Here is a 57671-nt window from a genome sequence, read left to right as displayed (position 1 = left end):
GTAGCCACTTTGCAGTGTTCCATAAAGGTGAGCAAGTCGGTGAGGTTTGTTGGGGACTTTCGGGTGAACACAATATGCAAAATGGCTTAATGGCCATTGTGGCAGCTCACCACGTTGGTGTATTACCGGTAGATGCATGCGCAGCACTCAATAAATTTATTAACGCCCGTCGTCGTTTAGAGTTACGGGGTGAAGTAAATCAAGTGAGTGTTTATGATGACTTTGCCCATCATCCTACGGCGATTTTAGCAACCCTTGAAGCGTTACGTAGTAAAGTTGGCGGAACAGCACGTATTATTGCGGTATTAGAACCTCGCTCTAATACGATGAAGATGGGGATCAGTAAAGATGATATCGCCCCAGCATTGGGACGTGCTGATGAAGTTTTCTTATTTCAGCCACCTAACATTCAATGGTTAGTCAGTGATATTGCCGAGAAGTGTGTACAGCCTGCTCGTTGGAGCACGGATATTGACACATTAGTGGAGATGGTTGCTAAAGAAGCTAAACCGGGTGATCATATTTTGATCATGAGCAATGGTGGCTTTGGTGGTATACATGAAAAACTCCTGGCGAAATTAGCCACACCAAAATCATCTGTGGATCAATATTAATTTAAATAAGTAAGCCACTGAAATTTCAGTGGCTTACTGTTTATGACCTATTTTCCTGAAGTCGCTATTTATAATTCCTGATCAAATAGGTTTAAAATCGCATCTCGTAGTTCTTCTGTTGAGAATCCTGGCGCGGGTGTAGAAAAAATAGTGTCATCACCAGCGATACTTCCGAGGATCCCTTCTGCTTTACCTAAAGAATCTAATAAACGTGCAATAAGCTGTGCGGCACCGGGGCTGGTTCTAATAACCACTACTGAGTGGTTATGGTCAATATCAAGTACCAAATTTTTCAATGGGCTACTTGCTGTAGGTACACCAAGTTCTGTTGGCAGGCAGTAAACCATCTCCATTTTGGCATTACGCGTTCTTACTGCGCCAAATTTTGTTAGCATACGAGAGATTTTAGACTGGTTAATATTATCAAAACCAGCTTCTTGTAATGCAGTTACAATCTCGCCTTGTGAACTGAATTTTTCTTCTTTCAGCAGGGCTTTAAATGCTTTAACCAAGTCTTCTTGCTTAGAAGGAGTGCGCATAGTTCACCTTTAGTGAGTTATCAATAACTCGCACATTATGCAGAGAAGTGAATTTTTATGCAACATTAGCTCCGTTAATCTTGTTTCTCTTCTTGGTTGATGTGTGTTTTTGTGTGTTAACTCAAAAAAGTTTTATTTCTCGATATTGAATGCGATAATCTTGATTAGGTAAATAATTTGTTAACTAAATGATAATCTTAAATGATTATGCAATATGAGATAGCGCGTTTAGCACTTAGCGATATTTATTGGAATTATTTCTCAAAAGAGTGCCCGCTATCTCATTAACAGATAAGCAATTTGTTTAGAATAACCGAAGTATTATTTTTTACTACAAATGCCTTATTATGCAATATAGCTGTTAAATAATTGTTTTCTTTACTAGGTGTGTTGCGTAATAGTGAGTATATCAAAGGCGTTCCACTATCTCGTAAACTAAGGAGTATCAGAATGAAAGTAGCAGTTCTCGGTGCAGCGGGTGGTATTGGTCAGGCACTGGCACTTCTTCTTAAAAATCAGCTTCCAGCTGGTAGTGAACTCTCTTTATATGATATCGCTCCGGTTACACCGGGTGTTGCAGCGGACTTAAGTCATATACCTACTCAAGTAAGGGTAAAAGGTTTTGCTGGCGAAGATCCTTCTCCTGCATTAAAAGATGCAGATGTTGTTTTAATTTCTGCCGGTGTTGCCCGTAAACCGGGTATGGATCGCTCTGATCTTTTCAATGTAAATGCAGGGATCGTGCGTAATCTTATTGAAAAAGTTGCACAAAACTGCCCTAAGGCGCTTATTGGTATCATTACTAATCCAGTCAATACTACGGTTGCTATCGCTGCTGAAGTACTGAAAAAAGCCGGTGTTTATGATAAAAAACGCCTATTTGGTGTGACAACACTAGATATTATCCGTGCGAATACTTTTGTTGCTGAATTAAAAGGCAAAGATCCACAAACAACGAATGTTCCGGTCATTGGTGGACACTCAGGTGTCACTATTCTTCCTTTGCTATCTCAAGTAGCCGGTGTGTCATTTACTGATGAAGAAGTTGCTGCATTAACAAAACGTATTCAAAATGCGGGGACTGAGGTTGTTGAAGCTAAAGCAGGTGGCGGATCAGCCACATTATCAATGGGACAAGCAGCTGCGCGCTTTGGTCTTTCATTGATCCGTGCTTTAAATGGCGAAAAAGATGTTATTGAATGCACCTATACCGAAGGCGATGGTGAACATGCCCGTTTCTTTGCACAACCTGTTCGTTTAGGTAAGAATGGTGTTGAAGAATATCTACCAATCGGTCAATTAAGTGATTTTGAAAAACAATCTCTTAATGGCATGTTGGATGTATTGAAAAAAGATATAATTCTTGGCGAAGAATTTATTAATAAATAAAAAATAACTTTTTTGCTTTAAAATAATGTAAATTTAAATAAAAACCGCTGATAGTGTATCAGCGGTTTTTTTTATTAATTATAATATATGTAATTATTAGTTAATTATTGGTTTTGTCGCGTATCTTCCGTTCAAGTAATTCTCCTGTTTCAGGATGAAAATAACGACTGGGCCAAATTTCCGAAGGCGCTACACCTAGAAAGTCAGCAATGATTTTCTCACCTTTTGGCCAAGGGCGTGACAGTGCATTAGCCAGTGTTGAAGAGCTTAAACCAGCTTGGCGAGAGATGGCTGCCAGTGTTGTGCCCCGTTTTCTGAGTGCGGCAATAATATCGGCAGGATGCCAATCAGATTTCCTTGAAATCATTTTTAATCCTTTTTCTATAAAATTAAATGCTGTGTTAGTGGTATAAATAACAGTTTATTAGAAATGCTTAAAAGCATTAAACTGATTATTTAGAAAATAAAATAACATTATTTTTCTAAAAATATTTCTGATTTTTTTCTTAATAATTTCTTTTTTGAAGTTGATAACAATTTTAGAGAAACGTAATGAAAAAAGAGTGGTATACGGCAATGGAATTGACGGGTATAGGTGGATTACCTAAATCACCACAAGGTGTAAATGCAAAAGCTAAACGTGAATCTTGGTTAAAACAAAAGAGAACTAATAAACAAGGAAATGGCGTTGAATATCATTACTCTTGTTTACCAGAAGAAACTTTAATTGCTCTGGAGCTTTATGAACCATTAGCACATTACAAACTAAATAAAGAGGAGCCACTCGTTATCTGGGTGAAAGCATTCCAACAACTTAATGATGGTGAACAAAAAACAGTAACAGAGCTGATCTTGCGGGATGGTATTAGAAGTTTTTTAGAAAAGATCGTCAAAGATTAAGCGACTTTAAAGAACGCGCTATTGCGTTATCCGCAACCGATATCTGACTAACCTCTTAGTTGAATGTGAGATGAGATCATGAAAAAAGAATGGTATACAGCAAAAGAATTAGTAGGGCTTGCAGGGTTACCTAATTCTCCACAAGGGGTCAATTTAATGGCACGCCGTGAAGGATGGGAAAATCGCCGTAAGCGTGGAGTACAAGGTAAAGCCGTTGAGTACTCGGTTAAAAGCCTCCCTGAAGAGGTGGTGAGTGTGTTAGCGGCGCATGAGCCTCCTGCAGAATATTTATCTAAGCGTCAGGATGCCTTTCTTATCTGGGTGGAAGCTTATTATCAGCTAACAAAATCAGAGCGTGAAAAAATCGTAAAATTTGTTTTACGAGAAGGTCTCGCTAAGTTAATTAGCTATATTGATGCTGACAATCAAGAAGAGATCGAACGAGAAAATGAAGAAGTGGTTCAAAAATTAAAAAGCCCCCCAGAGTCGACATAGTCGCTCTGACGGGCTTCTCATACTTTATGGGGTTTAGGTATGAAAATTACGATTGTCGTTGCACAGCAACGTGCGCAAGGCCAATTAATGCATCTTTGTAAGATGAATCAGGAATAATCGCTAACGCCTCAATGGCTTTATCGGCTTCTTCTTCCGCTTTTTGGCGGGTATATTCCAGTGAGCCACACTGTTTCATCGTTTTTAACACAGTGTCGAGTAAATGACGGCCGTTACCTTTTTCAATGGCTTGACGAATGAGTTGTGATTCTGTTTCGTTACCATGGTGCATGGCATGAAGTAAAGGCAAAGTAGGTTTACCTTCATCCAGATCGTCACCGGTATTTTTACCTAATTGGGTATTATCTGCATCATAATCCAGTAAATCGTCAATCAGCTGGAATGCAGTACCAAGATAACGACCATAATCTTGGAAAGCTTTCTCTTGCTCTGGAGTGGCTCCGCAGAGGATGGCTGACGCATGAGAGGCAGCTTCAAATAAACGGGCGGTTTTACTGTAGATAACTTGCATATAGTCATCTTCAGTAATGTCAGGATCGTTACAATTCATTAATTGTAATACTTCACCTTCAGCGATCACATTGGTTGCGCTAGACATCAGCTTTAGCACGCGCATGGAATCAAGATCCGTCATCATCTGAAAAGATCGTGTATAAATAAAGTCACCTACCAGCACGCTTGCAGCATTACCAAACACAGCATTAGCTGTTTGTTTGCCTCTACGCATATCGGATTCATCAACAACATCGTCGTGCAATAATGTTGCGGTATGAATAAATTCAATTAAAGCGGCGACAGAGATATGTTTGTCCCCTTGATAATCCAAAGCTCGGCCGGTCAGAACAGCGATCATTGGGCGGATCCTTTTACCACCACCGCTAATGATGTAGTAACCAAGCTGGTTTATCAAAGAAACATCTGAATTAAGCTGGTAAAGAATTGCGTCATTTACCGCAGCCATATCAGCGGATGTGAGTTTTATAATAGATTCTAAATTCATGTTTTTCGACTTTGGCTCGCCAATGAGCGCGTTATAATTAATAAAAAATGATCATGCCATAGATTTTACTCTCTTATAATTTAGATTGTACTTTAAAAATGGCTGAAATAAATATTGTGTAAAAAACTCTTTTTTTTGCTGGTTGTTTGCGATCTATACTTGTCATCGCGACTAAATTTGCGTAGAATTCGCGCCCTATGTGAATATTTTAATTGTGCACTCAAATTATACATATTGGGAGTGTGCGGAAAGCGGAGTTTATATGTACGCGGTTTTCCAAAGTGGTGGTAAACAACACCGAGTCAGCGAAGGTCAAACAATTCGCTTAGAAAAGCTTGAAGTAGCAACTGGCGAAACTATTGAGTTTGACACCGTCATGATGGTCGCTGATGGCGACAACATTCAAATTGGCGCTCCAATCCTTGAGGGCGTTAAAGTTAAAGCGGAAGTGGTTGCTCACGGTCGCGGCGAGAAAGTTAAAATTGTTAAGTTCCGTCGTCGTAAACACAGCCGTAAACAACAGGGCCACCGTCAGTGGTTTACTGATGTTAAAATCACTGGTATCGCTTAAGGTTTAGGAGAGCAGATTAATGGCACACAAAAAGGCTGGCGGCTCGACTCGTAACGGTCGCGATTCCGAAGCAAAACGTCTAGGTGTAAAACGTTTCGGTGGTGAAGCTGTATTAGCAGGTAGCATCATCGTTCGTCAACGTGGTACTAAGTTCCATGCAGGTACTAACGTTGGTTGTGGTCGTGACCACACCCTGTTTGCGTTAGCTGACGGAAAAGTTAAATTCGAAGTTAAAGGTCCAAACAATCGTAAATTTATCAGCATCGAAGCTGAATAATTACCGGTCCTTTAAACACCGAGTTAAAAGCCCTGCACAGTCTGTTGCGGGGCTTTTTATATTTAAAAAAGGCCATCTCTGGGTAATTTCGGCCATCCAGCACGTTAATGGCTATCATACGGAGTAAAATCATGAAATTTGTTGATGAGGCCAAGATCCTAATCGTCGCTGGCGACGGTGGTAACGGCTGTGTAAGCTTTCGTCGAGAAAAATATATCCCGAAAGGGGGACCAGACGGTGGTGATGGCGGTGATGGTGGTGATGTCTACATGGTTGCAGACGAAAACCTCAACACCCTTATCGATTACCGTTTTACTAAATCTTATCGCGCTGAGCGTGGTGAAAATGGCCAAAGCCGTGATTGTACGGGAAAACGTGGTCAAGATATTACTATTAATGTCCCTGTGGGGACGCGTGCCCGTGATCTTGCTACAGGTGAGATCATTGCTGACTTAACGGTACATGGTCAAAAACAAATGGTCGCTAAAGGTGGCTTCCATGGTTTAGGGAATACGCGTTTTAAATCATCAGTCAATCGTGCACCACGTCAACGCACAATGGGTACACCGGGTGAATCACGTGAAGTACTGTTAGAGCTGATGTTACTTGCGGATGTAGGTATGTTAGGTATGCCGAATGCCGGTAAATCTACCTTTATTCGAGCCGTCTCGGCAGCCAAACCAAAAGTGGCAGATTATCCATTTACTACACTAGTACCTAGCTTAGGTGTTGTGCGTATGGACAGCCATCAAAGCTTTGTCGTTGCGGATATACCGGGGCTGATCGAAGGGGCTGCTGATGGCGCGGGTCTTGGGATCCAGTTCCTGAAACATTTAGAACGTTGCCGTGTATTATTGCATTTGATCGACATCGATCCTATTGATGGTTCTGATCCCGTTGAAAATGCCAAAATCATTATTTCTGAATTAGAAAAATACAGCGATAAACTGGCACAAAAACCACGTTGGTTAGTTTTCAATAAAGTGGATCTGCTTGATGCCGATGAAGCAAAACAGAAAGCACAAGCGATAGTTGAAGCGTTGGGTTGGGAAGGTGATTATTATATGATTGCTGCTATCAACCAAGAAGGGGTGAAAAAACTTTGTTGGGATATTATGGAATTCCTGAAAGTGACCCCACGTGAGCAAGATATTGCTACCGCTTTAGCCGCTGAAGAAAAAGTTGATTTTATGTGGGATGACTACCATAAAGAACAACTTGAAAATCCTGACCTTGAAGACGATGACGAAGATTGGGATGAAGAAGATGATGATGGTGTAGAGTTTATCTACCAACGCTAATCTCTCTTTTTATCGGTATTGTTGTCTCGGTATCGTATAGACATACAGATAGCGAGACATAAAAAACGCCTGAATTTTCAGGCGTTTTTACTTTCTAACAAATAATAGTGCTATTTATTGTTATAGATATCTTTATATAAATTCGTTTCAAAACGAACCAAATAGGCGCGTCCAGCATTGCGATTTTGTGTAGGGGGAGAGTAGGCAGAAATAAATTGTACAAATGCCACTTTCTGTCCATTGGCTGTGGTCATAAAGCCAGCTAGATTATACACTCCCTTGAGTGAACCTGTTTTAGCGGAAACTTTACCGTTGACGCCCGCTTCAGTAAAACCACCACGATATTGCAATGTACCATCATGACCGGCAAGAGGAAGCATACTGATAAAATTTAATTCACTATCATGTTGTCCGACATATTGTAATACTTGCATCATGGTTGCGGGGGCTATCAGGTTATGGCGGGAAAGCCCAGATCCATCCACCATAATTGTATTAGCTAAATCAATGCCCGCTTTTTGTTTTAAAATAGCACGAGTGGCATCCGCCCCTGAACGCCAAGTGCCAGCAACACCATAATATTCACGACCAATAGTTCTAAATACGGCATCTGCAATCATATTGTCAGACTCTTTTAACATCGTCGTCAATAAAGTGTGTAACGGTTTAGATTGTGTTTGTGCTAAAACAGTAACAGGGGCTTTAGGTTGGGAGCGGCGTTTGACATAACCGTCCAGCTCAATATCTGCACGTTGTAACTCTTCTTTTAGCAATATACCTGCCCAGTGCGCACCATCTTGAATGGAAAACATCAGCGGCATGGCTTCTTCACGTTTAGGAATGCAGCCTGTTATCACATAAGTATTTAAATCTCTCACCGTGACGTCTAATTCGCAAAAGCGGGTTCGTGTTGAGCCTTTTTCATAGGTTTCAACTTCGCTTAAAACCGTGACAGGATAAAAAGACGCTTTACGTATGGTGGCGATATCACCTTCTTTTTGACCACTTTGCAGTAAGACGGAAAAACAATTTTTATCTACAATAGCGGCACTTGGTGGGGCACTAAAGCATTGGGTCATATCATTCCAAACCCATCCCGGCGCTTTGTCATGGCTGGAGAAAGCAGAGGTATCAATTAATAAATTTCCCGTTATTTTTGTGACGCCAGATTGTTTTAATACGGCAACCATTGCTCGTAATTGCTGGCGAGTTAGCGTAGGATCACCACTAAAACGGAAAATTAAATCACCCTCTAGTTGATTGTTTTTTATCTTACCTTCCGTTTCCATTGTGGTGGTAAATTGATAATCGCCCCCTAATTGCAATAGGGCGGCTAAAGCTGTGACCACTTTTTGTGTGCTGGCTGGCAAAGATAATTGATTATCATTATAAGTTAGGTTAGGGGAGGATGCGCCAACAGTTTGGGTGATTAAACCGACTTGAGTGCCATCAGGCAAAAGTTCTATATATTTTTCAACAGGAATGGCGAGGGTTGAAAAGCTTAACAGACTCAAGGTATAAAATATTCCGCGGAATATAGGTAATAAGCGCATAATTTCTCTATCCGTAACTATAAGCTTAACGCTATAGTGTTGATTGCCAGAGGCTAATACTAAAGGGCAATGAGGGCAAAAGTAAACGGTAACACGTGTGATTATCTGATTATCAGAAAATATTACTTATCCTGTTTTTAAAACGAGAATAAGACGTGAAGCCATTGGCCTCTTGTGTTAGATTTAGTTTAGCTTTAGATAAGGGAGGTTTTTACTACTTCCCAACCAAAAGGGTAGAAAGTTACAATTATTTTCTATTCATCGAATATATAAAGGGACAGGCCCTCATTAAGGCTGCCTGTGTCTTTTTTTGTCTTGAGAAGAGTAAAGTAGAACCTTTTCTCTGTGTTGTTAGTATAAAAAATCAGGATGATACCTATTTTTTATTAGGAATAGTATTGAGGTATTAACACATGAATCAGATCCCTATGACAGTTCTCGGAGCAGAAAAATTACGCGAAGAACTGGAATATCTAAAAAGTGTTCGTCGCCCAGAAATTACCGCGGCCATTGCTGAGGCACGGGAACATGGCGACTTAAAAGAAAACGCGGAATATCACGCAGCTCGTGAACAACAGGGTTTCTGTGAAGGCCGCATTCAAGAAATTGAAGCAAAATTATCAAATGCGCAAGTCATTGATATCACTAAAATGACAAATAATGGACGTATTATTTTTGGTGCCACGGTGACGTTACTCAATGTGGATACTGAAGAAGAGCAAAAATACCGCATTGTTGGTGATGATGAAGCAAACATTAAAGAAAACTTAATTTCAGTCAACTCACCGATTGCCCGTGGATTGATTGGTAAAGAGTTAGATGATGTGGTGGTCATTAACACCCCAGGCGGCCAAGTAGAGTATGAAGTTTTAAACGTAGAATATATTTAATTTGTAATTTTACGTTTCTATAGAAAACTAGAATGCTATCCTGTGGTAATATTAAAAAAGGCCTGAAAAGGCCTTTTTTGCCATAGAGTTAGTTATGGCATTTTTATATAAAGGTATAAGTTTTATTTCGGTAAAATAATTTTACGCGCTTCAGAAGGGCGATAAAGAACAACCATTTTTCCGATAACTTGTACATTCTGTGCACCGCTTTCACGCACAATCGCTGCCACGATCAAGTTTTTAACATCTCGATCTTCGCCTGCGATTTTGACTTTGATAAGCTCATGATGTGCCAGAGCGATTTCAATTTCTGCAAGAACGCCTTCAGTCAACCCGTTGTTACCGATCATAACGACAGGATTGAGATGATGAGCGAGCCCTTTCAGGTGTTGAATTTGTTTTTTGTTAAGAGTCATCATTAATTTTTGCTTAGTTGGGATTGAAAACGGTCTATTCTAACGCCATCTCTCATTTATCACCATAAAATGTCGTCAAGATGCGGTAAAATGAGTGAAGAAGTAAAATTTTTGATTGCTAAGTGTATGATAGTTGGAAAACGCAATGGCCAATAAAAAACGTTCGGCAAGCTCTAGCCGCTGGTTACAAGAACATTTTAGTGATAAATATGTTCAACAAGCAAAGAAAAAAGGGTTTCGCTCTCGAGCTTGGTTTAAATTGGAAGAAATTCAGCAAAGTGATAACATTTTCAAACCAGGTATGACCGTTGTCGATTTAGGTGCTGCTCCGGGTGGGTGGTCTCAATATGTCGTACAGCAGTTAGGAAATAAAGGTAGGATCATCGCATGTGACCTTTTACCTATGGATCCTATCGTTGGTGTCGATTTCCTTCAAGGCGATTTTCGTGATGAACTTGTATTGAAGGCATTGCTTGATAGAGTAGGTGATAATAAAGTCCAGGTTGTCATGTCTGACATGGCTCCAAACATGAGCGGAACACCCGCGGTCGATATTCCTCGATCCATGTATTTAGTAGAGTTAGCGCTTGATATGTGTCGTGATGTGCTGGCTCCCGGGGGAAGTTTTATTGTCAAAGTGTTTCAGGGAGAAGGCTTTGATGAGTACCTGGGGCAAATACGCTCCCTGTTTACGAAAGTGAAAGTTCGTAAACCAGACGCTTCGCGGTCTCGTTCTCGTGAGGTATATATTGTAGCCACAGGGCGTAAACTTTAGTACCCTAAAGCTATTTGTTAACACAGTTGTAATATGAGGTTAATCCCTTGAGTGACATGGCGAAAAACCTGATCCTCTGGTTAGTCATTGCAGTCGTATTGATGTCATTATTCCAGAGCTTCGGACCCAGCGATTCGAATAGTCGTAAGGTGGATTACTCTACCTTTATCAATGAGTTAACTAATAACCAGTTACGCGAGGTCAGCATAAGTGGTTATGATATTAATGTAACTAAAACAGATAACTCAAAGTACAGCACGTATATGCCTATGCGTGATGATAACCTGCTGACCACTTTAATGAACCGTAATGTAAAAGTGACCGGTGAACCCATTGAAGGTCAAAGTCTTCTAACACAAATTTTTGTGTCTTGGTTCCCAATGCTTTTACTGATTGGTCTTTGGATCTTCTTTATGCGCCAAATGCAAGGTGGTGGCGGTAAAGGTGCGATGTCTTTTGGTAAGAGTAAGGCTCGCATGTTGACAGAAGACCAAATCAAAACAACCTTTGCTGATGTTGCAGGTTGTGATGAGGCAAAAGAAGAAGTCAGCGAGCTAGTTGAGTATTTACGTGATCCGGGTCGTTTCCAGAAATTAGGTGGTAAAATTCCGAAAGGTATCCTAATGGTTGGTCCTCCTGGTACGGGTAAAACATTATTAGCAAAAGCGATTGCTGGTGAAGCAAAAGTACCTTTCTTTACTATTTCTGGTTCTGACTTCGTTGAAATGTTTGTCGGGGTCGGTGCTTCTCGTGTTCGTGATATGTTTGAACAGGCTAAAAAAGCAGCACCTTGTATCATCTTTATCGATGAAATCGATGCGGTTGGTCGTCAACGTGGTGCCGGTCTTGGCGGTGGTCATGATGAACGTGAACAAACGCTGAACCAGATGCTGGTCGAAATGGATGGTTTTGAAGGCAACGAAGGTATCATCGTGATTGCCGCAACTAACCGCCCTGACGTATTAGACCCTGCATTATTACGTCCAGGTCGTTTTGACCGTCAAGTCGTCGTAGGTTTACCAGATGTTCGTGGTCGTGAGCAAATTCTGAAAGTGCATATGCGCCGAGTGCCATTATCACCAGACGTTGATCCTGCGATCCTTGCTCGTGGTACTCCGGGTTTCTCCGGTGCTGACTTGGCAAACTTGGTTAATGAAGCTGCACTATTTGCCGCACGCGGTAACAAACGTGTTGTTTCAATGGTCGAGTTCGAAAAAGCAAAAGATAAGATCATGATGGGTGCTGAACGCCGTTCAATGGTTATGACCGAAGAACAAAAAGCATCAACGGCTTATCATGAAGCGGGACACGCCATTATTGGTCGTTTAGTGCCTGAACATGATCCGGTACATAAAGTGACGATTATCCCGCGTGGACGTGCATTAGGTGTGACTTTCTTCTTACCTGAAGGTGACCAAATCAGTGCCAGCCGTCAAAAACTGGAAAGCCAAATTTCAACACTTTATGGTGGTCGTTTAGCGGAAGAGATCATTTATGGGCCTGAACATGTTTCGACAGGGGCTTCTAATGATATCAAAGTGGCAACCAATATTGCGCGTAACATGGTGACACAGTGGGGCTTCTCTGAAAAATTAGGGCCATTACTGTATGCTGATGAAGACGGTGAGGTGTTCTTAGGTCGTTCAGTTGCTAAAGCGCAACATATGTCAGATGAAACAGCACGTACTATCGACGAAGAAATTAAAGCTATCATCGATCGTAACTATACCCGTGCTCGTCAAATCCTGATGGACAACCTAGATATTCTGCACTCAATGAAAGATGCATTAATGACTTATGAAACCATTGATGCACCTCAAATTGATGACTTAATGAATCGTCGTGAAGTTCGTCCACCGGCAGGTTGGGAAGGCAATAATGGCAATAGTGGTGCAAATACCGCTACAGCACAGCCGACACAAACACATGTGACGAATGAGCCAAATAATAAGTCAGGATCAGAGAGTGACACACCTTCTGATAACAATACTCATTAATCCTTATCGGGTTCTATATTGAGTAAGCTATAAATACAAACCCCAGGCTTTCTGGGGTTTTTTTATATAGGTATCAACGAAATGAAATTAATTGCCAGAGGAAGAGAGCTTAATTTATCTTCACCCCAAGTGATGGGCATTTTAAATGTGACGCCAGATTCATTTTCTGATGGCGGAACGCATAACTCTCTTAATGATGCTATTAACCACGCCGCTAAACTTATTGCTGAAGGGGCTTCTATCATCGATATCGGTGGTGAATCAACAAGGCCGGGTGCCAGTGATGTTTCTGTCGATGAAGAGTTACATCGTGTTATTCCTGTGGTCGAAGCTATCCAGCAACGTTTTGATGTGTGGATTTCTGTTGATACATCCAAAGCACAAGTGATCACGGAGTCCGCTCAAGCGGGTGCCTCTATTATCAATGATATACGTTCACTTACCGAACCTGGAGCACTTCAGGCGGCTGCAAAAACGGGGTTACCTGTTTGTATTATGCATATGCAAGGTTTACCTAAAACAATGCAACATTCGCCGCAGTATAAGAATGTGATGATAGAAGTTGATGCTTTTCTGGCAGAGAATATTCAACGTTGTATTGATGCTGGTATCGAGAAAAATCAAATTATTCTTGATCCAGGCTTCGGCTTTGGTAAAAATTTAGCGCATAATTATCAATTATTAGCACATCTAAGTGATTTTCATCACTTTGGTTTACCGATACTCGCCGGAATGTCACGTAAATCAATGGTAGGGCAGTTACTCAATGTTCCGCCACAAGAGCGTGTTGCTGGTAGTGTTGCTTGCGCAGTTATTGCTGCAATGCAAGGGGCACAAATTATTCGTGTACACGATGTTAAAGAGACTGTAGATGCGATGAAAGTCGTGCAGGCGACTCTTTCTGCAAAGGAAAATAATGAATGAGCGAACGTAAATACTTTGGAACAGACGGTATCCGTGGAAAAGTAGGTGACAGCCCTATTACACCTGATTTTGTATTAAAGCTAGGCTGGGCTGCAGGTAAAGTACTTGCACGTCACGGCTCACGAAAAATCATTATCGGTAAAGATACTCGTATTTCTGGTTATATGTTGGAATCGGCTCTAGAAGCAGGCCTTGCTGCTGCAGGATTATCTGCTTCATTTACAGGCCCGATGCCAACCCCCGCGGTCGCTTATTTAACCCGTACTTTCAGAGCAGAAGCTGGCATAGTGATTTCTGCTTCTCATAATCCCTATTATGATAATGGCATCAAATTCTTCTCCATTGATGGTACAAAACTACCTGATGAAGTAGAAGAAGCTATTGAAGCGGAAATGGAAAAACCGATCACTTGTGTAGAGTCTGCAGAATTAGGGCGTGCGAATCGCATTGTTGATGCCGCAGGCCGTTATATTGAATTTTGTAAAGGTACGTTCCCTAACGAAAATAATTTAAATGGGTTAAAAGTTGTTGTGGATTGTGCCCATGGTGCAACTTACCATATTGCGCCTAATGTTTTTCGTGAACTCGGGGCTGAGGTTATCACTATTGGTTGTGAGCCTACGGGCATCAATATCAATGACGAATGTGGTGCAACAGATGTACGTATGTTGCAAAAACGCGTGTTAGAAGAGGGGGCCGACGTTGGTTTAGCCTTTGATGGTGATGGTGACCGTATTATTATGGTTGATCATAAAGGCCTAAAAGTAGATGGTGACCAAATTCTCTATATCATTGCGCGAGAAGCATTGCGTCAAGGTCAACTACGTGGTGGTGCCGTCGGTACACTAATGAGTAATATGGGGTTAGAGATTGCCTTAAAACAGCTTGGTATTCCTTTTGTGAGAGCGAAAGTGGGTGACCGCTATGTGCTTGAGAAATTGCAAGAAAAAGGCTGGCGTTTAGGGGCGGAAAACTCGGGTCATATTATTTTACTTGATAAGACAACAACGGGTGATGGTATTGTTGCTGGTCTGCAAGTATTAAGCGCAATGGTTCGTAACCATATGAGCTTGCATGATCTATGCAGTGGCATGAAATTATTACCACAAATTTTGGTGAATGTTCGTTTTACGGGAAATCACGATCCTCTACAATCCACAGAAGTTCAGCAAGTCGCAAAAGAAGTCGAGGCGGAGCTTGGTGGTAAGGGACGCGTTTTATTACGTAAATCAGGAACAGAACCATTAATTCGAGTGATGGTTGAAGGCGAAAATGAAGAGCAAGTCACAGCGATGGCGAATCGTATTGCTGATGCAGTAAAACATGTTGGCTAATTGCTGTTTTTTTCTTCAATTAATCACTTTATAGTAAAATAACCTTGCTTGTCAGTTCAGGTTTGGTTAGTATTCACACCCGCTTAGTAAGGTCGTTGAACTAAAGCGGGTGAAGCAATCGAAGGTTATCGCATAGGCGATAAGTTCCATAGAATAGGTAACGCAAATGTATACAGCACTCATTGTTATTCTTATCATTGCAGCAACAGGGCTGGTTGGTCTGATCCTGTTACAGCAGGGTAAAGGTGCTGATATGGGCGCTTCTTTTGGTGCAGGTGCTTCCGGTACAGTATTTGGTTCAAGCGGTTCAGCAAATTTCATGACCCGTATGACCGCTGTTTTAGCAACAGTGTTTATTGTACTTTGCCTTATTTTAGGTAATTTAAGTGCCAATAAAACTGTTCGTGAAGACAGTAAGTGGATGTCTATCGAGCAGACTGCAGAAGAAGCGAAAAAAGCTGAGCAATTAGCAGCGCCTGTAGCACCAGCAAACACAGATATTCCGCAGTAAACTAAGTAATAGTTAAAAATGAGATTGTTTGGGGTTTTGGTTAAATAAACAGTCTCATTAAAGTGCCGAGGTGGTGAAATTGGTATACACGCTACCTTGAGGTGGTAGTGCCTACAAAACGGGCGTACGGGTTCAAGTCCCGTTCTCGGCACCATTATTCCAGATAGCTTGCGTTTTGCTTGTTATCAGCGTAAAATTTGCCACGTTTTTCGAACGCGGGGTGGAGCAGCTTGGTAGCTCGTCGGGCTCATAACCCGAAGGTCGTTGGTTCAAATCCAGCCCCCGCAACCACTTCTAACAATACAGCACTTTTCTCATTAATCATCTTGTAAACCGATTATGATCCTGAGTGGAATGTGCCGTAGAAGAGGTTATCTCGATTGGCAAGTTACAGGGTCCAGTTGCATAAAGCCCCGAATTTCGGGGTTTTTTGTTATCAGAGAATAGAATACTGGGCTATAAGCCCTTTTTTTATGCCTTGGGGGTGGGTTTGTCCACATTAGAGCAAAAATTAACAGCGATGGTTTCAGCACCAGTAGAAGCATTAGGCTTTGAATTTGTTGGTCTTGAGTTTATTCGTGGTCGAGTATCAACATTGCGTATCTATATTGATAGTGAAGAAGGTATCACTGTTGATGATTGTGCTGATGTTAGCCACCAGGTCAGTGCTGTGCTGGATGTTGAAGATCCAATTCAAACATTTTATAACCTTGAGATCTCATCTCCTGGTTTAGAAAGACCTTTATTCACTACAACGCATTATGAGCAATTTATCGGCGAAGAAGTCGCCGTTGTATTACGAATTGCGATGCAAAACCGCCGTAAATGGCAGGGCATTATTAAGTCTGTCGCTGGCGAAATGATCACGGTTACTGTGGATGGTAAAGACGAAGTGTTCGCACTGAGCAACATCCAGAAAGCTAACCTGGTACCCCACTTTTAAGTTTTGAAGAGGCAACTAGGATGAACAAAGAGATTCTGGCTGTTGTGGAAGCGGTCTCTAACGAAAAATCTCTTCCTCGTGAGAAGATTTTCGAAGCACTGGAAACTGCATTAGCGACAGCGACTAAGAAAAAATATGAGCAAGAGATTGATGTACGAGTTTGCATTGATCGTAAAACGGGGGATTTTGATACTTTCCGTCGTTGGCTTGTGGTTGAAGAAGTTACTCAGCCTACTCGTGAAATCACACTTGAAGCGGCTAAATACGAAGAGCCTGAAATTGAACTAGGCGGCTTCATTGAAGACCAAATTGAGTCTGTTACTTTCGACCGTATTACCACCCAGACCGCAAAACAAGTGATCGTACAAAAAGTACGTGAAGCTGAAAGAGCGATGGTTGTTGATCAATTCCGCGAACAATTAGGCGAAATTATCACGGGCGTTGTGAAAAAAGTAAACCGCGATAACATCACCCTAGATTTAGGAAATAACGCAGAAGCCGTTATCTTACGTGAAGATATGCTACCGCGTGAAAATTTCCGCCCAGGTGACCGTGTACGTGGTGTCTTATACGATGTTCGTACAGAAACTCGTGGTGCACAACTTTTCGTAACACGTTCTCGTCCTGAAATGCTGATCGAATTATTCCGCATTGAAGTACCTGAAATTGGCGAAGAGATCATTGAGATTAAAGCTGCAGCACGTGATCCAGGTTCTCGTGCCAAAATCGCTGTAAAAACCAACGATAAACGCATCGACCCTGTGGGTGCTTGTGTTGGTATGCGTGGTGCACGTGTACAAGCCGTTTCCAGTGAACTGGGCGGTGAACGAATTGATATTGTTCTGTGGGATGATAATCCTGCACAATTCGTGATTAATGCAATGGCTCCGGCAGATGTTGCTTCTATTGTTGTCGATGAAGACAAATGTACAATGGACGTCGCTGTTGAAAGCAGTAATCTTGCCCAAGCGATTGGCCGTAATGGTCAAAATGTTCGCTTAGCAGCGCAATTACTGAAAAAACATCGTGGTGATGACAAATGGGAACTGAATGTCATGACTGCAGATGAACTGAATGCTAAGCATCAGGCAGAAGCAAACGCAGCCATTGAAATATTTACTAAGCATCTCGACATTGATGAAGACTTCGCAACTGTTTTAGTTGAAGAAGGTTTCTCTACCCTTGAAGAGTTAGTTTATGTGCCGATTGACGAACTGTTAGCTATCGACGGTCTTGATGAAGAAACAGTTGAAGCATTACGTGAAAGAGCAAAAGCGGCATTAACAACGATTGAACTAGCTCAAAAAGAAAGCCTAGGCGATAACCAGCCAGCTGAGGACTTATTAGCTCTCGAAGGCATGGAACGTTCTTTAGCATTTGATCTAGCTGCCCGTGGTATCTGCACACTGGAAGATCTTGCCGAACAGGGTATCGACGACCTAACTGATATTGACGGTTTAAATAGTGAGCGCGCAGGCGAACTCATTATGGCTGCTCGTAATATCTGCTGGTTTGGGAATGATGCGTAACAACTGAGCAGGAAGGAACAGAATGACAGATGAAACAGTAAAATCACTTGCAGAAGAGATTCAGACACCGGTTGAACGTTTGGTACAGCAGTTTGCTGATGCCGGTATTAAGAAAACCGTCTCTGATTCTGTCTCCCAAAAAGAGAAAGAAACCTTGCTGGCTTGGTTGAACCGTGATAAAGAGTCAACCAGCCAACCAGAAAAATTAACGTTACAGCGCAAAGTGCGTAGTACGTTAAGTGTTCCTGGTACAGGTGGCAAAAATAAATCAGTAGCCATCGAAGTCCGCAAAAAACGCACTTATGTGAACCGTGATGCAGTTGAAAAAGCACAAGCGGCAGAGCAAGCTCAGCGTGAAGCGGAAGAAAAGGCGCGTCGCGAAGCAGAAGAAAAAGCACAGCGCGAAGCACAAGAGAAAGCACAGCGCGAAGCTGAAGAAAAAGCAAAACGTGAAGCTGAAGAAGCCAAGAAAAAGGCTGAAGAAAAGGCAAAACGTGAAGCTGAAGAAGCAAAACGTGAAGCAGCGGAATTAGCTAAGCGCGAAGCAGCGGAAAAAGACAAAGTGAAACAAAACGAGAAACCAAAAGCTGATAAGGCTGATCAGGAAAAAGCACGTCGCATAGCCGAACAGGCTGAACTGAAACGTAAAACAGAAGAAGCTCAGCGTCGTAAAGCTGAAGAAGAAGCTCGCATTGCAGCAGAAAAAGCGCGTCGCTTAGCGGAAGAAAATGCTGAAAAATGGACTTCAGATACGTCATCTGAAACAGAAGGTACTGACTATCATGTGACGACATCTCGCTATGCGCGTGATGCAGAAGATGAAAGTGATGCTGAGGTTGAAGGTGGCCGTGGCCGTGGTCGTGCAGCAAAAGCCCCTCGTCCAAAGAAAAATAACCGTCACTCTGAAAAAGCAGATCGTGAAGAAGCTCGCGCTGCTGGCCGTTCTAACAAGAAAGGCAAAGGACGTAAAAACAGCACATTACAGCAAGGCTTCAATAAGCCAGCAGCTGCTGTAAACCGCGATGTTGTCATTGGTGAGACTATTTCAGTTGCTGATTTAGCAAACAAAATGGCAGTGAAAGGTTCTGAAGTCATTAAAACAATGATGAAAATGGGTGCAATGGCAACCATCAATCAAGTTTTAGACCAAGAAACGGCACAACTGGTTGCGGAAGAAATGGGTCACAAAGTTATCTTACGTCGTGAAAACGAGTTAGAAGAACAAGTGATGAACGACCGTGATACTAGCGATGAAATGGCTGTATCTCGTGCGCCTGTGGTGACTATTATGGGTCACGTTGACCATGGTAAAACCTCTTTACTCGACTACATTCGTTCAACGAAAGTGGCTTCAGGTGAAGCAGGTGGTATTACTCAGCATATCGGTGCTTATCACGTTAAAACCGACAAAGGTGAAATTACCTTCCTAGATACTCCAGGTCACGCCGCATTTACTTCAATGCGTGCCCGTGGTGCTCAGGTAACGGATATCGTTGTTCTGGTTGTTGCTGCTGATGATGGTGTGATGCCACAAACTATCGAAGCTATCCAACACGCCAAAGCAGCAAATGTGCCTGTTGTTGTTGCCGTGAACAAAATTGATAAACCAGAAGCTGATCCTGATCGTGTTAAAACTGAGCTGTCTCAATATGGCATTCTGCCAGAAGATTGGGGTGGTGAGACTCAGTTTATCCATGTGTCAGCAAAACAAGGCTTAGGTATTGACGAGTTGCTGGATGCTATCTTATTACAAGCGGAAGTTCTTGAACTGAAAGCAGTAAAAGAGGGTATGGCAAGCGGTGTTGTTATCGAATCTTACCTCGATAAAGGCCGTGGTCCTGTTGCGACTATCCTTGTTCGTGAAGGTACCTTGAATAAAGGTGATATCGTTCTGTGTGGCTTTGAATACGGTCGTATTCGTGCAATGCGTAACGAATTAGGTAAAGAAGTACAATCTGCCGGCCCATCAATGCCTGTTGAGATTTTAGGTCTGTCTAATGTACCTTCTGCGGGTGATGAAGCAACCGTTGTTCGTGATGAGAAAAAAGCGCGTGAAGTTGCCTTATATCGTCAAGGTAAATTCCGTGAAGTGAAACTGGCTCGTCAACAGAAATCTAAACTGGAAAACATGTTTGCTAACATGGAAGAAGGTAAAGTTTCTGAACTGAACATCGTACTGAAAACGGATGTTCAAGGAACTTGTGAAGCCATCACTGATGCATTAGTTAAACTTTCTACAGATGAAGTTAAACTGAAAATTATCGGTTCTGGCGTGGGTGGTATCACTGAAACAGATGCGACTTTAGCGGCTGCTTCTGATGCTATCATTCTTGGTTTCAACGTTCGTGCTGATGCTTCTGCTCGTCGTATTATCGAACAAGAAAGTGTTGATTTACGTTACTACTCCGTTATCTATAGCTTGATTGATGAAATTAAATCAGCAATGAGCGGTATGTTAGAGCCTGAATACAAACAAGAAATCATGGGTCTTGCTGAGGTTCGTGATGTGTTTAAATCACCTAAATTCGGCGCTATCGCGGGTTGTATGGTGGTTGAAGGTAACATTAAACGTAACAATCCTATTCGCGTATTACGTGATAACGTGGTTATTTACGAAGGTGAGCTTGAATCACTGCGTCGCTTTAAAGATGACGTCAACGAAGTCCGTAATGGTATGGAATGTGGTATCGGTGTGAAAAACTACAACGATGTCCGTGTTGGCGATATGATTGAAGTGTTCCAAGTTATCGAAATTAAACGTTCTATCGATTAATCGAGTACGTCTGATTTAAAAAGGAAGGGAGCTTAATGGCTCCCTTCTTATTCCTCTCTTTGTGCTATTCCCCCTTTATTCTTTTCTGTATTTTTCAATATAAGCGAAATAGATTGGCTTTCAGTAATTTATGTCATTAAAAGAACAGGGTAAGATAACGCTAAAGAGCAGATTTATTGCTAAAGAGAAAAAAAGCGTAAAGCGGTTGTGAAACGTGACTTTATGTATACTCTTTAGATATCATCGATTTTAAAATTGGATCAATAATGACAATAGAGTGATAACGACATTGTCAGGGAGAGATAAAATGGCAAGAGATTTTAGCCGTGCTCAGCGTGTTTCTCAGGAAATGCAAAAAGAAATCGCCATCATTTTACAGCGCGAAGTAAAAGATCCACGTATTGGAATGGCCACCGTATCCGGTGTTGAAATTTCACGTGATCTGGCTTACGCCAAAGTATTTGTCACCTTTTTAAACCTATCAGCAGGTGAAGAAAGCGATGAAGAAATGGTAGAAAATGGCTTAAAAGCCCTTAACGAAGCAGCAGGCTTTATTCGCTCTTTATTAGGTAAAGCGATGCGCTTACGTGTTGTTCCTGAGCTAACATTTGCTTATGACAATTCATTAGTTGAAGGTATGCGTATGTCTAACCTTGTGTCAAATGTTGTCAAAGATGATGAAAAACGCCGTCATAAAGAGGAAGAGTAATGGGGCGTCGTCGTAAAGGGCGTGAGATTAACGGCGTATTATTGCTTGATAAGCCTCAAGATATTTCATCGAATGACGCTTTGCAAAAAGTACGCCGTATGTTTAATGCAAGTAAAGCGGGGCATACCGGCGCTTTAGATCCTTTAGCGACAGGTATGCTTCCTATCTGTTTAGGTGAAGCGACAAAGTTTTCACAGTTTTTATTGGATTCAGATAAACGCTATCGAGTGATTGCCAAATTAGGTGAAAGAACAGATACCTCTGATGCTCATGGACAAGTGATCCAGCAACGACCTGTACAGTTTAACCAGCAAGCGCTCGATGCTGCGTTAGAGAGTTTTCGTGGTGAAACATTGCAAATTCCTTCAATGTATTCAGCCCTTAAGCATCAAGGTAAACCACTTTATGAATATGCAAGACAAGGTATTGAAGTTGAGCGAGAAGCAAGACCCATTATCGTGTATGAATTGCAATTTATTCGCTGGGAAGACGATGAGTTAGAACTAGAAATTCATTGTTCTAAAGGTACCTATATTCGCACTATCATTGATGATCTGGGTGAGAAATTAAACTGTGGTGCCCATGTGATTTTCTTACGTCGTTTAGAAGTCGCAGATTATCCGAAAGAGCGTATGGTGACGCTTGAGCAATTGCGCGCAATCATTGATGATGCTCAGCAACAAGATGAGTCACCATTTCCTGCGTTAGATGCCTTATTATTGCCTATGGATACTGCGGTTGCACATTTCTCTGTGGTGCATTTAACCGCCATTATGGCGGGTTACTTAAAACTGGGGCAACCGGTTCGGGTAAATCACACCTTGGATGAAGGGGAATGGGTCAGAGTCACCGAAGGCGATGAGAAAAAATTTATTGGCCTTGCGATCATCAAAGATGGTCTAGTTGCACCGAAAAGATTAGTCGTGGATTATCACGCACTCAATAACCCTGAATAGCAATTCTTGCGCTAAGTGTGTTTGAAGCGTAGAATAATGCGGCTATCTGTTTAGGTGGCTGAGTTGGATAGCTGAATTAGAGATTGGCTATCTGAAAATTTTACTTTTATTGGAGTTTTATTATGTCTCTAAGTACTGAAGCGAAAGCAAAGATCGTTGCTGAATTCGGTCGTGATGCTAACGATACTGGCTCAAGCGAAGTTCAGATCGCACTGCTGACTGCAGAAATCAACCACCTGCAAGGTCACTTTTCAGAGCACAAAAAAGATCACCACAGCCGTCGTGGTCTGCTGCGTAAAGTTTCCAGCCGTCGTAATCTGCTGGACTACCTGAAACGTAAAGATGTAGCTCGTTATACTGCACTGATTGAACGTTTAGGTCTGCGTCGCTAATCAAGTGAGTTTCAGTGAAAAGGGGCCCGTAGGCCCCTTTTCTACTAGAAAGTGCTATTTTTAAGAAAGTGCTATTTCAAAAATGAGTCGTTATGTTTTAATGTGGTGATGGTTATTTAGTCTCTCTAGTTGCGACAATTCGCGCGGCTAATGAAAGTGTTTAAACGTGGTTAAGTTAAATATTTCCATTAGTCGCGAGGGGACGTAGCGGAGAAAAGATTATTCATCGTCGCTAAATATCATGCGACAATAAGATAAAGGATATTATTTTGCTGAATCCTACAGTTCGTAAATTTCAATACGGTCAACATACCGTTACGTTAGAAACGGGCATGATGGCTCGCCAAGCAACGGCTGCTGTAATGGTTGACATGGACGGCACTGCTGTTTTTGTTACCGTTGTTGCTAAGAAAAAAGTGAAAGAAGGACAAGACTTCTTCCCACTCACCGTTAACTATCAAGAGCGTTCATACGCAGCTGGCCGTATTCCAGGAAGTTTCTTCCGTCGTGAAGGTCGTCCTGGCGAAGGTGAAACTTTAATCGCGCGTCTTATTGACCGCCCTTTACGCCCACTATTCCCAGAAGGGTTCTTAAACGAAATCCAAGTAGTTGCGACTGTGGTTTCTGTTAATCCACAAGTTAACCCAGATATCGTTGCTATGATTGGTGCTTCTGCAGCACTGTCATTATCAGGTGTACCTTTCAATGGTCCTATCGGTGGTGCTCGTGTTGGCTTTATTGATGGTCAATATGTACTGAACCCAACCGTTGATGAACTGAAAATTAGTAAATTAGACTTAGTGGTTGCAGGTACTGCGGGTGCGGTACTGATGGTTGAATCAGAAGCTGATTTATTATCAGAAGAACAAATGTTAGGTGCAGTGGTATTTGGTCATGAACAACAACAAGTTGTGATTGAAAATATCAATGCATTAGTTGCCGAAGTCGGTAAAGAAAAATGGGATTGGGCACCAGAGCCTATTAACCAATCTTTACATGATCGTATTGCTCAATTAGCACAAACTCGTATTGGTGATGCGTATCGTATTACTGAAAAACAAGAGCGTTATGAGCAAATCGATGCTATTCGTGATGAAGTGATCAGCACATTATTAGCAGAAGATGAGTCTTTAGACGAAGGCGAAATCATTGAAATTTTCTCTGGTTTAGAGAAGAAAATTGTTCGTGCTCGTGTATTAGCGGGTGAACCTCGTATCGATGGTCGTGAAAAAGACATGGTACGTGCTTTAGATATTCGTACAGGTTTATTACCACGTACACATGGCTCTGCGCTATTTACTCGTGGCGAAACTCAAGCATTAGTAACAGCTACTTTAGGTACTGCACGTGATGCACAAACCATTGATGACATCATGGGTGAGCATACCGATACCTTCTTACTGCACTACAACTTCCCTCCATATTCTGTCGGTGAAACAGGTATGATGGGTTCGCCAAAACGTCGTGAAATTGGTCATGGTCGTTTAGCAAAACGTGGTGTATTAGCCGTTATGCCAACGATTGAAGAATTCCCATACACAGTACGTGTAGTGTCTGAAATTACAGAATCCAATGGTTCATCTTCAATGGCATCTGTTTGTGGTGCTTCTTTAGCACTGATGGATGCGGGTGTACCAATTAAAGAATCTGTTGCTGGTATTGCAATGGGTCTGGTAAAAGAAGGTGAAAACTTCGTTGTTCTTTCTGATATTTTAGGTGATGAAGACCATTTAGGTGATATGGACTTTAAAGTTGCGGGTAGCCGTAACGGAGTCAGTGCATTACAAATGGATATCAAAATCGAAGGTATCACTCGTGAAATTATGCAAGTTGCGTTAAATCAAGCGAAAAGCGCACGTCTGCATATTTTAGGGGTAATGGAAAGTGCAATTAGCCAGCCGCGTGCAGAAATTTCTGAGTTTGCACCACGTATTCACACTATCAAAATCAATGCTGATAAGATCAAAGATGTTATCGGTAAGGGTGGTTCGGTTATCCGTGCATTAACGGAAGAAACTGGGACCACTATCGAAATCGAAGATGATGGTACAGTGAAAATTGCAGCTACTAGTGGCGAACAAGCAAAACAAGCTATCGCTCGTATCGAAGAGATCACGGCAGAAGTCGAAGTTGGCCGTATCTATAACGGTAAAGTAACACGTATCGTTGATTTCGGTGCATTTGTTGCTATCGGTGGTGGTAAAGAAGGTCTGGTGCATATTTCTCAAATCGCAGACAAACGCGTTGAGAAAGTAAGTGATTACCTGACTATGGGTCAAGAAGTTCCAGTGAAAGTACTGGAAATTGACCGCCAAGGCCGTATCCGCTTAAGCATGAAAGAGGCTCAAGCAACCCAGCAGGAAGCAGCTGAAACTTCTTCTGAAGATCCTGCAAATTAATGATATTCTACTACCGATATCTAGACATAGGTATCGGTAGAGACTTATTATGATTGACAAGTAGGACGTCATAAAACGCTTTTTGTTGAAAGAGTCTGACTTTGGGAGTGAGAAATGAAAACATTTCTGCGCGGTTGTTCTATTGCTGTTTTCATCTTTATTTCCGGGTGCAGCACTAGTCCAGAATGGCGTAAGAATGCTATTTTTGCTACTCCACTACAGCCTTCTTTACAACAAGAAGTGATATTGGCTCGTATAGAACAAATTCTGGCGAGCCGTTCATTAACCGAAGATGAATATGCACAGCTTTTATATGAGCGTGGTGTGCTGTATGATAGTCTCGGTTTAAGAGCATTGGCGCGCAATGATTTTTCAATGGCGTTGTCAATGAGACCAGATATGCTAGAGATTTTTAATTTTCTAGGTATCTATTTTACGCAAGCAGCGAATTATGATGCTGCTTATGAAGCGTTTGATTCTGTTTTAGAGCTTGATCCAACTTACAATAATGCGCGTTTTAATCGAGGTATCGCTTTATACTATGGTGGCCGATTGAAATTGGCGCAGGATGATCTGCAGGCGTTTTATCAGGTCGATCCAAATGATCCCATTCGTTCGCTTTGGTTATATCTTGTTGAAAAAGAGATAGACTCTGATTCTGCTAAAAAACAGCTGAAACAGCGATACTTAAAGGCGAATAAAACGGGACAATGGGGATGGAATATAGTTGAGTTTTATTTAGGTGACATTAGTGAAAAAACATTAATGGAAAGGCTAAATGAAACGTCAACCGATAACACTTCGCTCGCTGAGCATCTTAGTGAAACTAACTTCTATTTAGGTAAATATTACCTAAGTCTGGGGGACATGGATAGCGCTGAAGCGTTATTCAAGCTGACGGTTGCCAACAACGCACATAACTTTGTTGAGCACCGCTACGCATTGTTGGAATTAGCACTGTTAGGCCAACAAGAAGACCTAGCGGAATCGGACCAGCAATAGCTGACGAACATTTCTTTGATCAGTTTGAAAGCCATCATCTGCATAGGATGAGGGCTTGTTTGTTCGTTTAATAATATAATTTGAGCCAGTTCACATTTTAGATGATAAAGACCGACAAACCATGCGGTATGTTATGTCAACTGGCCGCCATAATGAATGAGGCACAGTGACATGACTACTGAAACCGATATGACTTTTGCTGATCTAGGTTTATCAGCACCTATTTTGACTGCACTGAATGATTTAGGCTACGAGAAGCCTTCTCCAATTCAGCAACAATGTATTCCTTTCCTTTTAGATGGCAATGATGTTCTAGGTATGGCACAAACCGGTAGTGGTAAAACCGCTGCGTTTAGCTTACCGTTATTACACAATCTAGATGAATCATTAAAAGCACCACAAATTTTAGTGTTAGCACCAACCCGTGAACTTGCGGTTCAGGTTGCCGAAGCCATTGAAGATTTTTCTAAACATTTACCAAAAGTGAATGTCGTTGCTCTGTATGGTGGCCAACGCTATGACGTTCAACTACGTGCATTACGCCAAGGGCCACAAGTTGTTGTGGGTACACCGGGTCGTTTATTAGATCACTTAAACCGTGGCACATTAGATTTATCTAAACTAAAAGGTTTAGTATTAGATGAAGCTGATGAAATGTTACGTATGGGCTTTATTGAAGATGTTGAAAATATCTTAAGTAAGATCCCAGCAGAGCACCAGACTGCATTATTCTCTGCGACGATGCCAGAAGCTATCCGTCGTATTACACGTCGCTTTATGAATGATCCAAAAGAAGTACGTATTCAAAGCAGTGTAACTACACGCCCAGATATTAGCCAAAGCTATTGGATGACTTATGGTGCACGTAAAAATGAAGCATTAATCCGTTTCTTAGAAGCAGAAGATTTCGATGCAGCTATTATTTTCGTTCGTACAAAAAATGCGACCTTAGAAGTAGCAGAAACCTTAGAGCGTAATGGCTATAACAGTGCGGCATTGAATGGTGACATGAATCAGTCTCTGCGTGAGCAAACATTAGAGCGTCTGAAAAACGGCCGTTTAGATATCCTTATCGCAACGGATGTTGCTGCGCGTGGTCTGGATGTTGACCGTATCAGCTTGGTTGTCAACTATGATATCCCTATGGATTCAGAGTCTTATGTACATCGTATTGGCCGTACTGGCCGTGCAGGTCGTGCGGGTCGTGCAATTCTATTTGTTGATAATCGTGAGCGCCGTTTACTGCGCAATATCGAGCGCACGATGAAGATGTCTATTCCTGAAGTTGAGTTACCAAACGCAGAGCTGATTAGTCAGCGTCGTCAGGAAAAATTTGCTCAGCAAATCGCTCAACAGTTAGAAACAAGTAACCTTGACCAATATCGTGCATTGTTACCAAAATTAGCGCCACAAGGTGAAGAAGCGTTAGATATGGAAACATTGGCGGCGGTATTACTGAAAATGGCTCAAGGTGAGCGTGCACTTATTCTGCCACCTGATCCAGTACGTCGTCCTCGTCGTGAATTTAACGATCGTGACGATCGCCGTAACGATCGCGAACGTTCTCCACGTCGTGAGCGCCGTGATGCGGGTGAAATGGATCTTTATCGTATTGAAGTGGGTCGTGATGATGGGGTTGAGGTTCGTCATATTGTTGGTGCTATTGCCAACGAAGGCGATATCAGTAGCCGTTATATTGGTAATATCAAATTATATGGCTCTCACTCAACCATTGAGTTACCAAAAGGGATGCCAGGCGATTTATTAAGCCACTTCACTCGTACTCGCATTATGAATAAACCATTGAATATGCAGTTAGTGGGTGATGCACAACCTTACCGTGAGCGCCGTAATAGCAGCCGTCGTGATGGTCAGCCACAAGGTGGTCGTCGCTTTAGTAAAGGCGATCAACCACCACGCCGTGGTAATGGCGAGCGTGGTAACTTCCGTGGTCGCGGTAATAACGAAAATGCACCACGTCGCCGTAGTAGTACTCATAATCAATAAGAAACTTAAAGTTTATTCAATTTTAAGCTGAATTGATAAAAACCAGTCCATACAATGGACTGGTTTTTTTATAGTATGCTGAGCATGGTGTTTGGCGCCTTATATGCAGCCGTAAGTAGGGCGCTGTTAGAGGACGACAGGAGTGATCCCATCTCCTACTAGACAATAAGTAAATCTTATTATTATTTCTTGCTTAAATTTCTTAAATGCTTATAAATTGTTGCTGAGCTTATGCCTAATTCGGCGGATACTATTTTATGTGTTGCTGAAAATTCAAAAAGTCCACTTTCATTTAATTCTTTAATTATCTCTAAATTCTTGTATTTACTTGGAATATTTTTATTTCCGTAAACTCTCTTTTTAATTGGTTCTAGATGATTCTGTACAAGATTATTCACATCTTGTGAAAAATTTTCATGTTTTAAATTATTTGTATCAGTAAAACTATCTATTAATGCATTTAATGGCATATCGAGAGCAAAGTTCATACAAATCATACCAATAGGTGTACCTGCATTATTTACAATTAAAGTAGATGATGATTTAAATGGCCGAACACTTTTTGTATTGAAATAAACCTCCCACATTTGATCTGTTCGATTAAATTTTGAGAGTTTTTCTAAAGCAATATTTGTTACGGGGGCACCTAATCCACGACCAGTAACATGTCCATTAACTATGTGGATAACGGAATGGCGTAAATCCTCAAAACTATGTAGCACTATTTCACAATAATCACCGAGAAATTGCCCCAAATTATCGAGAAAAGGAATATAAGAGCGGAGTAGATGCCGATCTTCTTCAGTAATCTTTTGGTTTGTAGGAAGGTCCATAAGAAATTTTACCCATAATTACAGTTAAATAATTCTAACGTTAAAAGTTGTCGAAATCCATGTTTAGTATACTCGGATAATACTGAGTAAAATATTTTTATACTAAGTTAAGTTTTATGATCCTAAGCACATACTTTATTTTCTTAATATGGCTAAATACGGGTATAGGAATTCGAGGAAGAAATTATGAAACTAGGTATTGAAACAGAGTCCTATCACCTATTTTTTCAGCAGGGTGTAATGGATGTTTTTGATTTTATAAATAAAGCAACTGAATTAGGGCTGGATGGGGTCGAATTAAATATCATTCCTGATGAAGGATTACACCCAGAATTTGGTGTGTTAACAAGTGATAGCCCTGAATATTTAGCAAAAGTACGTCAGGCAATTGAAGATAAAAATCTTTATTGTGAATTAGATACACGTTTTACAACACCAAAGGCATTAACAAAAGCAATTGATATCGCTCGAGGAATTGGTGCTGATGTGATACGTACTTATATGTTTCGTCGAGGACAATACAATCCGAAACAATACCCTAAAATTATTCAAGATATTAAGTCTATTGTTCCATTATTAAAAAAATATCGTATACGTCTTGCAATAGAAAATCATGAAGATGAAACGGCTGATGAAATCTTAAATATTGTAAAAAATGTTGATTCTATTTGGGTTGGTGCACATTGTGATATTGGTAATGGCATGATGGCGTGGGAAGATCCTATAGTAACAGTGAGCAAATTAGCACCTTATACATATAGCACTCATTTTAAAGATCATATTGTTACACATGATGATGAAACACTGGTAATTACAGGAATGCCTCTTGGTGAAGGGAGTATTGATATCGATGAATGTTTTCGTTTATTAGTTGAACATTCACCTGTAACACGTATTAACTTAGAAAACTGTTTTCCCTATACATCTCATTTTGCTAGAGATAAAGGAACGGGGGGAGTATTTGAATTAAGTGGAAGCTTTGAAGTTAAATCACCACCTTTTGATACGCAATTAATTAACCCCTTGGAATATTATTATCCAGCTAAAATTTCTCCTGTTGCATTAAAAACATTAATGGACGCACAAGAGCGTTGTGTACAAGTTTCTGTTAATAAATTAAAAGAACTAAGAAAAAAATATTGTTATTAATATATAAAAATAGTTATCAAATATTGGAGTGATCTCATGATTATTAATACTACATCAGCACCAGAAGCTATTGGTCCTTATTCACAAGCAATTAAAGTTGAAAATCATATTTATATTTCAGGTTGTTGCCCATTCAATACTCATGATGGTTCTGTTATGGGAAATGATATTGAAACACAAACATTAAAAGCTATGAATAATTTAAAAGCTATTATAGAAGCTGCCGGTGCATCAATGGATGATATTGTTAAAACGACTTGTTTTATTAAAGATATAAAAGATTTTCCTATTTTTAATAATATTTATTCTTCTTTTTTTACATCAGGAAAATACCCAGCTCGTTCATGTGTGGAAGTTTCTCGTCTACCTAAAGATGTTTTAATTGAAATAGAAGCTATCGCTTATAAAAAATAGGAAATATGATCATGAATAAATGGGGAAAATTATGTTTTCTTATTTTGGGTGGTGGGACTATATTCAAACTATCCAGCATGAAAGATGTATTTTATGTGCCAATGCAACAAGATTGGGGATTATCTAACACCCAAATTGGTTTTGGCTTTACTATTTATGCCATTATTCAAACAATCGGATTATTTTCATCATTGTATATTGCCGATCGCTTCTCTAAGAAAATTTTATTACCAGCGGGCTTAATTGGGGTAGGTTTATGTGGTGCTTATTTAAGCACATTGCCTCCTTTTACGGGTTATTTAATTGCATTTGGTGCAATGGCATTTTTCGGCGAGGTTGTTTATTGGCCTGTTTTACTAAAATCGGTACGTTTATTAGGAAATAAAGAAGAACAAGGACGTATGTTTGGTTTTCTAGAAGCTGGGCGAGGGGTTGTTGATGTTCTAGTAGCTTCGGGAGCTCTTTATATATTTGTTTTATTTGGTGAAGGTAAAGCAGGTATGCAAGCAGGATTAATTTATTATACGCTTGCTACAATAATAGTAGGTATAATTACATATTTTATTGTGGATAATGACGATAAGAAGGAAACCTCCTCAGCAAGTGAAGCTAATCGCCAAGTTTTGGAAGGGATTAAAAATGTCGTAAAATGTCCTAACTTATGGTTAGCATCAATGAGTATCTTCTTTGTTTATTCTGCTTACTGTGGGTTAACTTATTTTATTCCTTTTTTAAAAGATATTTACGCACTACCAATAGCCCTTATCGGTGCCTATGGCATTATTAATCAATATGCACTAAAAATGATAGGTGGTCCATTAGGCGGATTTTTAGCTGACAAAGTTGCAAAATCGCCAACAATATATCTGAAATGGACATTTTTATTATCTGCGATTGCAATGGCTATTTTCATTATGTTGCCTCATGACTCAATGAATGTCTATTTAGGTATGACTGCAACATTAGGTTTCGGTGCAATCATTTTCTCGCAAAGAGCTATTTTCTTTGCACCAATGGATGAAATTGGAACACCAAGACAATATGCGGGTTCAGCGATGGCGTTTGGATGTATTATTGGTTATATGCCTTCCATGTTTGCTTATGCTCTCTATGGGTCATTATTAGATAATTTTGAGGGTATTCAAGGATATAACTATGTATTTAGTATTATGGTCACTTTTAGTTTGCTTGGTTTTATTTGTGCAACCATATTAGCTAAGCGTATTAAAATGATAAATAACACTTTAAATATAGCTTAAAAATAGACACCGCTTAATTGTGATCTAGCAAACACCGCTTCATCGATTGGCATTAGCTAAATACGGCTATACCTAGTACAAGGAATGCACTTTAAGCGTTCTTCTGGTGGCGATAATAAATCAATATTTTGTTTATTGCCTTGGCGTAAACGACTTAATGTTTTGGCTAAACGCTCTTGCTCTAATGGATTAAGCAAATTGTTCAGGTAAATGGTGAGCGAGGGCGGTAATAACGAAAATGTACCACGTCGCCGTAGTAGCACTCATAATCAATAAGAATATAATTCACTCAGTATTCAATTGAGTTGATGATATAAATTGAAAAACCAGTCAACAAAAATTGGCTGGTTTTTTCTATATAAAGTAGAAATAAATAATTACTCAATTGGGTACATTTTATTGGCATATTCCAAGAGTGCATTAATTTCTATATTGATGGTAAGGGATTAGACAAATGGTTGGGGTTTGATCGGCAAACGGATTGGCGGTTTTTAGATTTTGATTTTGATATTTTTATTGTTGATAAAGATAACTTTCCTAATTACAATCGTAATAAAATAATTTACAGTAAAGCCGAACAATATTTAGGTATTAAACCTGTTTATAGTCAATTAGAGAATAATCGATTAGTGCTTTATCGTTGCCATTGTGGTAGTGATTATTGTTCTGTGATTTCTTGTACTTTAGATATTACAGAACATTAGGTGAAATGGAATAATATTGCATATAAGGATGGATTAGATAGAGAGGAGGCTTTAGATTTGGATAAGCATGGAATAACACCTATTAAACAATTTATATTTTCTAGAAAACAATATCAGCAGGTTTTTAATAAGTATTTAGACACTTATTTGTAAATGGTTAAATACTGATTTTATGTAGGGTTATGATTTATTGATTAATTCAATCACCTCTGCATCCATAAGTGGTGTGAGTTTTGCACTAATAACGATTTTTTTGTATTTGTTATTCAACCCACCGGCAATGACTTCATTGAATAATCGAATTTCTACTTGGGATAATCCATCTTCGGTACGTTCTAAAGGATGAATTACCACATTTCTTTTTCGACAAAAAAAGGATAATGGGTTAATACCTATTTGAGTAAGTGCTGTTCGTATCGCTTCAATAGCAGGGTAAAAATCGCCAATTAACATTCGACTATGAGTAAAATGACGTTCTACAGAAAATTCTTTTTTGGTGTGAAGATCACGAACTTCGATGCGATTAATATAAACTTTAATATAAATGGGTTCCATCAAGCTTATTCCTTTTTACTGATTAAATTAAGCCAATCGCTTCTTTTAAGGGTTTAAGGTAACGTCGACTGACCGGAATTTGTTTATTATTATGTAAAATAAGTTCTGCTTGTCCATTATCACCAAAAACAATTTCATTGACATAATCCATATTCACTAAATATTGACGATGGCAACGTACCAGCGGAGTGCGTGTTTCTAAAGTACGTAATGTAAGCTCAGTAAAACCTTCTTGCCCTTGATTATTGGTGACATAGACACCGCTTAATCGTGATGTAGCAAACACGGCTTCATCGATTGGCATTAGCCAAATACGGCTATGCCCAGTACAAGGAATGCACTTTAAGCGTTCTTCTGGTGGTGATAATAAATCAATATTTTGTTTATTGCCTTGGCGTAAACGACTTAATGTTTTGGCTAAACGCTCTTGCTCTAATGGTTTGAGCAAATAATCAAAAGCGTGCTCTTCGAATGCTTGAATAGCATATTCTTCAAATGCGGTTAAAAAGACAATATAAGGGCGATGTTCAGGATCAAGCATTGAGACCATTTCTAAGCCAGTAATACGTGGCATTTGAATATCAAGAAAAACCACATCAGGTTTTTTACGATGTATTTCTCCTATCGCCTCAATAGCATTACTGCATTCACCAATAATATGAATATCTTTTTCTTCTTCGAGTAAACAACGTAAATTTTCACGAGCAAGCGGCTCATCATCAACGATTAATATATTCATTGTTATGCTGCGTTATCCATATTTTTTTCTAAGGGTAAACAGATTTTTATTTTGGTATAGTTATCAGGCTGACACTCCACAAGTACACCATATAGATCACCATAGCGTAATTTAATCCGCTTATCGACAAGTCTCATTCCTAAACCGAGCTGATGTGATGCGCCTTGCGAATGATAAAGCCCTGCATTATCACTAATTTCGATCACTATTAAGTGGTCTTCTTGATGCGCTCTAATTGTAATCTTTCCGATGCCTAATAACTGTGATGTTCCATGTTTAATTGCATTCTCAACCATAGGCTGAAGCGAAAATGCAGGAAGGCGCGCAGTGGCTAAATGTTCAGGTATCTGAATATCTATCTGTAAACTTTCTTGAAAGCGCGCTTTTTCAATTTGTAAATAAGCCGTGACGTGTTCAATTTCATCACTGAGTGTCACTATCGCTTCGGGTCTTTTTAAATTCTTACGGAAAAAAGCCGACAGAAATTGCACTAACTGTTTTGCTTGATCACTATCACGACGAATAACGGCTTGTAATGTATTTAATGCATTAAATAAAAAGTGGGGATTGACTTGTGCGTGTAGTAATTTAATTTCTGATTCTAATAGTGATTGTTTATTTCTTTCGTATTGTCCGGCAAGAATTTGTGCTGATAATAGACTGGCGATCCCTTCTCCTAAGGTTCTATTAATGGAGCTAAATAAGCGATTCTTTGCTTCATAGAGCTTTATGGTGCCAATAACGCGATTATTTTCTCCTCGTAAAGGAATAACCAGTGTCGAGCCTAATTTACAATGTGGAGAAAGGGTACATCGATAAGGTGTCTCATTGCCGTCCGCATACACGACTTCGTTATTATTAATGGCTTGTTTAGATTGTTCTGAGGAAATCGGTGTACCTGGCAAATGATGATCAGCGCCAATACCAATAAAAGCGAGTAGTTTATCTCTATCCGTAATGGCGACAGCACTGACTTTTAATTCTTGGTAGATAACTTTTGCAACACGAGTACTATTATCTTGGTTAAAGCCTTTACGTAAAATACCTTCAGTGCAAACCGCAATTTTTAATGCTTGAGCGGAGAAAGCACTAGTATATTTTTCAAAAATGGCACGTCTATCTTGTAATATCCTAATAAACATCGCAGCACCTATTGTATTTGCTACAATCATAGGAGCGGCAATATTTTTTACTAAAGAAAGTGCTTCATCAAAAGGACGAGCGAGTAATAAAATAATACTCATCTGTATTATTTCGGCAAAAAAGGTGACGGTAGCCGCTGTCCAAGGATTAAATATGCGGTGCATTTGTCCATGTTTTACATAATAACGATGAACTAATCCACCAATTAATCCTTCTGCGATAGTGGATACCATACAACTTAACGCTGTCATCCCGCCGAGGGAATAGCGGTGTAAGCCACCCGTGAAGCCAACGAGAAAGCCTACATACGGTCCACCTAATAATCCGCCTAATACGGAGCCAATAGCACGGGTATTAGCAATAGAGTCATTAATATGCAATCCAAAATAGGTGCCCATAATGCAGAAAATGGAGAAAATCACATAGCACATTAATTTATGTGGAAGTTTGATAGTCACTTGTAAAAGAGGCGTAAATAGCGGCGTTTTGCTGAGAAACCACGCAATAATGAGATAAACGCACATTTGCTGTAATAACAGCAAAATTAAATCAAATTCGTACATAAGTTGTGTGTACCACTTTCTGTGTTTATTTAATAAATTAAAAAAACGTAGATAAAATGAGGCTATTCATGGAGTAATAAAATTTGGTATAAGAATAACTTAATCGCACTATCAAAGAAAATCTTCCTCTGAGTCAGTGATCTAGCGCACAAAATTCTTAAAGAAATAGCCAGTTATTGTGTAAGATAACGCTATCAGTGAGTGTTCTACTTCACTATTAAGGTCTAATCGTTATATGAAAAAAAGAGCCATCTATCTTATTTTATTAATGCTAATACTTATTGCATTAGCCGTTCTTTTCCGCGCGCATAATCAATATTTATTACTGCAAGGTGAAGTGGATGCACCTGAAGTTATTGTGGCCTCTAAAGCCAAAGGACGTGTTATAGAGCGTCATATTGAGCGGGGTGATGATGTTAAAGCGGGGCAATTGATGATCACCTTAGATAGCCCAGAACTCAATGCTCAAGTGGCTGCACTGGAAGCGGCAAAAGCCCAAGCTCAAGCGCAATTAGATCTCTCTATTCACGGTACAAGAGAAGAAAGCATTCGCAATTTACAAGCGATCTTATCTCAGGCGCAAGCACAAGCCACCAATGCAACGAAAGATTACCAACGTCTTAGTGCGGTCGCCAATAAAGGTTATGTCTCTGCCAATGAGCTTGATAGTGCTCGTAGTCGTCGAGATGTTGCCGTGCAGCAAGCCAAAGCCGCTCAAGCTGAATTAGATGAAGCGAAAAACGGTGATCGTATTGAATTACGTGAGAAATACCGAGCCGCACTACAACAAGCAGAGCAGCAATTAATTGAGCTGAAAGTTCAGCAACAAGATTTACAGGTAAAAGCTCCGGTTGACGGCGAAGTGGGGCCTATTCCTGCGGAAGTGGGTGAGCTTTTTAATGCCAATAGCCCATTAGCTACGTTAATTCGTCTCCCTGAAGCCTATTTTGTATATAACTTGCGTGAAGATATTTTAGCCGATATCCGCAAAGGCGATCGCATCACAATCACTGTTCCTGCGTTAGGCAATAAAGAAGTGGAAGCAGAAGTTCGCTATATTGCTCCTATGGGAGATTACGCAACGAAAAGAGCGACGCGTGCAACAGGAGATTTCGACTTAAAAACCTTTGAAGTTCGACTGTATCCAACGGCACAAATTGAAGGACTACGTCCTGGTATGAGCGCATTATGGCGTTGGGATAAGTAAGGGCGAATAATGAGAGTAAAGGCAGCTTGGCGTGGTTTTAATAGCGCATTCTCACGAGAAACCCATATGGCAGTGCGAAGTCCAGTGTTCCACTGGCTAAGCTGGCTGTTTCCATTAATGTTATTCACATTAATTAGTGCTAACTTTTCAGAAGGTACTTTGCTGAACTTGCCAGTTTCCGTTATCAATAATGATAATAGTCCACTATCAAAAACGTTGATCCGAGATTTAAATGCAGGCTCTCATGCAAAATTAAGTGCGCTAGATACAAATCCGCGAACCGCCTTAGAGCAGTTAGGAAGTGCAAAAGATTACGCTATTTTAATGATCCCCCGCCATTTTGAAAAAGATGTATTAGCAGGCAAACAGCCGACAACCCGAATGTATTACAATGGGTTGTATTATGCTGCGGGTAGCTATGCTATACAGGATTTTAGCGGGTTAATTGCCGAGCTTAATGCTCAATATCGCACTGTTTTAGCGCAAGAGATGAATAAGCCAGTGCCGCCTTTAGCCAAAGTAACACTCTCTTATGACAGCCTGTTTAATGCTAGTGGTAGTTATATCTACTATCAACAATTTGCTGCAACCATTCATATGCTGCAACTCTTTGTTGTCACCTGCACGATTTACTCCTTATCACGGGGTAATATGCTATTAAACTTAAAACCTTTCACTTTTGCCCTAATAGGTAAATTAGCACCTTATACGCTGTTTTTCTTAACATTATTAATGGTTGAATTAGCGGCGTTAGTGCATTTTTCAGGGGCAAAAGTCAATGGTAATCCGCTTTATATGATATTGGTGGGGTTCTTTTATATCATCGCGGCACAAAGTATTGGGTTGCTGTTGTTTACATTTACCAATAGTGCGATAACCGCATACAGTATGATAGGTATGCTAGTGAGTATCGCCTTAGCTTTTTCAGGGATGGCGGTGCCTGAACTGTCGATGATATTACCTGCTCGAATCATTTCTAATCTAGAGCCGTTAACGCACGCCTTAAATGCTATGTTTGATATCTTCTTAAGGGAAGTTTCGTTACAAGGTATTCTTTATGTGTGCACGCTTTTGTTGATTTATCCTTTTGCGATTGCGCTTTTAGTTCGCAAACGCATCTTTAAAAGATTGGAATTACAGGTAGGTGTCGTATGATGCAGATGTATTTCCAAACATTTAAGCGTGTTTTATTAGGCATGTTAGAAAAACCGATGTGGATGTTATTATTGGTTTCTCTTTGCATTATGAGTTTAGTCTACGCTAAACCTGTATTGTGGGATCTGCCTGTGGCGGTGATCAATCAAGATCATAGCCCCGCCAGTTATGCCCTTATCCGCTCATTAGATGCCACACCTAAATTAAGCTTAAAGGGATATGATAATTTAGATGAAGCTCGTCATGACATGATAATGCGTGAACTGTTTGCCATTATTATCATTCCAACAGATTTTGAAAAAAAACTGCTTAATGGCAAAAATGTTACCGTTCCTGTGTATGGAGATGCGACCAACCGCCTTGCTAGTGGACAAATTCAGCAAGAATTAATGCAGGCGTATCAGCAATTATTAGATAACTATAACGGCCGTATCTTACAAAATGCGGGTTTTAGTGCGACACAGTCAAAAATATTATTAAAACCGATCCAAAGTGAAACTATCGCCATGTATAACCCTGGGGTCAGTTTTGCCGCCATTATTTTCCCAGGCTTGTTAGTGATGTTATTGCAACACTCATTATTAATTGCTTGTGTACGAGTGAGTATCGCCGTCAGAGGAACGCCAAAAGGGAAGCCTCCGTTAGCGGTATATTTAGGCGCGCTATCTGCACTTATACCGATTTGGCTCTTTTTATCTTCGGTGTTCTTTGCACTATGGCCGTGGGTATTAGGCTATCGTCAAGAAGCACCACTTTATCAAATTTGGATGTTGACCTTCCCATTCTTATTAGCGGTATTAGGATTAGGTAAGTTGATCACCGAATGCTTGCGCAGTGTTGAGATGATTTACTTAACATTGGCATTTGTGACGACACCAGTATTCTATATTTCGGGAACTATTTGGCCATTACAAGCTATGCCGGATTGGGTATTGGCAATATCCTCTGCATTACCTTCTACATGGGCTGTAAATGCTATGGCCGGAATTAACCAGATGGGATTATCATTCCAAAGCATCCTAGGGGATATCGTGATGATGCTGGTTTTAGGCGTGATATATACCATTTTGGGGGTGTTAGTGGGGATGTTGCGCAATGGTGAGTTAAGGAAAATTACTCATCAATTTAAGCATTGGGCGAGACATTACCACCGTTCAAAGTAAATAATATCTGTAATATGCTAGGTAAATAGGACGGGATTACTGAAAAGTTATCCCGTCTTTTTTATTTTAGTGTAAATTTTCTATAATAGTCTATTAATAACAAAAATTTGTTTAAATTATTTTACTTTTATGCAATCTCTATCTAAAGATATTATCTTAATAATAATAATGTTTTTAATAAGCTTAAATAATTAATGTTATTGCTATAATAATTGATGTGAACTATTTTAAGTGCTTTTCCTTATCTTAATATATAAAAAATAAATTGATTACTTTTTATATAAACATAAAAAACAAATAATTATATAAAAACTAGTAATGACACTTAATTAAAATAAACCAATCTTATTGTAATAAATTTAATTTAGAAGGGCTAAATAAAATAATCAAAATAAAACATTCAATTAAAGTAAGAATAAAAATTTTAAAAAATTAATTGTTAAATTTTAATTAAGTATTATTATATTGATGTCAATTTAATTTCTTAGTAACGTTTATCTTATTATCTAAATAAGATAAAAGTCTATGAAAAATCGTAATTAAATGTGTTTATTATTTTCTAGGAATTAAGGTAATTTATATGAAACTTAATTATTTGAAACTTTTTGTGATCTCTGCATTATCTGTAGGTTCTGTTTTTGCTGTTTCAGCTGAAGATCCTGTAGGAAATGGACCTGTAACCGTGAATGGTGGCGAAATATTTTTTAAAGGTGAATTAGTAAATGCAGCATGTGCTGTTGACTCTTCATCTGATGGCCAAATAGTTAAATTAGGTCAAGTGAGAACTGCAAAATTAGCGAAAGCTGGTGATTTTAGCGAAAATACTAATTTTACTATCCAATTAAATGATTGTGACTCTAAAGTAGCTAGTACTGCAAAAGTTGCTTTTACAGGGGTTTCTGCTGCAGGACAAGATGACGTATTAGCAGTATCTTCTTCTTCTGCTGGTGGTGCTAAAAATGTCGGTATTCAAATTTTAGATAGTAAGAGTGCACCAATGTCTTTTGACGGCGCTGGATTCGGTAATGCAACTAAATTACATGATGGAAAAAATATTATTCCATTCCAAGCAAGATATTATGCTTTAGGTGCAACTGAACCTGGTATCGCAAACGCGAACGCAACCTTTGCTGTCCAATACGAATAATATATAGCCTTATACTATTTTTTAGTATAAGGCTTTTTTACTTTTTTGTGGGTTATTTTAATAAGACATACACCAAGATTAGCTATAGTGGATTATAAAAATGAATAGTATTCTAACTTTTTCTAAAATAAAGCTTCTTTTTTTAATGCTCTTAACTCTATGTGTCATTAACCAAGCATATGCTGCTGTATCATTAGGGGCAACTAGAGTCATTTATTTTGCAGGTGAAAAGCAAGTAAAATTACCAGTAATTAATAATGATGAAAAACGTTATTTAATACAGTCTTGGATAGAAAATAGCGAAGGAAAGAAAGATAACTCTTTTGTTATTACGCCTCCTCTATTTTCTATGCAGGGTAAAAAAGAGAATACTTTAAGAATTATAGATGCAACTAACAATAAATTACCGAAAGATAGAGAAACTTTATTTTGGTTGAGTGTAAAATCTATCCCCGCTGTAGAAAAATCACTTGCTAATGAGAATATGTTACAACTTGCGATTATTAGTAAAATAAAATTCTTTTATAGACCAAAAGATCTCACCATATCTCCAGATGAAAATTATAAAAAACTACAATTTAAACGTAATAATGACACACTTATTATAAAAAATCCGACACCTTATTTTATTACGATGACTGAATTAGAACTTGGTGGTAAAAAATTAGAGAACACTATGGTTCCACCTTTTGAAGATAAGCCTATCTCTATTCCAACATCAGCTTATGGGAAACTCTCGTTTCAAACTATTAATGATTATGGTGCCATCACACCAAAAACAATCGTCGACGTTAGATAATCATTATTTAATATTGTAGAATTGAAAGAGTGATATTATGTCATTTTCAACAGGTATAAATAGCTTAAGCGGCATAAAAATAAATAACGTAAAATTATTTATTTTTATACTTGCGCTACTATTTTCAGTTGACTCAAAGTCTGAGGAGGAGTTTTACTATAACCCCTATTTCTTATCAGATAACCCGGAGTCTGTCGCTGATCTATCTTCTTTTGAGAAAGGATTAGAAGTACCTGAAGGTAATTATCTGGTTGATATTTACTTAAATGACATATTCTTAAAAACCCAATATATCAATTTTATTGAGAATAAAGGGCAGCTATCACCATGTATCACAAAAGCAGAGCTAAAAAGTTGGAATGTTAATTTAAATCTCATAACGGATGAACAAAATAAAGATAAAAATAATGTTGAACAGAAAAATGAGCTCGATGAACATTGTCAGTCACTTACTTCATTAATTGCTCAAGCCACAGCAAATTTTGATGTTGGTTCACAAAAGCTCAATCTCACTATACCTCAAGTATATTTAGTCAATCAGTCTCGAGGCTTTATTCCACCAGAGTTATGGGATGATGGTATTGTGGCTGGATTTATTACCTATATTTTAAATGGGAGTAAAACTCGCAACGATGGTAGCCCAGATACTCATTTTACTCATCTCAATTTACAAAGTGGGATCAATCTTGGGCCATGGCGTCTTCGTGATAACTCTATTTATTCTTATGATTCTATTAATAAATCAAGTTGGAAACATCTGAATACTTATATAGAACGTGGTATTAATAAATTATATTCTCGTCTTATTATTGGTGATAGCTACACACAAAGTGAAGTTTTCGACAGCATCAACTTTAGAGGCTTTCAGCTGTCATCTGATGAAGTTATGTTACCGGATAGCCAAAGAGGTTTTGCTCCGATTATTCGAGGTGTCGCCCGGACTAATGCCGAGGTTACTATACAGCAAAATGGTTATGTGATTTACCGTAACTCTTTTCCACCGGGTCCTTTTGTTATTGATGATCTCTATTCAACAAGTAACAGTGGCGATTTAGAGGTAACCATTACTGAGTCTGATGGTTCAACACAAACCTTTACTGTGCCATATTCATCAGTCCCTTTATTACAAAGGGAAGGGCATACCAAATATTCAGTGACTGTAGGTAGTTACCGTTCGGGTAATGATGAGCAGGAGCGGCCTTATTTTCTACAAGGATCAGTGATCCACGGCTTACCTGCGGGTTGGACCATTTATGGAGGAACCCAGTTATCCAAAAATTACCAAGCGGCAAGTATTGGGGTAGGTAAAAATATTGGGCGTTTTGGGGCTTTATCATTTGATATTACCGAAGCGAGATCAATACTACCCGATGACTCTACACACCGTGGGCAATCGATACGTATTCTTTATAATAAATCTATCAATGAATTAGGCACAAGGGTGCAACTTGCCGGTTATAAATATGCGACGAGTGGTTTTTATACTTTAGCAGAGACTACTTATAAAAAAATGAGAGGAAATTATATACAAACGGAGGATGGTGTTGTTGAAGTTAGTGGATTACCACAAAGTTACTACGACCTTATTTATAATAAAAGGCAAAGGATACAACTCAATATTACTCAAAAAATAGGTGATCAATCTACGTTATATATTATTGGTACTAATCAGCGTTATTGGAATTCTAAAAAACAAGATAATCAATTACAGATAGGCCTTAATACTATTATTAAAGGTATTAATTTAGGCCTAAATTATAGCTTATCTAAAACATCATGGAATGATAGTAAAGATCAGATGCTAGCATTTAATACTAGTATTCCTTTTAGTAACTTTATGCGTTCTGATAATGATTCTATATGGCAAAATGCGAGTTTAAGTACTAACTCCTCGCATAACATGAAGAAACGTTTTAACAATACTATAGGATTAAACGGTACATTATTGGAAGATAAAAACTTAAGTTACAATATTCAAACAGGTTATTCTCATGAAGAAGAATCGGACTCAACAGGATATGCCTCATTAAGTTATAACGGTTCTTATATGAATAGCAATATAGGTTATAACTATACCGATACATCACATCAAATAAATTATGGTATGAGTGGCAGTATTTTAGCTCACTCAGGTGGTATAACACTTAGTCAGCCTATATATCAAACAGCGGTGTTAGTAAAAGTACCTGAAGTTAAAAATATAAAATTAGAAAACAATAGTGGCATCACGACAGACAGTAATGGTTATGCGGTTTTACCTTATGTTTCTGAATATAAAGAAAATCGTATTGCATTGGATACCAATTCATTCTCTAACAATATTGAAATAGATAATGCGGTGAAAAGCGTAGTTCCTACTCGTGGAGCCATTAGTGCGATCACATTTGAGCCTAGTGTTGGGATAAAAGCAATTACGACATTAACCCATAAAGGGAAACCAGTACCTTTCGGGGCTATCGTTGATTCAGGTAATAATACTGGGATTGTGGCAGATGAAGGAAAAGTTTATTTAACAGGGTTATCACCTTCAGGACAATTAAAAGTGAATTGGGGTAGTAAGAAAGAGCAACAATGCTTAGTAAATTACACATTACCACCACAAGATCCAGATAAACTTTATGTTGAATATAGTGCAGAGTGCCACCCTATTAAGGAATAAATAATGACTAATAATATTAAGGGTATTTTGACAACACTATGGTTATTTTTCTTATCATTATCACCTAATGTTGCATATTCTGCCGATAGCATTATTCAAATAACAGGTTATATGAGAGATAACACCTGTGCAGTTGCACCAGAATCACAATACCAAACTATTGATTTATTAAATAATGAAGTTAAGCGGTTATATAAAGTGGGAGAAACAACACCCTTTATTCCTTTTCATATAATACTGGAACCTTGTGGAGAATCAGTGATTGCTGTGAAATTCTATTTTAATGGTATTTCAGATAGAAATAATCCTTCATTATTAGCGTTAGATCCGATAGCAACATCTGCTTCTGGTGTTGGAATACAAATATTAGATAGTGAAAGGTCACCCATTCCTATTAATCCAAGTAGTGACCAACTTAAATGGATCCCCTTAGTTGCAGGAAAAAGTAACACCGTTTTTTTCTATAGTCGATTAATGGCATCCGATATGCCTGTCTTAGCTGGAAAAATTAAAGCCAGTGCCACTTTTACACTCGAGTACCAATAGAGATAAAGAGAATCAATGATGAAATATAAATGGCGAGGAGTAAAAAACGTAATATTTGCTATTTTATGCTGCAATACTTCATTCGCTATGGCTGCAGATGCAACAATTACTGTTAATGGAAGTGTAATAGCAAGGCCTTGTGAAACAATCACAAAAACAGCCAATGTGGACATGGGCGACCTATATACATTCGATTTTATGACCCCTGGCTCTACCTCTAAATGGTATCCCGTTGATTTGGAGTTAAGAAATTGTCCTATTGGTACAACTTCTATTGAAGCGACATTCACCGGTCTTGATGATAGTACTGGATACTATAGAAATCAGGGCTCAGCTAAAAATCTTCATTTAGAATTACAAGATACTGCAGGTAATAAATTAAGAAACGGTTCAAAAAAAGTGGTTGAAGTTGGTGAGTATTCGTTTGCCGCAATCTTTCCTTTACGAGTAAGAGCCATCTCTGTAAATGGTAGACCTACACAGGGATCAGTACAGGCAATAATTAATGTTACCTATGTATTTATGTAATTGTTATTTAATTAAATTATAGAAAAAACATTATGATAAGCTATAAAAAAACAATGCGTTTTTTATTGTATTTAAGCTGCGGTTTATTTTCAAACTCAGTACTATCATTTACTTGTAAAGTCGCTTCAACGGGACAAATTGTCGGTGATGGTGCTGCTAATATACGCGTTAATTTAACGTCTCGAGTTGAAGTAAACCAGAATTTGGTAGTGGATTTATCTCAACAAATTCTTTGTAAAAATGATTCTTATGGTGGACCTAGAGATCCAATAGACGTTGACCATGTTAATTTAGTTAGTGGAACGACTTTTGGAGGCGCGCTGAATAATTTTGACGGCTCTTTATTATGGTATAACAGTTATTATCCTATTCCTCTTTATTATGATACAAAAGTTATTAATATTAAAGACAGAAATTTTATCCCACTAAATCTTAGATTGTATTTGAAAAGTATTGGTGCTGCGGGAGGGAAGCAAATAAATAAAGGGGATTTAATTGCAAAAATAGAAATGTACAAAATTGCAGATTGGGACGGTGGGCACCCTCGTTTTTTTACATGGAATATTTACGCATTAAATGATGTTATTATGCCTACTGGGGGGTGTGATCTTTCTAGTAGAAATGTCACGATTAATCTTCCTGAATATCCGGGTAATGCGCAACCTATTCCTTTATCTATTTTTTGTCCTAGACAACAAAATATTTCTTACTATTTAACAGGAACAACGTCTGATGTGAATAATACGGTCTTTACCAATATATCATCTAACTCTCCTGCTAAAGGGGTTGGAATTAAAATATCAAATAATAATGGTGTTATTCCTGCTAATACACCGGTCAAATTAGGCAATGTGACGAATAATAGTGTGAGTTTAAGGCTATCTGCTTCGTATGGTGAAACGGGAGAAAGAGTAAGAGCGGGTAATGTAAAATCCGTTATCGGTGTGACCTTTGTTTATGAGTAGATATTTATTAAAATAAAGTGGAATAATAATTTTATTTTCCACCTTATTTAGATTTCAAAAAATATCTACTTATTCAACTAATTCTAAACCAGCCAGTTTACGCCAATAACCATTACAATCATGATGATGGATGGTGTTAATAGGGTGTGCGCCTTGTTCATTTTGGCGAAATTGTTTTAAGGTAGTAAAAACTTCATCAGACTGCGGTGAAAGACGGACGATATCGACTAAACCTGCCATTGAGGTTAAATCATTACCTAAATTGTAACAGTAGCCACTTTGCGTTTGAATACCATTTAAAACAAACACCTGTTGGTTTTCTTGTGACAATACCTGACGGCCTTGTGGGTATTTTTGACAGCAAGTTTCACAATCATCTTTAGCACGATTTTCTGAGCGAGCAGTAAAACAACGCGCTGAATAAGCCAAAGGAAGATGACCATAAGCGAATACTTCTACTTCAAATTTATCTCTAATCGCTAATTCTTCACATTGAATTAAAAGATTATTTAACCACTCACGAGACAGTTCAACTGGCATACACCAACGTATCATGCCTTGTTTCTGTAATAAACGTAGTGCATAAGCGTTATAGCAGTTTAATCCATGGCCTGCTACAAAAGGTAAATGACGCTCATAAAGCATATTGATCACACCAAAATCATGAGCCTCAACTAAAAATTCACCGTTATCCACCAGCTTTGCTATCTCTTTTAGTTCAGAAGGCGCTTGTAGTAGTGCTAAGGTAGAAAGGATCACTTGTTTACCACTTTTAGCCACTTCTTTGGCCAGATTAATCCAATCTTGTGGTTTAGTCTCACGGCGCTTACTACAGACTGTTTCGCCTAAGTAGATAATATCAGCATCGCTCTGTTTTGCTTGCTGATAAAATGTCTCAAGTGTTTCTTTTTGCCAATAATAAAGTACAGAGCCTAATGCGTATTTCATATTATTATCCCTTATTATTGCCATTTCCGGTGGTAAGCACCTAATGTTGTTTGTGTTCCTTCAGATATTTTTCCTAATGCACTCATCCAACGCGGTTGGGTTTTAAAACCTTGAGGATCTTTTTTACATTGGTCAATAGCTGCACGCCATACTCTTGCAACTTCAGTAACATACGCGGGGCTACGTTGGCGACCTTCAATTTTGACAGAGGCAATATTCATAGCCATAAGTTCAGGTAGTAGCGCTAGCGTATTTAAGCTGGTTGGCTCTTCTAAGGCGTGATAGCAGTGTTTATCAACAAAATAACGTCCTTTACATAAAGTAGGATACCCTGCATTTTCATCAGGAGCATAACGGTCTATTAAGACATCATTGAGGCGAGATTCCATACCTTGTGGTGTTTGCTGCCAACGGACAAAACGAGCTGGGGAACAGGCTCCGACAGTATTAGGCGATTCACCAGTTAGATAAGAGGAAAGATAACAGCGTCCTTCAGCCATGATGCACAAACTACCAAAGGCAAAGACTTCTAAAGGAACAGGACTACTTTGAGCCAATTGTTTGACTTGATGAATAGAAAGAACGCGTGGTAGTACAATACGTGCAACATCAAAATTGCGTTGATAAAATGCGATTGCCTGAGTATTAGTGGCCGACGCCTGTACCGATACATGACGCTCTATCTGTGGATAGCGTTCAGCTGCGTACTCTAGCATAGCAATATCGGCCAAAATTAATGCATCGGCACCTAAATGAGCCGCCATATCAATGGCTTTTTGCCAGCGTTCAAATCCATCAGGATGAGCAAAAGTATTAATGGCAATATGCAGTTTTCGCTGGTGGCGATGTACGTAATTGACGGCTTCTTGCAATTTCTTTTCTGTGAAGTTTAAGCCAGCAAAATGGCGAGCATTGGTGTCATCTTTTAAGCCGATATAAACGGCATCTGCACCATTATCAACAGCGGCTTTTAATGCGGGTAAGTTACCTGCTGGGCACAACAATTCCATCTTCACTTCCCTTTAGAGATTAAAAATGATCAGAAATTGTAATAAGCAGGATAAAAAAAGGTTTTGATTTAGGGCAGAGAATATTGAGTTTTACTTAAGTAAAATTAAATAACTCAAAATATGAACAACCGATTAACGGAATATTGATGTAGGATCGCAGAATCGCTATCTATATCTGGCACAATAGCCGCAATTAAATGTTAAGGAGTCCGAAAGTGTTTAATAAAATTCGCACCCGCCTAGTTAAAGATGGCCCTCGTTTCTTGCGTTACCCTTTGCAAATCACGCCATTTGCTTTGCAACGTGATATTTTAGAACAGTTTTTAAGTTGGCAATTCCGCGAAGCATTAGCTGAGGGGGATTTACACTTCTTGGAAGATAAATGGCTAAAGGTAGAAATTAAAGATTTACATTTGCAGTGGTTTATCAGTGTTTGTGATGATAAATTAATCGTAAGCCGTTCTGAAAAAGAAGATGTAAGTTTTAGTGGTAATGCTAACGATCTTATTTTAATTGCCGCGCGTAAAGAAGATCCGGACACCTTGTTTTTTCAACGACGCTTACAAATTGAGGGCGATACAGAACTTGGGTTATATGTTAAGAACCTAATGGATGCAATTGAGTTAGACTCTATGCCATCTGTATTGCGTTTTGGTTTACTACAATTGGCTGATTTTGTGAAAAGTGGCCTTCAAGATGAAGTTGAAGACACCGCACACAGCCATGAACTGAGCTCAACTTCATGCTAATACGTGTTGAAATTCCTGTTGATATTCCTGCTATTGATGATCTTTTACGCCAATCATTTCCAACAGGCGCAGAAGCCGATTTAGTTGGTCACTTACGTGAAGAGGGATTATTAACCTTAGGTATGGTGGCAATCAATGACGAAGGCCGGATTGTTGGTTATATCGGTTTTACACCTGTAGATATTGAGGGAAAAGATTGCCAATGGGTAGGACTTGCGCCATTAGCTGTGGCGCCACAATACCGTGGTCAGGGCATCGGTCGTCAATTGATTAATGAAGGGCTTGATAGCCTTAATGAGTTTGGTTATGGCGCTGTTGTGGTATTAGGTGAGCCAACTTATTATCAAAAATCAGGTTTTATACCGGCAAAATCACAAGGCTTGCATTGCAAATGGCCGAATACAGAAGAAGCATTTCAATTTTATGCTTTAGATAATGGCAATGTTGATGATATTCACGGCTTAGTGAACTTTTCGCCGTTATTTGATGAGGTTTAATAATCGCATCTTTTCATTATGCTAAATACTGTGCAACGTCTGAAGGCTGATCAATGATCAGCTTTTCTTTTTGTATTTTTTTTAACTGTTTTAAACGATATTCAAGTTGAGACGCTTGTTGCCTATCGCCAACTTGGCAATAAAACTCCAATGATAATGGGCCTTTCCCTCTTAGTGCTTTCGCGCCAGTTCCATTTTGATGCTGATTAAATCGTCGCTCAACATCCGTTGTTATTCCGGTATAAAGAGAGCCAAGACGATTTCTGACAATATAGATTGACCATTGAGTATCAGCCATCTTTTTTCCTTTTTGTGCTACTTATGATTTTAATAAACAAAATTTCTTAATTTCTAACGGTAGTTATTAACAAACAACTAAGTTTCAAATCTTGTAATTATATCAACACGTTGTAAAAAATTTATGACGTAAAAAACGTTTTTCTAAAAAAATACATTCAATTATTTTGAAAAAGAACAGCAATAATTGCTAATTTTAAAGTTAAATTAAAATGCATAATATGATCCACATCACAGAGACACACTCCGCGATAGATAACAAATTTAGAATTTAATTGGAGTTCATCATGAAAAAATCTACATTAATCGCTGCAACATTAGCTTTAAGTGCTATTTCATTCGGTTCAATCGCTGCTGACAGCGTAGCAACTAGCCATACCTCTACTGGTGAGTATATCACAATTACAGGTAACGATACTTTAGATGGCTTAACAACTAAAATTGCACAAATCGCAAAAGATGAAGGCGCAACTGGTTATAAAGTTATCGGTGCTACAGGTGACGATTATCTGACTGTAAATGCGGAAATTTATCGTTAATTTATCATTATTCTCGATAAGTTACCTGCACAAAGAGACACGCGGTAAGACGCTTGTTTTGGTGATATAATTATCACCTAAACAGCGTCTCTTTTAGTTTCTATGCAGGTAAATTATGTCTACGCCAGACTCGATCAAAATAATTAAACAATATATAGCCAGTCACCATGTGTTTACCTTATGTACAACTCGTGCATTAGGGGATATTTGGTGCGCGAATTGTTTCTATTGGTTCGATGAAAGCAACATGCGACTTGTTTTTCTCTCAGAAAAACATACACGACACGCACAAATGATGCAGGAAAATTTATTTGTTGCGGGCAGTATTAGTACTCAAGAGGTTTCTGTCGCCAATCTGCAAGGCGTTCAATTCACCGGTACAGTGTCTTTATTAACCGCTAATGACGACATCAGAGCAAGAAAACAGTATTGCTTACGTTTCCCTGTGGCGCTAGCCGCCATCCATGTGCCTTTATGGCAATTACAATTGCAAGAAATTAAAATGGTGAATAATCAGCTCGGCTTTGGTACTAAGCTCTTTTGGCAACGTCACTAAGTTACTGCTTATTGCCAAAAGTAGTAATTTTTTTGCTCCCAACCTTTTAAAGACATACATGAGGTATAGAATGTTTTTCTATCTTCTTGATTAATATCTGCTACATAGCTTTCTGTCATCGGAACACGTTCTGTATAGGTCTTTTTATCCCCACAACGCTCTTTGTCGTCTTTACGGCAAGTTTTTTCTACATCACGATAAACGGTGTGCTGTAGTACCTCTTTACGAATAGGGTAACGTGTATTCGCATCCAAATCACAAATTAACTTTGCTTCTTGTAATGTGTAATCGGGTACCCCTTTAGGCTCCCATTTACTACTACACCCAGTTATTAAAACGATTGAAATTAAAGGTAAAAAAACAAATTTCATATTAAATATTGTCATAAAAAGAAGAATTAAGAATACTAATCATAAAACAAAACTAATCACTTTGACTATTGTTTTTGAAAATGATTCGCATTTGATAACGGAGGTGACTAAATAGGAGCGCTTTATAATAGTGAAGTGATCCCCAGTAGTAAGGTGATTTATCACTGGGGATCATGGGATATTACTCAAATAATGAAAGATTTTTTTCTATCTCTGCATCTATTTCAGTATGTTGGAGATGTTTAACACCAAGTTTCTTTTTCAATTCACTGCCTAGCTTCACGAGTTGATCTCGATTGGCTTTCGATTGCTTTTTACCCCATTTTTTTAAATGGTAGTTCAGTTCATGATCTTCAGAAAAGCTTACATATTTATTATCACTTAAAGGCATATATCCTCCAGTTAATTCAATGTGTATTACTTCAATTTATGGATCACCTGATTACTACTACCGCGCCACAGTAATGCGGGATCATAAAGTTCTTGTACGAACTTGCCGTCAATCAGTACGTTAATATAGCTAACGACTTCTTGTTGCTCTGGGGTTAAGTCAGCCAATAAATAGCCTGTCCAAACCCAAATATCTTTCTCAGGGCATTGCGTTTTAACACGTTTTACCAATTTTAATATAGCAGAAAGATTTTGGGGGTGCAGGGGATCACCACCGGAAAGTGATAGTCCTTGTCGTTTAATACGAGTGTCTTGTAAATCAGCAATGATCTGATCTTCCACTTCTTGGGTAAACGGCTTGCCAGATGTTAGTGACCAAGTTGATTTATTATAGCAACCACGACATTGGTGTACGCACCCTGCAACAAACAGGGTGCAACGTGTTCCTGGGCCATTGACAACATCAACAGGGTAATATTGATGGTAATTCACAGTATTAACCTAACTGACCATTAGCCAGATGTTTAACTCGACGTTTAACTTCTTCTTGTTTACCGGCATTAAATGGACGCGAATCAGGACTGCCTAAATAGCCACATACACGGCGTATCACCGAGACTCTTGCAGGGTTGTGATTACCGCATCGAGGGCAGGTAAAACCTTTACTGGTACAAGAAAATTCGCCGGTATAACCACAGTCATAACATTCATCAATAGGGGTGTTTGTGCCGTAGTAAGGGACACGGGTGTAGCTATAATCCCAAACGTCTTCTAATGCTTTTAGGTTATGTTGTAAGTTTGGATATTCGCCATAGCATATGAAACCACCATTGGCTAATGGCGGGTAAGGGGCTTCAAAATCCAACTTATCATATGGATTGACTTTTTTCTCTACATCTAAGTGGAAACTGTTGGTGTAATAACCTTTATCAGTCACCCCCGGTATAATACCGAATTCCGCTGCATCTAAACGGCAAAAACGGTCACATAAGTTTTCACTAGGTGTACTGTAAAGACTAAAACCATAGCCTGTTTCTGCTTTCCATTGATCTGTCGCTTCACGTAAACGCTGAATAATTGCTATTGCTTTAGCTCTCAATGTTTCATCATCAAAGACGTGTTTTTGCGTACCAAATAAGGCATTAATCGTTTCATGAACACCGATATAACCTAATGAAATGGAGGCCCGGCCATGTTTAAAAATTTCAGCAACACTGTCATCCGCTTTTAAACGTACGCCACAAGCACCTTCCATATAAAGAATAGGGGCAACACGTGCTTTGACGTTTTCTAAACGAGCAATTCGGGTCATTAAGGCTTTTTTAGCCAATTCAAGACGTTTATCAAGCAGCGACCAGAATGCGGCTTCATCTCCTTTGGCCTCAATGGCAATACGTGGTAAGTTTAAACTGATCACCCCTAGATTATTGCGCCCTTCGTGGAGCATCTCGCCATTTTCTTCATAGACGCCTAAGAAGCTACGACAACCCATTGGGGTTTTAAACGAGCCGGTTACTTTTACCACTTGATCGTAATTTAAAATATCAGGGTACATCCGCTTGCTTGCACATTCTAAAGCAAGTTGTTTGATGTCGTAGTTAGGATCACCAAATTTATGGTTTAAGCCATCTTTAATAGCAAAAACCAGTTTGGGGAAAACCGCCGTTTTGCGGTTTTTACCTAAACCCGCCATGCGATTTTCAAGGATTGAGCGTTGAATTAAACGTGCTTCTTTTGATGTGCCTAGGCCAAAGCCAAAGGTCACAAAAGGCGTTTGACCATTAGCCGTATGTAGAGTGTTAACTTCATATTCTAAAGATTGAAAAGCGTCATAACACTCTTTTTCTGTACGTGCGTTGGCATAAGCTTCTTTATCCGCTATTTGCCATTCTTGCGCCACTTTATAGTGTTTGTCGTAACTGGCTTTGACAAAAGGTGCAAGGACTTCATCAATACGGTTGATTGTCGTGCCACCATAAATATGACTAGCGACTTGAGCAATAATCTGTGCAGTCACCGCAGTGGCTGTTGAAATGGATTTTGGCTGTTCTATTTCTGCATTACCCATCTTGAAACCGTTGGTTAACATACCATTGAGATCAATCAGCATGCAGTTAAACATAGGGAAAAAGGGTGAGTAATCGAGATCATGATAATGAATTTCACCGCGCTCATGAGCGAGTACCACATCTCTTGGCAGGATATGTAATTTTGCGTAATGTTTAGCCACAATTCCCGCAAGTAAATCGCGTTGGGTTGGGATAACTTTACTGTCTTTATTCGCATTCTCGTGCAAGATAGAGACATCACTCTGTTCGATAAGACCGCGGATTTCCTGAGTTAATCGTCCTCGTTGCTCACGAGCAACATCTCGGTCATGACGGTATTCAATATAAGCTCTGGCAATATCTTTGTGCTCGCCAGCCATCAGCTGATTTTCAACGGCGTCTTGGATCTCACGGATATCGACATTCGAACGTCCTGCGAGAGATTGTGAAACAGATTGAGCGACAAACTCACAATAATCATCATCAGTGATCTGACAAGCTTCGGCTGCTCTTTTGATAGCATCGCTGATGCGGGTTTGGTCAAAAGAGACTTTACATCCGTCTCGTTTTATCACTATGGTTTTCACAATCTGGCTCCTTAACTATTTATCCACAGGCTCTAATCCCATAAAAACAGGTGATGGCGTAGCATTGAGACTAATTGTGGATAAGGTGTGTATAATTACTATATCTTGTATCTGTGTATTTATTAAAGCACAATATATAGTAATTGGAAGCGAAATAATCTTGAGTAAAACTGATCTAAATCAAGGTATTTTTGCTACATCAGGCTTGGAGAGGGCTTGGCTGAATTGTAAATCTGAGATAAAAATGGCAGTAATAAATGATTGCTCATTTATTGAGAATATAAAAAAAGCAAAGTGCTCATAAAGAGTACTTTGCTTCTTTGATATGACAGGTAGAAAAATAAATTAGCGGATCGCGATAACTTCGATTTCTACTTTGGCATCTTTCGGTAAACGAGCAACTTCAACACAAGAGCGTGCTGGGAATGCTGCATTATGCTCTTTAAAGAAAGCTTCATAAGCTGCATTAATAGTACCGAAATCATTTAAATCTTTTACGAAAACAGTCGTTTTAATGATATTAGCAACGGTTAGACCTGCTTTTTCAATAATTGCTTTGACGTTTTCTAAAGATTGACGTGCTTGCTCTGCCGCATTGTCAGACACAAACTCACCCGTAGCAGGATCAACAGGTAATTGGCCTGATGTGATCACTAAATTACCTAAATCAACACCTTGTACATAAGGGCCGATTGCTGCAGGGGCTTTTTCGGTATTAATTTCGTAAGACATGTAGAACTCCTGTTTTTATAAGATTCATGCTAACGCTTGATTAGCTCAGCGCTATTATAGCCAGCGCAGAAGACGAGCAATATGATAGATATCAGGCTTTATCATAAAGTCTATAGGTATAAAAAGAAAATAATCCTAACGCTTTCTCGCCTTTTTATACAATATTTAGCCCATCTAAATCCCCCATTTATAGCAATTTTTTTTCTAAGATAGTGCTTATTAGCTATTTCTATTTTTTCATAAAAAGGGATCAACGCGATTGAGAGGGGATTATTCTATTTTTAGGGTAGGTGTTTACTATCTGCCCTATCAAGCAGGGCAGATAGCCAATAAGAAATCAACGAATAACGGCGTGGCGCTCAAATTCTTTTTCGCAATATTTGCAGGTTAATACCACGTCAGACGCGAATTTTTTCACGCGAAAGCTACTTTGTACCGGCTCATTATGGCTAATACAGTTGCTATTAGGGCAGGGTACAACATCTTCGAGTAATTCAGGTAAACTTAGTGCCATTTTATTGACGACTTGGTAGTCATCAATAATATTAACCGTCGCTTGAGGGGCATACATTGCTAAGCGATTTGCCTGCTCTGCGGTTAAAAAGACATTTTCAATTTTGATTAAATCTTTTTTACCTAGGTTTTCAGAAGGAAGATTAAAACCTACCGTTATTCTTTCGTCTGTTTCGGTTAAACGAAATAGAGATAGGATCTTAAAGCCCACCTGCGCCGGAATATGATCAATAACAGTCCCACGTTTGATAGCTTCAACTTTTAGTTTGTGATCATGAGTCATGGTGTGCTCCTTATTAAAGAACTAAGTTTTTATTTAGAACTAAGGCAAGTAGTGCCTGACGCGCGTAAATACCATTACCTGCTTGTTGGAAATAGTAAGCATAAGGGGTGTTATCAACATCGGTGGTAATTTCATCGATACGTGGCAGGGGGTGTAATATCTTAAGATTATCTTTTACATTCACCAGATCAGCACTGGTTAAGATAAACTGGGCTTTGACATTGGCATATTCAGAAGGATCAAGGCGCTCTTTTTGTACCCGAGTCATATACAGGATATCTAGCTCTGACATCACTTCATCTACAGTTTCATGCTGACTATATTCAACACCATGCTCTTCGAGTAAATGCAAGATATGCTCTGGCATGGCCAGCACTTTTGGGGCAATAAAATAGAGGTGATTTCCTGTAAATTTGGCTAATGCTTGGGCTAGTGAGTGTACTGTGCGACCATATTTTAAATCACCTACCATCGCGATATTGAGGTTATCTAATCGGCCTTGTGTTTCTTTAATGGTAAACAAGTCTAGTAACGTTTGGCTTGGGTGTTGGTTGGCACCGTCCCCAGCATTAATAACGGGGATATCCCCAGCAAATTCAGAGGCCAAACGTGCCGCACCTTCTTGAGGATGACGAATAACAATGGCATCAGCATAAGTACGTAGTACAGAAATAGTATCAGCTAAGGTTTCCCCTTTTTTACCTAAAGAGGTGTTACTACCATCTGCAAAGCCAACCACAGACGCCCCTAAACGGTGGATTGCTGTTTCAAAAGATAAGCGAGTGCGGGTGGAGGCTTCAAAAAAACAACTGGCAATCACTTTGTCTTTTAACAATTGGCTATTGGGGTGCTGTTTTAATTTGTCAGCAACATGGAGAACAGACTCCAGATCGTCTCGGTTCAGATCATTGATGGAGATAATATGCTTATGATAGAGCGGATTAGTCATTAGAGTTCTCCTTTGATGATACGATAAATGGTGCGATATGTGTTTTTCTACAGACCAAAAAAAACCCCTCAATGAGAGGGGTTTTAAAAAATAGCTTTTTGGAAAAAAGAGAGCGCTTACGACCGGTTAGGGTACGTAATGTGACAACAACTTGGCATTGGCGCTGTTTCATCTTTCCTCCTGACAAATTGTGGCGCATTATACGCATCTTTATCTTACACGCAAGCGTTTGCTTTTAATTTTTTGCAAAAAAATTTTTTTAATTTAAAAATCAATTAGCTTAAAGAAAAGGCAAAAAAGCACCCTTTGTTTAATCATTAAAAAACGGTGCTTTTGCATGAATATGTATTTTTAAAAAGGATTTGCTAAGGTCGCCACCATAACCGCTTTAATCGTGTGTAGACGATTTTCTGCTTCATCAAACACAATACTGTGTTTTGATTCAAAAACCTCGTTAGTGACTTCAAAACCACCATATAAGCCAAATTCTTCCGCTAATGCTTGCCCCATTGTTGTCTCTTCATCATGAAAAGCCGGTAAACAATGCAGAAATTTAACGTCTGGATTACCCGTTAGTTTGATTACATCCATATTAACCTGATAAGGTTTGAGTAACGTAATACGCTCTTTCCAAACTTCTTTTGGCTCTCCCATAGATACCCACACATCCGTGTAGAGAAAATCGGCGTTTTTAACGCCTTCTGCGACATTTTCAGTTAAGGTAATTTTCCCCCCATTTTGCTGAGCGATATTTTGGCATTCAGCGACTAATTCTGCTTGTGGCCAACACGCTTTTGGTGCGACTAGGCGTAAATCCATTCCTGTTAAGGCAGCCGCTTCGAGTAGGGTATTGCCCATATTGTTACGTGCATCACCAAGATAAGCAAAAATGGTTTCTGATAATGGTTTTGTTTGGTGTTCAGTAATAGTGAGCAAATCCGCTAATAATTGTGTGGGGTGAAACTCATCGGTTAATCCATTCCAAACCGGTACATCAGCATATTTTGCCAGCATTTCTACTGTTTTTTGGCCATAACCACGATATTGAATACCATCATACATACGTCCTAACACGCGAGCGGTATCTTTTATCGATTCTTTATGACCGATTTGGCTTCCTCCGCCGAGATAGGTTACATTCGCACCTTGATCAAAGGCGGCCACTTCAAAGGCACAACGGGTACGGGTGGAATCTTTTTCAAAAATCAGCGCAATATTTTTTCCTGTGAGATACTGCTGTTCATGGCCTGATTTTTTTGCTTGTTTGAGTTCTAGTGATAAAGCCAGTAATTGTTGTATTTCTGCTGATGAGAAGTCGAGCAAACGTAAAAATGATCTTTGGTAGAAAGGGTTCATAGATAAGTATCCTATAATTGAATTTATATTCAATTTAATACAATAAATATTCATCATCAACCCTTAAACGTCACTTTTGAATGAAAAACTCTGCGATATGAGCC

The 57671-nt window shown here is 39.2% G+C and carries 61 protein-coding genes and 2 tRNA genes (1 of these 63 only partly in view); 41 read left to right on the top strand and 22 right to left on the bottom strand.

The features are described 5' to 3' along the window. Positions 1-614 carry the final stretch of a UDP-N-acetylmuramate:L-alanyl-gamma-D-glutamyl-meso-diaminopimelate ligase gene (mpl, locus tag HMPREF0693_RS14480; protein WP_004246258.1) on the top strand. It extends 766 nt beyond the left edge of the window, so the window shows 614 of its 1380 coding nt (coding positions 767-1380); its start codon lies off the left edge, out of view; it ends in the stop codon at positions 612-614. A 68-nt stretch (positions 615-682) separates the two neighbouring features. Here the strand turns inward: mpl and argR are convergent, their stop codons facing one another. Further along, positions 683-1153, bottom strand: coding sequence for a transcriptional regulator ArgR (gene argR, locus HMPREF0693_RS14475; RefSeq protein WP_004246257.1), 471 nt, complete (start codon positions 1151-1153; stop codon positions 683-685). Positions 1154-1603: 450 nt separating this feature from the next. Between argR and mdh the strand changes: the two genes are divergently transcribed. Continuing rightward, complete coding sequence (gene mdh, locus HMPREF0693_RS14470) at positions 1604-2542, top strand: malate dehydrogenase (protein WP_004246256.1); 939 nt, start codon at positions 1604-1606, stop codon at positions 2540-2542. Positions 2543-2642: 100 nt separating this feature from the next. Here the strand turns inward: mdh and HMPREF0693_RS14465 are convergent, their stop codons facing one another. Then, a complete protein-coding gene (locus tag HMPREF0693_RS14465; protein WP_004246255.1) occupies positions 2643-2909 on the bottom strand; it encodes a helix-turn-helix domain-containing protein in 267 nt (88 codons plus the stop codon). A gap of 185 nt (positions 2910-3094) precedes the next feature. On the opposite strand from HMPREF0693_RS14465, the gene HMPREF0693_RS14460 reads away from it, so the two are divergent. Both HMPREF0693_RS14460 and HMPREF0693_RS14455 read left to right on the top strand, forming a co-directional pair. Continuing rightward, positions 3095-3442, top strand: coding sequence for a DNA-binding protein (locus tag HMPREF0693_RS14460; protein WP_004246254.1), 348 nt, complete (start codon positions 3095-3097; stop codon positions 3440-3442). Positions 3443-3520: 78 nt separating this feature from the next. Then, positions 3521-3937 (top strand): DNA-binding protein, encoded by a 417-nt coding sequence (locus HMPREF0693_RS14455; protein ID WP_004246253.1) that lies wholly within the window; start codon positions 3521-3523, stop codon positions 3935-3937. Between the two features lie 46 nt (positions 3938-3983). Here the strand turns inward: HMPREF0693_RS14455 and ispB are convergent, their stop codons facing one another. Beyond that, positions 3984-4955 carry an octaprenyl diphosphate synthase gene (gene ispB / locus HMPREF0693_RS14450; protein ID WP_004246252.1) on the bottom strand — a complete coding sequence of 324 codons (972 nt, stop codon included), beginning with the start codon at positions 4953-4955 and terminating at the stop codon, positions 3984-3986. A gap of 262 nt (positions 4956-5217) precedes the next feature. Between ispB and rplU the strand changes: the two genes are divergently transcribed. The 3 genes from rplU to cgtA all read left to right on the top strand — a co-directional run bounded on the left by rplU (position 5218) and on the right by cgtA (position 7104). Continuing rightward, positions 5218-5526, top strand: coding sequence for a 50S ribosomal protein L21 (gene rplU, locus HMPREF0693_RS14445; RefSeq protein ID WP_004246251.1), 309 nt, complete (start codon positions 5218-5220; stop codon positions 5524-5526). A gap of 19 nt (positions 5527-5545) precedes the next feature. Continuing rightward, positions 5546-5803, top strand: a complete 258-nt coding sequence (gene rpmA, locus HMPREF0693_RS14440; RefSeq protein WP_004246250.1) for a 50S ribosomal protein L27 — start codon at positions 5546-5548, stop codon at positions 5801-5803. 131 nt (positions 5804-5934) lie between these two features. Continuing rightward, positions 5935-7104: an Obg family GTPase CgtA gene (gene cgtA, locus HMPREF0693_RS14435; RefSeq protein WP_004253016.1), complete on the top strand. Its 1170-nt coding sequence runs from the start codon at positions 5935-5937 to the stop codon at positions 7102-7104. Between the two features lie 110 nt (positions 7105-7214). Here cgtA and dacB read toward each other — a convergent pair whose 3' ends face one another. Further along, on the bottom strand, positions 7215-8657 hold the full coding sequence (dacB, locus tag HMPREF0693_RS14430) for a serine-type D-Ala-D-Ala carboxypeptidase (protein ID WP_004246248.1): 1443 nt from the start codon (positions 8655-8657) through the stop codon (positions 7215-7217). A gap of 413 nt (positions 8658-9070) precedes the next feature. Between dacB and greA the strand changes: the two genes are divergently transcribed. Beyond that, on the top strand, positions 9071-9547 hold the full coding sequence (greA, locus tag HMPREF0693_RS14425) for a transcription elongation factor GreA (RefSeq protein WP_004246246.1): 477 nt from the start codon (positions 9071-9073) through the stop codon (positions 9545-9547). Positions 9548-9669: 122 nt separating this feature from the next. Here greA and yhbY read toward each other — a convergent pair whose 3' ends face one another. Further along, positions 9670-9963, bottom strand: a complete 294-nt coding sequence (gene yhbY / locus HMPREF0693_RS14420) for a ribosome assembly RNA-binding protein YhbY (RefSeq protein ID WP_012368729.1) — start codon at positions 9961-9963, stop codon at positions 9670-9672. 145 nt (positions 9964-10108) lie between these two features. On the opposite strand from yhbY, the gene rlmE reads away from it, so the two are divergent. The 16 genes from rlmE (at position 10109) to HMPREF0693_RS14340 (ending at position 28214) form a co-directional block, all read left to right on the top strand. Beyond that, positions 10109-10738 carry a 23S rRNA (uridine(2552)-2'-O)-methyltransferase RlmE gene (gene rlmE / locus HMPREF0693_RS14415; RefSeq protein ID WP_004246244.1) on the top strand — a complete coding sequence of 210 codons (630 nt, stop codon included), beginning with the start codon at positions 10109-10111 and terminating at the stop codon, positions 10736-10738. Positions 10739-10794: 56 nt separating this feature from the next. Continuing rightward, positions 10795-12735 (top strand): ATP-dependent zinc metalloprotease FtsH, encoded by a 1941-nt coding sequence (gene ftsH, locus HMPREF0693_RS14410; RefSeq protein WP_004246243.1) that lies wholly within the window; start codon positions 10795-10797, stop codon positions 12733-12735. 81 nt (positions 12736-12816) lie between these two features. Then, complete coding sequence (folP, locus tag HMPREF0693_RS14405; RefSeq protein ID WP_004246242.1) at positions 12817-13659, top strand: dihydropteroate synthase; 843 nt, start codon at positions 12817-12819, stop codon at positions 13657-13659. Then, complete coding sequence (gene glmM / locus HMPREF0693_RS14400; protein WP_004246241.1) at positions 13656-14993, top strand: phosphoglucosamine mutase; 1338 nt, start codon at positions 13656-13658, stop codon at positions 14991-14993. The genes folP and glmM overlap by 4 nt, the downstream gene beginning before the upstream one ends. Positions 14994-15159: 166 nt before the next feature. Then, complete coding sequence (secG, locus tag HMPREF0693_RS14395; RefSeq protein ID WP_004246240.1) at positions 15160-15504, top strand: preprotein translocase subunit SecG; 345 nt, start codon at positions 15160-15162, stop codon at positions 15502-15504. Positions 15505-15568: 64 nt separating this feature from the next. Further along, positions 15569-15658, top strand: a tRNA-Leu gene (locus HMPREF0693_RS14390). Positions 15659-15718: 60 nt separating this feature from the next. Next, positions 15719-15795 (top strand) — tRNA-Met (locus HMPREF0693_RS14385). 199 nt (positions 15796-15994) lie between these two features. Then, positions 15995-16447 (top strand): ribosome maturation factor RimP, encoded by a 453-nt coding sequence (gene rimP, locus HMPREF0693_RS14380; RefSeq protein WP_004253010.1) that lies wholly within the window; start codon positions 15995-15997, stop codon positions 16445-16447. Positions 16448-16467: 20 nt separating this feature from the next. Next, positions 16468-17976 (top strand): transcription termination factor NusA, encoded by a 1509-nt coding sequence (gene nusA, locus HMPREF0693_RS14375; RefSeq protein ID WP_004246238.1) that lies wholly within the window; start codon positions 16468-16470, stop codon positions 17974-17976. Positions 17977-17998: 22 nt separating this feature from the next. Beyond that, positions 17999-20749: a translation initiation factor IF-2 gene (gene infB / locus HMPREF0693_RS14370; RefSeq protein ID WP_004246237.1), complete on the top strand. Its 2751-nt coding sequence runs from the start codon at positions 17999-18001 to the stop codon at positions 20747-20749. 307 nt (positions 20750-21056) lie between these two features. After that, positions 21057-21458, top strand: coding sequence for a 30S ribosome-binding factor RbfA (gene rbfA, locus HMPREF0693_RS14365; RefSeq protein WP_004246236.1), 402 nt, complete (start codon positions 21057-21059; stop codon positions 21456-21458). After that, entirely contained in the window at positions 21458-22414 is a 957-nt protein-coding gene (gene truB, locus HMPREF0693_RS14360) for a tRNA pseudouridine(55) synthase TruB (RefSeq protein WP_004246235.1), read from the top strand. Before rbfA ends, truB begins: the two co-directional genes overlap by 1 nt. A gap of 122 nt (positions 22415-22536) precedes the next feature. After that, positions 22537-22806, top strand: coding sequence for a 30S ribosomal protein S15 (gene rpsO, locus HMPREF0693_RS14355; RefSeq protein WP_004253005.1), 270 nt, complete (start codon positions 22537-22539; stop codon positions 22804-22806). Between the two features lie 269 nt (positions 22807-23075). Then, positions 23076-25205, top strand: a complete 2130-nt coding sequence (pnp, locus tag HMPREF0693_RS14350; protein WP_004246234.1) for a polyribonucleotide nucleotidyltransferase — start codon at positions 23076-23078, stop codon at positions 25203-25205. Positions 25206-25319: 114 nt separating this feature from the next. Then, entirely contained in the window at positions 25320-26207 is an 888-nt protein-coding gene (nlpI, locus tag HMPREF0693_RS14345) for a lipoprotein NlpI (RefSeq protein ID WP_004246233.1), read from the top strand. Between the two features lie 171 nt (positions 26208-26378). Next, positions 26379-28214: a DEAD/DEAH family ATP-dependent RNA helicase gene (locus tag HMPREF0693_RS14340; RefSeq protein ID WP_004246232.1), complete on the top strand. Its 1836-nt coding sequence runs from the start codon at positions 26379-26381 to the stop codon at positions 28212-28214. Positions 28215-28396: 182 nt separating this feature from the next. Here the strand turns inward: HMPREF0693_RS14340 and HMPREF0693_RS14335 are convergent, their stop codons facing one another. Then, positions 28397-29047, bottom strand: coding sequence for a helix-turn-helix transcriptional regulator (locus HMPREF0693_RS14335; RefSeq protein ID WP_004246231.1), 651 nt, complete (start codon positions 29045-29047; stop codon positions 28397-28399). 186 nt (positions 29048-29233) lie between these two features. Between HMPREF0693_RS14335 and HMPREF0693_RS14330 the strand changes: the two genes are divergently transcribed. The 3 genes from HMPREF0693_RS14330 to HMPREF0693_RS14320 are packed head-to-tail and all read left to right on the top strand — an operon-like array spanning position 29234 to position 31869. Continuing rightward, entirely contained in the window at positions 29234-30196 is a 963-nt protein-coding gene (locus HMPREF0693_RS14330) for a sugar phosphate isomerase/epimerase family protein (protein WP_004246230.1), read from the top strand. A 36-nt stretch (positions 30197-30232) separates the two neighbouring features. Further along, entirely contained in the window at positions 30233-30610 is a 378-nt protein-coding gene (locus HMPREF0693_RS14325) for a RidA family protein (RefSeq protein WP_004246229.1), read from the top strand. Between the two features lie 11 nt (positions 30611-30621). Then, positions 30622-31869: an MFS transporter gene (locus HMPREF0693_RS14320; RefSeq protein WP_004249598.1), complete on the top strand. Its 1248-nt coding sequence runs from the start codon at positions 30622-30624 to the stop codon at positions 31867-31869. A 56-nt stretch (positions 31870-31925) separates the two neighbouring features. Here HMPREF0693_RS14320 and HMPREF0693_RS14315 read toward each other — a convergent pair whose 3' ends face one another. Further along, positions 31926-32132, bottom strand: a complete 207-nt coding sequence (locus HMPREF0693_RS14315) for a hypothetical protein (protein ID WP_036919638.1) — start codon at positions 32130-32132, stop codon at positions 31926-31928. 195 nt (positions 32133-32327) lie between these two features. Between HMPREF0693_RS14315 and HMPREF0693_RS14310 the strand changes: the two genes are divergently transcribed. Further along, positions 32328-32573 (top strand): hypothetical protein, encoded by a 246-nt coding sequence (locus tag HMPREF0693_RS14310; RefSeq protein WP_004246226.1) that lies wholly within the window; start codon positions 32328-32330, stop codon positions 32571-32573. Positions 32574-32753: 180 nt separating this feature from the next. Here HMPREF0693_RS14310 and HMPREF0693_RS14305 read toward each other — a convergent pair whose 3' ends face one another. Genes HMPREF0693_RS14305 through HMPREF0693_RS14295 form a run of 3 tightly spaced genes read right to left on the bottom strand, consistent with a single transcriptional unit; the run spans position 32754 to position 35573 of the window. Continuing rightward, positions 32754-33128: a YjaA family stress response protein gene (locus tag HMPREF0693_RS14305; RefSeq protein WP_004246224.1), complete on the bottom strand. Its 375-nt coding sequence runs from the start codon at positions 33126-33128 to the stop codon at positions 32754-32756. A gap of 22 nt (positions 33129-33150) precedes the next feature. Further along, positions 33151-33867, bottom strand: a complete 717-nt coding sequence (gene btsR, locus HMPREF0693_RS14300; RefSeq protein ID WP_004246223.1) for a two-component system response regulator BtsR — start codon at positions 33865-33867, stop codon at positions 33151-33153. Positions 33868-33869: 2 nt separating this feature from the next. Next, positions 33870-35573: a sensor histidine kinase gene (locus HMPREF0693_RS14295; RefSeq protein WP_004246222.1), complete on the bottom strand. Its 1704-nt coding sequence runs from the start codon at positions 35571-35573 to the stop codon at positions 33870-33872. Positions 35574-35808: 235 nt separating this feature from the next. On the opposite strand from HMPREF0693_RS14295, the gene HMPREF0693_RS14290 reads away from it, so the two are divergent. The 9 genes from HMPREF0693_RS14290 to HMPREF0693_RS14250 all read left to right on the top strand — a co-directional run bounded on the left by HMPREF0693_RS14290 (position 35809) and on the right by HMPREF0693_RS14250 (position 45742). Then, the gene (locus HMPREF0693_RS14290; RefSeq protein ID WP_004246221.1) at positions 35809-36780 is read left to right on the top strand and encodes an HlyD family secretion protein; all 972 of its coding nucleotides are present in this window, start codon (positions 35809-35811) and stop codon (positions 36778-36780) included. A 9-nt stretch (positions 36781-36789) separates the two neighbouring features. Further along, positions 36790-37935: an ABC transporter permease gene (locus HMPREF0693_RS14285; protein ID WP_004246220.1), complete on the top strand. Its 1146-nt coding sequence runs from the start codon at positions 36790-36792 to the stop codon at positions 37933-37935. Next, positions 37935-39098, top strand: coding sequence for an ABC transporter permease (locus HMPREF0693_RS14280; RefSeq protein WP_012368735.1), 1164 nt, complete (start codon positions 37935-37937; stop codon positions 39096-39098). The genes HMPREF0693_RS14285 and HMPREF0693_RS14280 overlap by 1 nt, the downstream gene beginning before the upstream one ends. Before the next feature lie 580 nt (positions 39099-39678). Beyond that, positions 39679-40245: a type 1 fimbrial major subunit FimA gene (gene fimA / locus HMPREF0693_RS14275; protein ID WP_004246218.1), complete on the top strand. Its 567-nt coding sequence runs from the start codon at positions 39679-39681 to the stop codon at positions 40243-40245. Between the two features lie 100 nt (positions 40246-40345). Then, entirely contained in the window at positions 40346-41044 is a 699-nt protein-coding gene (locus tag HMPREF0693_RS14270; RefSeq protein WP_004246217.1) for a fimbria/pilus periplasmic chaperone, read from the top strand. Between the two features lie 37 nt (positions 41045-41081). Next, entirely contained in the window at positions 41082-43703 is a 2622-nt protein-coding gene (locus tag HMPREF0693_RS14265; RefSeq protein WP_004246216.1) for a fimbria/pilus outer membrane usher protein, read from the top strand. Positions 43704-43706: 3 nt separating this feature from the next. Continuing rightward, entirely contained in the window at positions 43707-44249 is a 543-nt protein-coding gene (gene fimF, locus HMPREF0693_RS14260) for a type 1 fimbrial adaptor subunit FimF (protein ID WP_004246215.1), read from the top strand. A 15-nt stretch (positions 44250-44264) separates the two neighbouring features. Continuing rightward, the gene (gene fimG / locus HMPREF0693_RS14255; RefSeq protein ID WP_004246214.1) at positions 44265-44777 is read left to right on the top strand and encodes a type 1 fimbrial minor subunit FimG; all 513 of its coding nucleotides are present in this window, start codon (positions 44265-44267) and stop codon (positions 44775-44777) included. Between the two features lie 32 nt (positions 44778-44809). Beyond that, complete coding sequence (locus tag HMPREF0693_RS14250) at positions 44810-45742, top strand: fimbrial protein (RefSeq protein ID WP_004246213.1); 933 nt, start codon at positions 44810-44812, stop codon at positions 45740-45742. 69 nt (positions 45743-45811) lie between these two features. Here the strand turns inward: HMPREF0693_RS14250 and HMPREF0693_RS14245 are convergent, their stop codons facing one another. Both HMPREF0693_RS14245 and ubiU read right to left on the bottom strand, forming a co-directional pair. After that, the gene (locus tag HMPREF0693_RS14245; protein WP_004249589.1) at positions 45812-46690 is read right to left on the bottom strand and encodes a U32 family peptidase; all 879 of its coding nucleotides are present in this window, start codon (positions 46688-46690) and stop codon (positions 45812-45814) included. Between the two features lie 14 nt (positions 46691-46704). Beyond that, a complete protein-coding gene (gene ubiU / locus HMPREF0693_RS14240) occupies positions 46705-47700 on the bottom strand; it encodes a ubiquinone anaerobic biosynthesis protein UbiU (RefSeq protein ID WP_004246211.1) in 996 nt (331 codons plus the stop codon). A 215-nt stretch (positions 47701-47915) separates the two neighbouring features. Between ubiU and ubiT the strand changes: the two genes are divergently transcribed. After that, complete coding sequence (gene ubiT / locus HMPREF0693_RS14235; protein WP_004249588.1) at positions 47916-48449, top strand: ubiquinone anaerobic biosynthesis accessory factor UbiT; 534 nt, start codon at positions 47916-47918, stop codon at positions 48447-48449. Continuing rightward, positions 48443-48946, top strand: a complete 504-nt coding sequence (locus tag HMPREF0693_RS14230; RefSeq protein WP_004246209.1) for a GNAT family N-acetyltransferase — start codon at positions 48443-48445, stop codon at positions 48944-48946. The genes ubiT and HMPREF0693_RS14230 overlap by 7 nt, the downstream gene beginning before the upstream one ends. 16 nt (positions 48947-48962) lie before the next feature. On the opposite strand, the gene HMPREF0693_RS14225 is transcribed toward HMPREF0693_RS14230, so the two are convergent. After that, positions 48963-49244 (bottom strand): GIY-YIG nuclease family protein, encoded by a 282-nt coding sequence (locus HMPREF0693_RS14225; protein WP_004246208.1) that lies wholly within the window; start codon positions 49242-49244, stop codon positions 48963-48965. A 286-nt stretch (positions 49245-49530) separates the two neighbouring features. Here HMPREF0693_RS14225 and HMPREF0693_RS14220 point away from each other — a divergent pair, with 286 nt between their 5' ends. Beyond that, positions 49531-49782, top strand: a complete 252-nt coding sequence (locus HMPREF0693_RS14220; protein ID WP_004246207.1) for a YdgH/BhsA/McbA-like domain containing protein — start codon at positions 49531-49533, stop codon at positions 49780-49782. Positions 49783-49897: 115 nt separating this feature from the next. Next, complete coding sequence (locus HMPREF0693_RS14215; protein ID WP_004246206.1) at positions 49898-50338, top strand: YhbP family protein; 441 nt, start codon at positions 49898-49900, stop codon at positions 50336-50338. Positions 50339-50346: 8 nt separating this feature from the next. Here the strand turns inward: HMPREF0693_RS14215 and HMPREF0693_RS14210 are convergent, their stop codons facing one another. The 9 genes from HMPREF0693_RS14210 to argF all read right to left on the bottom strand — a co-directional run bounded on the left by HMPREF0693_RS14210 (position 50347) and on the right by argF (position 57567). Continuing rightward, positions 50347-50709: a hypothetical protein gene (locus HMPREF0693_RS14210; RefSeq protein ID WP_012368742.1), complete on the bottom strand. Its 363-nt coding sequence runs from the start codon at positions 50707-50709 to the stop codon at positions 50347-50349. Between the two features lie 181 nt (positions 50710-50890). Further along, a complete protein-coding gene (locus HMPREF0693_RS14205; RefSeq protein ID WP_004246204.1) occupies positions 50891-51100 on the bottom strand; it encodes a hypothetical protein in 210 nt (69 codons plus the stop codon). Positions 51101-51126: 26 nt separating this feature from the next. After that, complete coding sequence (gene nrdG, locus HMPREF0693_RS14200; RefSeq protein WP_004246203.1) at positions 51127-51591, bottom strand: anaerobic ribonucleoside-triphosphate reductase-activating protein; 465 nt, start codon at positions 51589-51591, stop codon at positions 51127-51129. A gap of 4 nt (positions 51592-51595) precedes the next feature. Beyond that, positions 51596-53734 (bottom strand): anaerobic ribonucleoside-triphosphate reductase, encoded by a 2139-nt coding sequence (gene nrdD, locus HMPREF0693_RS14195; protein ID WP_004246202.1) that lies wholly within the window; start codon positions 53732-53734, stop codon positions 51596-51598. Positions 53735-54079: 345 nt separating this feature from the next. After that, a complete protein-coding gene (locus HMPREF0693_RS14185; protein ID WP_004246200.1) occupies positions 54080-54466 on the bottom strand; it encodes a RidA family protein in 387 nt (128 codons plus the stop codon). Between the two features lie 337 nt (positions 54467-54803). Further along, entirely contained in the window at positions 54804-55262 is a 459-nt protein-coding gene (gene pyrI, locus HMPREF0693_RS14180) for an aspartate carbamoyltransferase regulatory subunit (RefSeq protein WP_004246198.1), read from the bottom strand. A 13-nt stretch (positions 55263-55275) separates the two neighbouring features. Further along, positions 55276-56211: an aspartate carbamoyltransferase gene (pyrB, locus tag HMPREF0693_RS14175; RefSeq protein ID WP_004246197.1), complete on the bottom strand. Its 936-nt coding sequence runs from the start codon at positions 56209-56211 to the stop codon at positions 55276-55278. After that, positions 56204-56383 (bottom strand): hypothetical protein, encoded by a 180-nt coding sequence (locus HMPREF0693_RS14170; protein WP_004246196.1) that lies wholly within the window; start codon positions 56381-56383, stop codon positions 56204-56206. Before HMPREF0693_RS14170 ends, pyrB begins: the two co-directional genes overlap by 8 nt. 179 nt (positions 56384-56562) lie before the next feature. After that, complete coding sequence (gene argF, locus HMPREF0693_RS14165; RefSeq protein WP_004246195.1) at positions 56563-57567, bottom strand: ornithine carbamoyltransferase; 1005 nt, start codon at positions 57565-57567, stop codon at positions 56563-56565. Positions 57568-57671: the final 104 nt, after the last annotated feature.

This window comes from Proteus mirabilis ATCC 29906, assembly GCF_000160755.1.
Lineage (GTDB): Bacteria > Pseudomonadota > Gammaproteobacteria > Enterobacterales > Enterobacteriaceae > Proteus > Proteus mirabilis.
The sequence above is the reverse complement of the archived record's forward strand: the minus strand, read 5'-3'. Positions and strand labels throughout refer to the sequence as shown.

Coding starts and splice junctions, on each gene's coding strand:
- argR (WP_004246257.1), bottom strand. CDS start 1,153: ATGCGCACTCCTTCTAAGCAAGAAGACTTGGTTAAAGCATTTAAAGCC.
- mdh (WP_004246256.1), top strand. CDS start 1,604: ATGAAAGTAGCAGTTCTCGGTGCAGCGGGTGGTATTGGTCAGGCACTG.
- HMPREF0693_RS14465 (WP_004246255.1), bottom strand. CDS start 2,909: ATGATTTCAAGGAAATCTGATTGGCATCCTGCCGATATTATTGCCGCA.
- HMPREF0693_RS14460 (WP_004246254.1), top strand. CDS start 3,095: ATGAAAAAAGAGTGGTATACGGCAATGGAATTGACGGGTATAGGTGGA.
- HMPREF0693_RS14455 (WP_004246253.1), top strand. CDS start 3,521: ATGAAAAAAGAATGGTATACAGCAAAAGAATTAGTAGGGCTTGCAGGG.
- ispB (WP_004246252.1), bottom strand. CDS start 4,955: ATGAATTTAGAATCTATTATAAAACTCACATCCGCTGATATGGCTGCG.
- rplU (WP_004246251.1), top strand. CDS start 5,218: ATGTACGCGGTTTTCCAAAGTGGTGGTAAACAACACCGAGTCAGCGAA.
- rpmA (WP_004246250.1), top strand. CDS start 5,546: ATGGCACACAAAAAGGCTGGCGGCTCGACTCGTAACGGTCGCGATTCC.
- cgtA (WP_004253016.1), top strand. CDS start 5,935: ATGAAATTTGTTGATGAGGCCAAGATCCTAATCGTCGCTGGCGACGGT.
- dacB (WP_004246248.1), bottom strand. CDS start 8,657: ATGCGCTTATTACCTATATTCCGCGGAATATTTTATACCTTGAGTCTG.
- greA (WP_004246246.1), top strand. CDS start 9,071: ATGAATCAGATCCCTATGACAGTTCTCGGAGCAGAAAAATTACGCGAA.
- yhbY (WP_012368729.1), bottom strand. CDS start 9,963: ATGACTCTTAACAAAAAACAAATTCAACACCTGAAAGGGCTCGCTCAT.
- rlmE (WP_004246244.1), top strand. CDS start 10,109: ATGGCCAATAAAAAACGTTCGGCAAGCTCTAGCCGCTGGTTACAAGAA.
- ftsH (WP_004246243.1), top strand. CDS start 10,795: ATGGCGAAAAACCTGATCCTCTGGTTAGTCATTGCAGTCGTATTGATG.
- folP (WP_004246242.1), top strand. CDS start 12,817: ATGAAATTAATTGCCAGAGGAAGAGAGCTTAATTTATCTTCACCCCAA.
- glmM (WP_004246241.1), top strand. CDS start 13,656: ATGAGCGAACGTAAATACTTTGGAACAGACGGTATCCGTGGAAAAGTA.
- secG (WP_004246240.1), top strand. CDS start 15,160: ATGTATACAGCACTCATTGTTATTCTTATCATTGCAGCAACAGGGCTG.
- nusA (WP_004246238.1), top strand. CDS start 16,468: ATGAACAAAGAGATTCTGGCTGTTGTGGAAGCGGTCTCTAACGAAAAA.
- infB (WP_004246237.1), top strand. CDS start 17,999: ATGACAGATGAAACAGTAAAATCACTTGCAGAAGAGATTCAGACACCG.
- rbfA (WP_004246236.1), top strand. CDS start 21,057: ATGGCAAGAGATTTTAGCCGTGCTCAGCGTGTTTCTCAGGAAATGCAA.
- truB (WP_004246235.1), top strand. CDS start 21,458: ATGGGGCGTCGTCGTAAAGGGCGTGAGATTAACGGCGTATTATTGCTT.
- rpsO (WP_004253005.1), top strand. CDS start 22,537: ATGTCTCTAAGTACTGAAGCGAAAGCAAAGATCGTTGCTGAATTCGGT.
- nlpI (WP_004246233.1), top strand. CDS start 25,320: ATGAAAACATTTCTGCGCGGTTGTTCTATTGCTGTTTTCATCTTTATT.
- HMPREF0693_RS14340 (WP_004246232.1), top strand. CDS start 26,379: ATGACTACTGAAACCGATATGACTTTTGCTGATCTAGGTTTATCAGCA.
- HMPREF0693_RS14335 (WP_004246231.1), bottom strand. CDS start 29,047: ATGGACCTTCCTACAAACCAAAAGATTACTGAAGAAGATCGGCATCTA.
- HMPREF0693_RS14330 (WP_004246230.1), top strand. CDS start 29,234: ATGAAACTAGGTATTGAAACAGAGTCCTATCACCTATTTTTTCAGCAG.
- HMPREF0693_RS14325 (WP_004246229.1), top strand. CDS start 30,233: ATGATTATTAATACTACATCAGCACCAGAAGCTATTGGTCCTTATTCA.
- HMPREF0693_RS14320 (WP_004249598.1), top strand. CDS start 30,622: ATGAATAAATGGGGAAAATTATGTTTTCTTATTTTGGGTGGTGGGACT.
- HMPREF0693_RS14305 (WP_004246224.1), bottom strand. CDS start 33,128: ATGGAACCCATTTATATTAAAGTTTATATTAATCGCATCGAAGTTCGT.
- btsR (WP_004246223.1), bottom strand. CDS start 33,867: ATGAATATATTAATCGTTGATGATGAGCCGCTTGCTCGTGAAAATTTA.
- HMPREF0693_RS14295 (WP_004246222.1), bottom strand. CDS start 35,573: ATGTACGAATTTGATTTAATTTTGCTGTTATTACAGCAAATGTGCGTT.
- HMPREF0693_RS14290 (WP_004246221.1), top strand. CDS start 35,809: ATGAAAAAAAGAGCCATCTATCTTATTTTATTAATGCTAATACTTATT.
- HMPREF0693_RS14285 (WP_004246220.1), top strand. CDS start 36,790: ATGAGAGTAAAGGCAGCTTGGCGTGGTTTTAATAGCGCATTCTCACGA.
- HMPREF0693_RS14280 (WP_012368735.1), top strand. CDS start 37,935: ATGCAGATGTATTTCCAAACATTTAAGCGTGTTTTATTAGGCATGTTA.
- fimA (WP_004246218.1), top strand. CDS start 39,679: ATGAAACTTAATTATTTGAAACTTTTTGTGATCTCTGCATTATCTGTA.
- HMPREF0693_RS14270 (WP_004246217.1), top strand. CDS start 40,346: ATGAATAGTATTCTAACTTTTTCTAAAATAAAGCTTCTTTTTTTAATG.
- HMPREF0693_RS14265 (WP_004246216.1), top strand. CDS start 41,082: ATGTCATTTTCAACAGGTATAAATAGCTTAAGCGGCATAAAAATAAAT.
- fimF (WP_004246215.1), top strand. CDS start 43,707: ATGACTAATAATATTAAGGGTATTTTGACAACACTATGGTTATTTTTC.
- fimG (WP_004246214.1), top strand. CDS start 44,265: ATGATGAAATATAAATGGCGAGGAGTAAAAAACGTAATATTTGCTATT.
- HMPREF0693_RS14250 (WP_004246213.1), top strand. CDS start 44,810: ATGATAAGCTATAAAAAAACAATGCGTTTTTTATTGTATTTAAGCTGC.
- HMPREF0693_RS14245 (WP_004249589.1), bottom strand. CDS start 46,690: ATGAAATACGCATTAGGCTCTGTACTTTATTATTGGCAAAAAGAAACA.
- ubiU (WP_004246211.1), bottom strand. CDS start 47,700: ATGGAATTGTTGTGCCCAGCAGGTAACTTACCCGCATTAAAAGCCGCT.
- HMPREF0693_RS14230 (WP_004246209.1), top strand. CDS start 48,443: ATGCTAATACGTGTTGAAATTCCTGTTGATATTCCTGCTATTGATGAT.
- HMPREF0693_RS14225 (WP_004246208.1), bottom strand. CDS start 49,244: ATGGCTGATACTCAATGGTCAATCTATATTGTCAGAAATCGTCTTGGC.
- HMPREF0693_RS14220 (WP_004246207.1), top strand. CDS start 49,531: ATGAAAAAATCTACATTAATCGCTGCAACATTAGCTTTAAGTGCTATT.
- HMPREF0693_RS14215 (WP_004246206.1), top strand. CDS start 49,898: ATGTCTACGCCAGACTCGATCAAAATAATTAAACAATATATAGCCAGT.
- HMPREF0693_RS14210 (WP_012368742.1), bottom strand. CDS start 50,709: ATGAAATTTGTTTTTTTACCTTTAATTTCAATCGTTTTAATAACTGGG.
- HMPREF0693_RS14205 (WP_004246204.1), bottom strand. CDS start 51,100: ATGCCTTTAAGTGATAATAAATATGTAAGCTTTTCTGAAGATCATGAA.
- HMPREF0693_RS14185 (WP_004246200.1), bottom strand. CDS start 54,466: ATGTCTTACGAAATTAATACCGAAAAAGCCCCTGCAGCAATCGGCCCT.
- pyrI (WP_004246198.1), bottom strand. CDS start 55,262: ATGACTCATGATCACAAACTAAAAGTTGAAGCTATCAAACGTGGGACT.
- pyrB (WP_004246197.1), bottom strand. CDS start 56,211: ATGACTAATCCGCTCTATCATAAGCATATTATCTCCATCAATGATCTG.
- HMPREF0693_RS14170 (WP_004246196.1), bottom strand. CDS start 56,383: ATGAAACAGCGCCAATGCCAAGTTGTTGTCACATTACGTACCCTAACC.
- argF (WP_004246195.1), bottom strand. CDS start 57,567: ATGAACCCTTTCTACCAAAGATCATTTTTACGTTTGCTCGACTTCTCA.